54 protein-coding genes, 1 tRNA gene and 1 other RNA gene (1 of these 56 running past the window's edge) are annotated in these 55,613 nt (G+C 71.9%); 10 read left to right on the plus strand and 46 right to left on the minus strand.

Translation table 11 applies throughout. The features are described from left to right. Positions 1-225: 225 nt before the first annotated feature. A complete protein-coding gene (locus tag ACFYTT_RS06220) occupies positions 226-624 on the plus strand; it encodes a carboxypeptidase-like regulatory domain-containing protein (protein WP_387257976.1) in 399 nt (132 codons plus the stop codon). Between the two features lie 33 nt (positions 625-657). On the opposite strand, the gene ACFYTT_RS06225 is transcribed toward ACFYTT_RS06220, so the two are convergent. The 26 genes from ACFYTT_RS06225 to ACFYTT_RS06350 all read right to left on the minus strand — a co-directional run bounded on the left by ACFYTT_RS06225 (position 658) and on the right by ACFYTT_RS06350 (position 25,323). After that, positions 658-2,676, minus strand: a complete 2,019-nt coding sequence (locus tag ACFYTT_RS06225; RefSeq protein WP_387257977.1) for a sigma-70 family RNA polymerase sigma factor — start codon at positions 2,674-2,676, stop codon at positions 658-660. A gap of 152 nt (positions 2,677-2,828) precedes the next feature. Then, positions 2,829-4,001, minus strand: coding sequence for an acyl-CoA dehydrogenase family protein (locus ACFYTT_RS06230; protein ID WP_387257978.1), 1,173 nt, complete (start codon positions 3,999-4,001; stop codon positions 2,829-2,831). 7 nt (positions 4,002-4,008) lie between these two features. Further along, complete coding sequence (locus ACFYTT_RS06235) at positions 4,009-4,788, minus strand: thioesterase family protein (RefSeq protein WP_176092774.1); 780 nt, start codon at positions 4,786-4,788, stop codon at positions 4,009-4,011. A 3-nt stretch (positions 4,789-4,791) separates the two neighbouring features. Beyond that, positions 4,792-5,400 (minus strand): hypothetical protein, encoded by a 609-nt coding sequence (locus ACFYTT_RS06240; RefSeq protein WP_131053033.1) that lies wholly within the window; start codon positions 5,398-5,400, stop codon positions 4,792-4,794. Continuing rightward, positions 5,397-6,257 carry an HpcH/HpaI aldolase/citrate lyase family protein gene (locus tag ACFYTT_RS06245; protein ID WP_387257979.1) on the minus strand — a complete coding sequence of 287 codons (861 nt, stop codon included), beginning with the start codon at positions 6,255-6,257 and terminating at the stop codon, positions 5,397-5,399. The genes ACFYTT_RS06240 and ACFYTT_RS06245 overlap by 4 nt, the downstream gene beginning before the upstream one ends. Next, the gene (locus tag ACFYTT_RS06250) at positions 6,257-7,414 is read right to left on the minus strand and encodes an acyl-CoA dehydrogenase family protein (RefSeq protein WP_131053035.1); all 1,158 of its coding nucleotides are present in this window, start codon (positions 7,412-7,414) and stop codon (positions 6,257-6,259) included. Before ACFYTT_RS06250 ends, ACFYTT_RS06245 begins: the two co-directional genes overlap by 1 nt. Positions 7,415-7,435: 21 nt before the next feature. Beyond that, complete coding sequence (locus tag ACFYTT_RS06255; protein ID WP_176092772.1) at positions 7,436-7,852, minus strand: Zn-ribbon domain-containing OB-fold protein; 417 nt, start codon at positions 7,850-7,852, stop codon at positions 7,436-7,438. After that, positions 7,852-9,009 carry an acetyl-CoA acetyltransferase gene (locus tag ACFYTT_RS06260; RefSeq protein WP_176092771.1) on the minus strand — a complete coding sequence of 386 codons (1,158 nt, stop codon included), beginning with the start codon at positions 9,007-9,009 and terminating at the stop codon, positions 7,852-7,854. The genes ACFYTT_RS06255 and ACFYTT_RS06260 overlap by 1 nt, the downstream gene beginning before the upstream one ends. After that, a complete protein-coding gene (locus tag ACFYTT_RS06265) occupies positions 9,006-9,467 on the minus strand; it encodes a MaoC/PaaZ C-terminal domain-containing protein (protein WP_131053038.1) in 462 nt (153 codons plus the stop codon). The genes ACFYTT_RS06260 and ACFYTT_RS06265 overlap by 4 nt, the downstream gene beginning before the upstream one ends. Then, positions 9,464-9,967: a MaoC family dehydratase N-terminal domain-containing protein gene (locus ACFYTT_RS06270; protein ID WP_131053039.1), complete on the minus strand. Its 504-nt coding sequence runs from the start codon at positions 9,965-9,967 to the stop codon at positions 9,464-9,466. The genes ACFYTT_RS06265 and ACFYTT_RS06270 overlap by 4 nt, the downstream gene beginning before the upstream one ends. Further along, on the minus strand, positions 9,964-11,202 hold the full coding sequence (locus ACFYTT_RS06275) for a RidA family protein (RefSeq protein WP_176092769.1): 1,239 nt from the start codon (positions 11,200-11,202) through the stop codon (positions 9,964-9,966). The genes ACFYTT_RS06270 and ACFYTT_RS06275 overlap by 4 nt, the downstream gene beginning before the upstream one ends. Before the next feature lie 14 nt (positions 11,203-11,216). Next, positions 11,217-12,575 (minus strand): MmgE/PrpD family protein, encoded by a 1,359-nt coding sequence (locus ACFYTT_RS06280; protein ID WP_176092768.1) that lies wholly within the window; start codon positions 12,573-12,575, stop codon positions 11,217-11,219. Continuing rightward, on the minus strand, positions 12,572-13,846 hold the full coding sequence (locus tag ACFYTT_RS06285) for a CaiB/BaiF CoA-transferase family protein (RefSeq protein WP_176092767.1): 1,275 nt from the start codon (positions 13,844-13,846) through the stop codon (positions 12,572-12,574). The genes ACFYTT_RS06280 and ACFYTT_RS06285 overlap by 4 nt, the downstream gene beginning before the upstream one ends. Continuing rightward, positions 13,843-14,883 (minus strand): LLM class flavin-dependent oxidoreductase, encoded by a 1,041-nt coding sequence (locus tag ACFYTT_RS06290; RefSeq protein WP_254876731.1) that lies wholly within the window; start codon positions 14,881-14,883, stop codon positions 13,843-13,845. Before ACFYTT_RS06290 ends, ACFYTT_RS06285 begins: the two co-directional genes overlap by 4 nt. Further along, positions 14,880-15,413 (minus strand): MaoC family dehydratase, encoded by a 534-nt coding sequence (locus tag ACFYTT_RS06295; protein ID WP_131053043.1) that lies wholly within the window; start codon positions 15,411-15,413, stop codon positions 14,880-14,882. The genes ACFYTT_RS06290 and ACFYTT_RS06295 overlap by 4 nt, the downstream gene beginning before the upstream one ends. A gap of 172 nt (positions 15,414-15,585) precedes the next feature. Beyond that, entirely contained in the window at positions 15,586-16,362 is a 777-nt protein-coding gene (locus tag ACFYTT_RS06300; protein WP_176092766.1) for a FadR/GntR family transcriptional regulator, read from the minus strand. A 118-nt stretch (positions 16,363-16,480) separates the two neighbouring features. Continuing rightward, positions 16,481-17,413, minus strand: coding sequence for a TIGR03564 family F420-dependent LLM class oxidoreductase (locus tag ACFYTT_RS06305; RefSeq protein ID WP_131053045.1), 933 nt, complete (start codon positions 17,411-17,413; stop codon positions 16,481-16,483). Further along, complete coding sequence (locus tag ACFYTT_RS06310) at positions 17,413-18,204, minus strand: enoyl-CoA hydratase/isomerase family protein (RefSeq protein ID WP_387257980.1); 792 nt, start codon at positions 18,202-18,204, stop codon at positions 17,413-17,415. The genes ACFYTT_RS06305 and ACFYTT_RS06310 overlap by 1 nt, the downstream gene beginning before the upstream one ends. Next, positions 18,201-18,713, minus strand: a complete 513-nt coding sequence (locus ACFYTT_RS06315) for a MaoC/PaaZ C-terminal domain-containing protein (RefSeq protein WP_357216513.1) — start codon at positions 18,711-18,713, stop codon at positions 18,201-18,203. Before ACFYTT_RS06315 ends, ACFYTT_RS06310 begins: the two co-directional genes overlap by 4 nt. Continuing rightward, positions 18,710-19,534 carry an ABC transporter ATP-binding protein gene (locus ACFYTT_RS06320; protein ID WP_176092763.1) on the minus strand — a complete coding sequence of 275 codons (825 nt, stop codon included), beginning with the start codon at positions 19,532-19,534 and terminating at the stop codon, positions 18,710-18,712. The genes ACFYTT_RS06315 and ACFYTT_RS06320 overlap by 4 nt, the downstream gene beginning before the upstream one ends. Beyond that, positions 19,531-20,391 carry an ABC transporter permease gene (locus tag ACFYTT_RS06325; RefSeq protein ID WP_131053536.1) on the minus strand — a complete coding sequence of 287 codons (861 nt, stop codon included), beginning with the start codon at positions 20,389-20,391 and terminating at the stop codon, positions 19,531-19,533. The genes ACFYTT_RS06320 and ACFYTT_RS06325 overlap by 4 nt, the downstream gene beginning before the upstream one ends. Positions 20,392-20,420: 29 nt before the next feature. Then, the gene (locus ACFYTT_RS06330; protein ID WP_161594969.1) at positions 20,421-21,443 is read right to left on the minus strand and encodes an ABC transporter substrate-binding protein; all 1,023 of its coding nucleotides are present in this window, start codon (positions 21,441-21,443) and stop codon (positions 20,421-20,423) included. Between the two features lie 248 nt (positions 21,444-21,691). Further along, complete coding sequence (locus tag ACFYTT_RS06335) at positions 21,692-23,236, minus strand: class I adenylate-forming enzyme family protein (protein WP_357216521.1); 1,545 nt, start codon at positions 23,234-23,236, stop codon at positions 21,692-21,694. Next, a complete protein-coding gene (locus tag ACFYTT_RS06340) occupies positions 23,233-23,661 on the minus strand; it encodes a MaoC/PaaZ C-terminal domain-containing protein (RefSeq protein WP_176092762.1) in 429 nt (142 codons plus the stop codon). The genes ACFYTT_RS06335 and ACFYTT_RS06340 overlap by 4 nt, the downstream gene beginning before the upstream one ends. Next, complete coding sequence (locus ACFYTT_RS06345) at positions 23,642-24,448, minus strand: enoyl-CoA hydratase/isomerase family protein (protein WP_176092761.1); 807 nt, start codon at positions 24,446-24,448, stop codon at positions 23,642-23,644. The genes ACFYTT_RS06340 and ACFYTT_RS06345 overlap by 20 nt, the downstream gene beginning before the upstream one ends. After that, positions 24,445-25,323, minus strand: a complete 879-nt coding sequence (locus tag ACFYTT_RS06350; protein WP_387257981.1) for a hypothetical protein — start codon at positions 25,321-25,323, stop codon at positions 24,445-24,447. The genes ACFYTT_RS06345 and ACFYTT_RS06350 overlap by 4 nt, the downstream gene beginning before the upstream one ends. Before the next feature lie 266 nt (positions 25,324-25,589). Here ACFYTT_RS06350 and ACFYTT_RS06355 point away from each other — a divergent pair, with 266 nt between their 5' ends. Beyond that, entirely contained in the window at positions 25,590-26,813 is a 1,224-nt protein-coding gene (locus ACFYTT_RS06355) for an MFS transporter (RefSeq protein ID WP_387257982.1), read from the plus strand. A 53-nt stretch (positions 26,814-26,866) separates the two neighbouring features. Here the strand turns inward: ACFYTT_RS06355 and ACFYTT_RS06360 are convergent, their stop codons facing one another. The 3 genes from ACFYTT_RS06360 to ACFYTT_RS06370 form a co-directional block, all read right to left on the minus strand. Next, positions 26,867-28,009, minus strand: coding sequence for a nitronate monooxygenase family protein (locus ACFYTT_RS06360; protein ID WP_201272387.1), 1,143 nt, complete (start codon positions 28,007-28,009; stop codon positions 26,867-26,869). Next, entirely contained in the window at positions 27,979-28,800 is an 822-nt protein-coding gene (locus ACFYTT_RS06365) for an aspartate/glutamate racemase family protein (protein WP_131053530.1), read from the minus strand. Before ACFYTT_RS06365 ends, ACFYTT_RS06360 begins: the two co-directional genes overlap by 31 nt. Positions 28,801-28,951: 151 nt before the next feature. Continuing rightward, positions 28,952-29,530 carry a TetR/AcrR family transcriptional regulator gene (locus ACFYTT_RS06370; protein WP_131053529.1) on the minus strand — a complete coding sequence of 193 codons (579 nt, stop codon included), beginning with the start codon at positions 29,528-29,530 and terminating at the stop codon, positions 28,952-28,954. Between the two features lie 74 nt (positions 29,531-29,604). On the opposite strand from ACFYTT_RS06370, the gene ACFYTT_RS06375 reads away from it, so the two are divergent. After that, positions 29,605-30,012: a VOC family protein gene (locus tag ACFYTT_RS06375; protein WP_131053528.1), complete on the plus strand. Its 408-nt coding sequence runs from the start codon at positions 29,605-29,607 to the stop codon at positions 30,010-30,012. A 148-nt stretch (positions 30,013-30,160) separates the two neighbouring features. On the opposite strand, the gene ACFYTT_RS06380 is transcribed toward ACFYTT_RS06375, so the two are convergent. Together ACFYTT_RS06380 and ACFYTT_RS06385 are read right to left on the minus strand one after the other, a co-directional pair. Continuing rightward, positions 30,161-30,233, minus strand: a tRNA-Ala gene (locus tag ACFYTT_RS06380). 100 nt (positions 30,234-30,333) lie between these two features. Continuing rightward, entirely contained in the window at positions 30,334-30,924 is a 591-nt protein-coding gene (locus ACFYTT_RS06385) for a YqgE/AlgH family protein (RefSeq protein ID WP_131053527.1), read from the minus strand. Between the two features lie 271 nt (positions 30,925-31,195). Between ACFYTT_RS06385 and mdlC the strand changes: the two genes are divergently transcribed. Then, complete coding sequence (gene mdlC, locus ACFYTT_RS06390) at positions 31,196-32,791, plus strand: benzoylformate decarboxylase (protein WP_387257983.1); 1,596 nt, start codon at positions 31,196-31,198, stop codon at positions 32,789-32,791. A gap of 55 nt (positions 32,792-32,846) precedes the next feature. Here mdlC and ACFYTT_RS06395 read toward each other — a convergent pair whose 3' ends face one another. From ACFYTT_RS06395 to pruA, 8 genes are all read right to left on the minus strand, one after another. Further along, the gene (locus ACFYTT_RS06395) at positions 32,847-33,815 is read right to left on the minus strand and encodes a hypothetical protein (RefSeq protein WP_387257984.1); all 969 of its coding nucleotides are present in this window, start codon (positions 33,813-33,815) and stop codon (positions 32,847-32,849) included. Positions 33,816-33,907: 92 nt separating this feature from the next. After that, positions 33,908-34,283: a transfer-messenger RNA gene (gene ssrA / locus ACFYTT_RS06400) on the minus strand. A 107-nt stretch (positions 34,284-34,390) separates the two neighbouring features. Further along, the gene (smpB, locus tag ACFYTT_RS06405; RefSeq protein WP_131054687.1) at positions 34,391-34,870 is read right to left on the minus strand and encodes an SsrA-binding protein SmpB; all 480 of its coding nucleotides are present in this window, start codon (positions 34,868-34,870) and stop codon (positions 34,391-34,393) included. A gap of 133 nt (positions 34,871-35,003) precedes the next feature. Then, positions 35,004-35,879 (minus strand): permease-like cell division protein FtsX, encoded by an 876-nt coding sequence (gene ftsX, locus ACFYTT_RS06410; RefSeq protein ID WP_131054688.1) that lies wholly within the window; start codon positions 35,877-35,879, stop codon positions 35,004-35,006. A 68-nt stretch (positions 35,880-35,947) separates the two neighbouring features. Beyond that, positions 35,948-36,628, minus strand: a complete 681-nt coding sequence (gene ftsE, locus ACFYTT_RS06415; RefSeq protein WP_117229384.1) for a cell division ATP-binding protein FtsE — start codon at positions 36,626-36,628, stop codon at positions 35,948-35,950. 118 nt (positions 36,629-36,746) lie between these two features. Beyond that, entirely contained in the window at positions 36,747-37,868 is a 1,122-nt protein-coding gene (gene prfB, locus ACFYTT_RS06420) for a peptide chain release factor 2 (protein WP_131054689.1), read from the minus strand. Between the two features lie 84 nt (positions 37,869-37,952). After that, complete coding sequence (locus ACFYTT_RS06425) at positions 37,953-38,468, minus strand: PadR family transcriptional regulator (protein ID WP_131054690.1); 516 nt, start codon at positions 38,466-38,468, stop codon at positions 37,953-37,955. 248 nt (positions 38,469-38,716) lie between these two features. Further along, the gene (gene pruA / locus ACFYTT_RS06430) at positions 38,717-40,345 is read right to left on the minus strand and encodes an L-glutamate gamma-semialdehyde dehydrogenase (RefSeq protein ID WP_357216615.1); all 1,629 of its coding nucleotides are present in this window, start codon (positions 40,343-40,345) and stop codon (positions 38,717-38,719) included. A gap of 331 nt (positions 40,346-40,676) precedes the next feature. Here pruA and ACFYTT_RS06435 point away from each other — a divergent pair, with 331 nt between their 5' ends. Continuing rightward, positions 40,677-41,723: a hypothetical protein gene (locus ACFYTT_RS06435; RefSeq protein ID WP_176092736.1), complete on the plus strand. Its 1,047-nt coding sequence runs from the start codon at positions 40,677-40,679 to the stop codon at positions 41,721-41,723. A gap of 1 nt (position 41,724) precedes the next feature. Here ACFYTT_RS06435 and ACFYTT_RS06440 read toward each other — a convergent pair whose 3' ends face one another. Further along, positions 41,725-42,243: a DUF6912 family protein gene (locus tag ACFYTT_RS06440; protein WP_387257985.1), complete on the minus strand. Its 519-nt coding sequence runs from the start codon at positions 42,241-42,243 to the stop codon at positions 41,725-41,727. Between the two features lie 202 nt (positions 42,244-42,445). Between ACFYTT_RS06440 and ACFYTT_RS06445 the strand changes: the two genes are divergently transcribed. Next, complete coding sequence (locus ACFYTT_RS06445) at positions 42,446-42,673, plus strand: helix-turn-helix domain-containing protein (protein ID WP_131057891.1); 228 nt, start codon at positions 42,446-42,448, stop codon at positions 42,671-42,673. Positions 42,674-42,808: 135 nt separating this feature from the next. Continuing rightward, a complete protein-coding gene (locus ACFYTT_RS06450) occupies positions 42,809-43,471 on the plus strand; it encodes an Rv3235 family protein (protein WP_387257986.1) in 663 nt (220 codons plus the stop codon). Positions 43,472-43,606: 135 nt separating this feature from the next. On the opposite strand, the gene secA is transcribed toward ACFYTT_RS06450, so the two are convergent. Next, a complete protein-coding gene (secA, locus tag ACFYTT_RS06455) occupies positions 43,607-46,525 on the minus strand; it encodes a preprotein translocase subunit SecA (RefSeq protein ID WP_131056918.1) in 2,919 nt (972 codons plus the stop codon). A gap of 170 nt (positions 46,526-46,695) precedes the next feature. Here secA and ACFYTT_RS06460 point away from each other — a divergent pair, with 170 nt between their 5' ends. Continuing rightward, positions 46,696-47,844, plus strand: coding sequence for a GNAT family N-acetyltransferase (locus ACFYTT_RS06460; RefSeq protein WP_176092733.1), 1,149 nt, complete (start codon positions 46,696-46,698; stop codon positions 47,842-47,844). Further along, on the plus strand, positions 47,841-48,950 hold the full coding sequence (locus ACFYTT_RS06465; protein ID WP_357216630.1) for a GNAT family N-acetyltransferase: 1,110 nt from the start codon (positions 47,841-47,843) through the stop codon (positions 48,948-48,950). Before ACFYTT_RS06460 ends, ACFYTT_RS06465 begins: the two co-directional genes overlap by 4 nt. A gap of 85 nt (positions 48,951-49,035) precedes the next feature. Here the strand turns inward: ACFYTT_RS06465 and hpf are convergent, their stop codons facing one another. From hpf to mtrA, 5 genes are all read right to left on the minus strand, one after another. Next, positions 49,036-49,665: a ribosome hibernation-promoting factor, HPF/YfiA family gene (hpf, locus tag ACFYTT_RS06470; protein ID WP_131057878.1), complete on the minus strand. Its 630-nt coding sequence runs from the start codon at positions 49,663-49,665 to the stop codon at positions 49,036-49,038. Positions 49,666-49,915: 250 nt separating this feature from the next. Next, a complete protein-coding gene (locus tag ACFYTT_RS06475) occupies positions 49,916-50,614 on the minus strand; it encodes a ComF family protein (RefSeq protein WP_387257987.1) in 699 nt (232 codons plus the stop codon). Between the two features lie 10 nt (positions 50,615-50,624). Next, positions 50,625-52,421, minus strand: coding sequence for an LpqB family beta-propeller domain-containing protein (locus ACFYTT_RS06480; protein WP_387257988.1), 1,797 nt, complete (start codon positions 52,419-52,421; stop codon positions 50,625-50,627). Then, complete coding sequence (mtrB, locus tag ACFYTT_RS06485; RefSeq protein WP_131055352.1) at positions 52,418-54,193, minus strand: MtrAB system histidine kinase MtrB; 1,776 nt, start codon at positions 54,191-54,193, stop codon at positions 52,418-52,420. The genes ACFYTT_RS06480 and mtrB overlap by 4 nt, the downstream gene beginning before the upstream one ends. Positions 54,194-54,205: 12 nt before the next feature. Continuing rightward, positions 54,206-54,895, minus strand: a complete 690-nt coding sequence (gene mtrA / locus ACFYTT_RS06490; protein WP_131055354.1) for an MtrAB system response regulator MtrA — start codon at positions 54,893-54,895, stop codon at positions 54,206-54,208. A gap of 208 nt (positions 54,896-55,103) precedes the next feature. Between mtrA and ACFYTT_RS06495 the strand changes: the two genes are divergently transcribed. Further along, on the plus strand, positions 55,104-55,613 hold the 5' portion of the coding sequence (locus ACFYTT_RS06495; RefSeq protein WP_131055356.1) for a hypothetical protein. The gene runs 336 nt beyond the window's last position; only the first 510 of its 846 coding nucleotides appear in the window; it begins with the start codon at positions 55,104-55,106; its stop codon lies off the right edge, out of view.

Here is a 55,613-nt window from a genome sequence, read left to right on the forward strand (position 1 = left end):
GCCCCGGCCCCCCCCCCCCACCCCACCACCCCCCCGGCCCCCCGCAACCCCGCGCCCCCCCCCCCCCCCCCGCCCCCGGGGCCCCCCCCCCCCCCGCCCGGGGGGGGGGGGGGGGGGCCCCCCCCCCCCCCCCCACGGAACCGCCGGCCACTGCGGCACGTCTCAACAACTGTCCGTCACGAGAAGCGAGGGAGCAGTCATGGGCGAGCGAAGCGGGGTTCCGGCATGACCAGGGGGCGCGTCGGGGCGCTCGCACTGCTGGTGGCCGCGCCGTTGCTGATCGGGGCCGGCCTGCTGGCGTGGCACGGCGACCGGTCGGTTTCGGACGACGGCCCGGCAGCACCTCCACCCCGCAGTGAGACCACCGGCATCGTGACCGGCGCCGCCGCCACCGCCACCGGTGATCCGGTGCAGGGTGCCGCCGTCCTGGTCGAGTCGCTCGACGACCCGGCACCGGCGATCCCCGAGATCGGCGTCCTCACCGGCGACACCGGGCGGTACGAGTGGCGGCTCCCGCCCGGCCGGTACGAGATCGTCGTGGACACCGGCGAGCGGACGAGCGAGCCGCAGACCGCCACCGTCACGGCCGGCGCGGTCACCACACTCGACTTCGTCCTGCGCTGACCGCCCGGTGACACCCGGCTCGGGCCGACCCGGTCAGCGGGCGGCCCGGAAGGCGCGCCCGACCTCGGTGGTCTGGCCGCCGGGACGGAACAGGCCGGTCTGGTCCTTGTCGCTGGCGGGCAGCCCGAACCAGGCGTACCGGTGCAGCCAGGGCAGTCCACGCAACATCCGGGTCGCCTCGGTGAGGAACGCCGCCTGCTGCGCCTGGGTCGGGAAGCGGACCCCGTTCGAGAAGTCGATCAGCGCGAACTCGGTGAGCCAGATCGGCAGCCCGTACCGGTCGTGCACCGCCTGGAGGTAGGAGCGGAGCTGGCCCACCGCGTTGGCGGTACGGAAGTCGCCGCCGTACCAGTGCAGGGCGATGAAGTCGACCCGCAGCCCGCGTTCCTTCACGCCGGCCATGAAACGGTCGAGCCACTCCCCCGGCCGGTCCCCGCCCCAGGCCACCGCCGGGCTACCCAGCGGCAGGCCGGTCGCCTCCAACTGCGGCCACAGGTCCAGCGCCCGCTCCACGCTCATGTTCGCCTGGCCGTTCAGGTCCGGCTCGTTGAACCCGAGCAGGTACTTCCCGTTCTGCCTGGCCTGCCGCAGGTTGGCGGCGGTGACGCTGTCCGCGCCCCAGATCATCGGCACGAACTCGCTGCCGCGCGGGGTGGTGACGCCGGGGTGCGCGACGTTCCAGGTGTAGTACCAACTCGCCCCGGAGTCGGCGAGCGCCCGGTCGACCCCGTCGAAGGTCCAGACGCCGACGCCCTTCTTCGTCGAGGTGGCGGCGGGCGGAGGCGCGGCCGGGCGCGCCGCCGTGGGTGTCGGCCGCGACGACGGGCTCGCCGACGGTGACGTGCCGGCGCCCGGAGTGGTCGGTGTCGCGGAGGGCGTGACCGTCGCATCCGGGGAGGGTGGCGGCGAGGACGCCTCGAACGCCGGTGCCGCCACCGGCGGCGGTGGCGCCGCCGGTGCGGGCGTCGGGCCGGTCCGCTGCGCGACCACGATCGCCCCGACCGCGAGGACCGCCACCGCGACGGCGGCGGCGACCGGCCCGGCGACCTTTGCCGCTCCGGCCGGCAGGAGGCCGGCCAGCCCACGCGGGCGGGCCGCGTGCGCACCCCCGGGCGCACCGCCGTCGGTCTGCACGACGGCGGTGCGCCCGAACGCCTCGACCGTCGGGTCCGAGGTCGGGGCGTGGGGGCTCACCACGCCGGCCCGTGGGGTGACCGACGCGACGTTCGAGGTCAGGGTGGGTGACATCGACAGGTGGGCCAGCGCGTTCTCGGCGGTGCCGGGCGGGACGGGCAGCAGCGGGAGCCCGGCGAGCAGCCGGTCGACCGGGAACAGCTCGCCGCCGGACCCGCCGCACCGGCCGCACTCGCGGACGTGGCGGGCCAGGCGCTTGCGCCACAGCGGGTGGGGCCGGCCGTCCCAGCCCCGGGTCAGCTCCTGCATCCCGGCGCAGTCGGCGGTCCGCAGCGCATGGACCACGCTCCGGGCCACCTCCAACTGCTCCTTCATCCGCTGCACCCGCACCGCCGCGTGGGCGGGTGTGAGGCCGAGGGCGGCGGCCAGCTCGGTGCGGTCCAGGTCGCCGGTCGACTCCAGCCACCAGAGCGCCAGCAACGTCTGGTCGTCGGGATCCAGCCAGCGGGTCGCCTCGGCGACCTCCCGCCGCTGGTCGGTCAGGCCGAGCCGGAGGATCGTCAGGCCGGCGAAGTCCGCCGCCGGATCCGGCACCCCGTACGCGACGTCGAGGTCCGAGGTGTGCTCCTGCGCGGCACGGCGCCGCTGTTCGCGATCACGGACCTGCCGGACCGCGATGGCGATCAGCCACGACCGGTAGGCGGTCGGGTCCCGCAACTCGGTCAGGTACCGCACGACGCGCAGCAGCGTCTCCTGGACCACGTCGTCGACGTCGGCGTGCCCGCGCAACGCCCGGCCGACCACGTTGTAGACCAGCGGCAGGGAGGCCGCGAGCAGGGCGTCGAGCGCCTGTGGTTCACCGGCGCGGGCGGCGATCACCAGACTCGCGTCCGCGCCACCCCGGTCTCCGACCCGCATACCCGCCACTCCTCCACGTGTTCGCACCGCCACCGCACTCCGGGCGGACGGGACATCCGGCCGATGCCTCCCCACAGGAGACGGCAGGCCCGGGACGAGATAACAGTTTCCGCGAACATCGTCGTCGGGGCCATGGCCGGTCCGTCACGGACTCAGATCAGGCGGGCGACCTCGTCGCGCATGACCTCGGTGGCGCCACCGCCGATGGCGAGGAAGCGGGCGTCCCGACTGATCCGTTCCACCGGGCCCTCCCGGACGAACCCGGCCCCGCCGTGGAACTGCACCGCCGCGTAGGCGATCTCGTTGGCCAGCTCCGGCAACTGCGCCTTGAGCAGCGCCGCGAACACCCGGCCGTCGGCGCCCCGGTCGAGCTGCGCGGCGGCGTGGTACAGCAGCGTCTTGCCGGCGGCGAGCCGTCCCACCAGGTCCGCGATCCGGTGCCGGACCGCCTGCTTGTCCCAGAGCACCCCGCCGTACGCGGGCCGGGTACGCGCCCAGCCGACGGTGGCGTCCAGCGCCGCCTCGGCCAGCCCGACCGCCTGCGCCGCCAGGCAGAGCCGCTCGTGGTCGAGGCCGCGCATCAGCAACCCGAACCCCGCACCTTCCGGACCGATTCGGTGCGCCACCGGGATCCGGCAGTCGGTGAGGACGAGTTCCCCGGTGTCGGCGCAGTGCCAGCCGGACTTGTCGAAGGTGCGGCCGTTGGCCAGGCCGGGCGCGCTCCGCTCGACGGCGAACAACGACAGCCCGTGCCGACCCGTGTCGCCGGTGCGGGCCACCACGAAGAAGAGGTCGGCGAGGTTGGCGTTGGTGATGAAGGTCTTGGTGCCGTTCAGGACGTACGCGTCACCGTCACGACGGGCCCGCAGGCCGAGCCGGGTGAGGTCGGAACTCGCCTCGGGTTCGGTCACCGCGAGCGCGGCGACGGTCCGCCCGGCGAGGATCGCCGGCAGCCACCGGTCGACCTGCGCGGCACTGCCGGCCCGGGCCAGGTGCAGCGCGGAGAAGTCGGTGTGGGTGCCGACCGAGCTGGCCACCCCGCCGAAGGTGGAGCGGGCCAGTTCCTCGTGGAACACGACCGCGCCCCGGACGCCCGCCTCGCCGCCGCCGAGGCGGGTCGGGAACGACAGGCCGAGCAGCCCGAGGTCGCCGAGGCGGGTGAACGCGCCCGGTGGTACCCGCCGCTGCCGCTCCCACTCGGGCGCGGCGGGTACCACGTCTCGGGCGACCACCAGCCGGAGCAGGTCGCGCAGGGACCGGTGTTCCTCGGCGAGGAACGTCCGGTCCAGGTCGAGAGCGGCGAGGATGCCGTTGTCACCCGGCATCGACCGCTCACCCGGCCCCGGGTCCGGCGGTGGCGGGCGTACGGGTGTGGTCGTGCCACTGGATCGCCCGGCCCTGGCGCAGTTGCGCGATCGGGTTACCGGCCCGGTCGTGCAGCGTCGACTCGTCGACGCAGAAGTCCTCCGTCGACCAGACCGTCCGGTTGACCACGTGGTGCCAGCCACCCGCGACGTCGCCGACGTCGGGCGCAAAGTGGACGGTGAAGTCCACCGAGGGCACGAAGTGCGGTGGCGGGGCGAGGGTGAACAGGCCGGGCGGCAGCGCGTCGAGAAAGATCGAGGCGACGGCGTGCGGCCCGAGTGCCTCCCCCAGCTCGGCCTCGGGGGCGATCCGTACCCAGGCGGAGGTGCCGTCGGCCAGGCTCGCCGCGCTGCCGGTGCGTACGTCGAGCTGTGCGCTGTAGGCCAGCGGCCGGTGCCGGGGCACGTACGCGGGCAGCGTCTCCGGGTCGCCCCAGGCCGCCGGGTCCTCGCGGCGACGCCAACGGAACCGCTGACCGACCGGCACCAGCGAGGCCATCGCGTGCACCCGCGCCCGGTCCTGCTGGCTGAGCGTGATCCGCAGGCTGGCGGTGGCCCGTCCCCGGTGCAGCGTCTCGGTGGTCACCTGCACCGGCCCGGGGCGTACCCCCGCCACGAAGTGCATGGTCACGGCCTGCGGGGCGAAGCCGTCGACGCTGTCGGCGGCGTCCACGATCCGGCCGAGCACGAACCCGCCGAAGATGCCCTGCATCCCGAGCCATCGTTGGGCGAAGACCGGCGAGCCCATCGGCTACCTCTCCCACCGGACGAAGTCCTGCGGTCCCGGTGCCGCGCCCGTGCCGAGCCGTCGCCAGCCGGACAGGTCGGCGGCCAGCACGTCACCGGTGGCACCGGGCGGCACCGAGGTGCCCCGCCGCCAGCGTCCGCCGGGCAGGTCCGGCAAGGAGGCGTCCGGTCCGAGGTGGACGGTGTCGGCAAGCGGCAGCGCGGGGTCCGGCAGCCGGTCGGCGGGGTGGAACTCCGCCGGACCGCCGAACCAGGCGAGCACGGTGGCACCGCCGGGGGCGCTCATCCTGGTCCGGACCGCGCCGGCCGGAATGAAGGTCAGGTCGCCCCGGCGGTAGGTGGCGTCGCCGAGCAGCAGCTCGCCGTCGAGCACCACGAACTCCTCGTCGACCAGGTATCCGCCGGGCACGTCGCGGGCGAACCCGGCCGGGAAGTGGCCGTGCACCACGAACGCGCCCGACCGGGAGGCGAGTCGGGTGAGGTGGAAGCCGAGGTTCGCGCCGGGCATCGGCACCTCCCGCCACGGATGGTGGGCGGCGGTCAGGTCGACCTGCTCGGGCCGGGGCGCCCGGCCACGACCGACGGCGGCCCCGGCGGGGCCGGTGCCGCTCATTCGACACCCGCCCGGTCGGCCAGGGCCAGCGTGCGGTGGGCCGAGCGCAGCACCGCCGCGTCGACGAGTCGACCCGACTCGTCGAGGACCACTCCGCTGCCGGCGGCGGTGGCCCGGTCGAGCAGGGCGATGACGGCACGGGCCGCCTGCACCTCCGCCACCGTCGGGGTGTGGACCTCGTGCACCACCGGGATCTGGCGGGGGTGGATGCAGGCACGGCCGGCGAAGCCCTGCCGGCGCAGCCGACGCGTCGAGTCGGCCAACGCCACCGGGTCGGCGGTGATCGTGGACACCGGCCCGACCGGCGGATGCAGGCCGGCGGCGGCGCTGGCCACCACCACCTGGCTGCGGATCGGGGCCAGTTCGGCGTCGTCGGCACCGGGAGAGAGGCCGAGTTCGCCCGCGAGGTCGACCTCGCCGATCTGGAGCTGGTAGACCCGCGCCTGCCGGGCCACGGCGGGGACGTCGAGCAGGGCGGCGGCAGTCTCCACCAGCGGCATCAGCAGGGTGTCGTGGTCACCGGCGGCGGCGAGCAGCTCGGCTGCGGCGGCCACGTCGGCCGAGGTGTCCACCTTGGCCAGCACCACTCCGGTCAGGGCCGGCGCTCCGGCGAGTGCCCGCAGGTCCGCCTCGGCGAGGGGACCGGAGTTGACGCGTACCCAGATCGGCAGGTCGGTCGGGCGGCCGGCGAGCCAGGCCGTCACGGCGTCGCGGGCGGCGGCCTTGCCGGCCAGCGGCACCGCGTCCTCCAGGTCGACGATGAGCGCGTCGGCTCCCCGCTCCGGCGCCTTGGCCAGCTTGTCGGCGGCGTTGCCGGGCACGTACAGGTAGGAGCGGGGTGGAGGGGGCACACCCATCAGATCGTCACCTCGCCCCGCACCAGGGCCTTGGCGACGACGGTACGCAGCACGTCGTTGGTGCCCTCGCCGATGCTCATCAGGATCGCGTCCCGATAGAGCCGCTCGACCTCGAACTCGGTGGAGTAGCCGTACCCGCCGTGGATCTTCATCGCCTCGATCGCGGCCTCCAGGGCCACCTCCGAGCAGAAGATCTTCGCCATGCCGGTCTGCGCGTCGGCGCGTCCCCGGCGGACCGCATCGGCCGACCAGTACGCCATCAGCCGGGCTGCCTGGACCTGGGTGGCGATGGTGGCGAGCTGGAGCTGGACGGCCTGGAAGTCGGCGATGTGCCTACCGAACGCCTTGCGCTGGCCGGCGTAGCCGAGCGCCTCCTCGTGGGCGCGCTGGGCGATGCCGACCGACCGGGCGGCGATGTTGACCCGGCCCCACTCCAGGGCGGAGAGCGCCTGCTTGAGTCCGGTGCCCTCGACTCCGCCGAGCAGCCGGTCGGCGGGCACCCGTACGTCGTCGAGCAGCACCTCGCAGGACTCGGTGCCCTTGTAGCCGAGCTTCGGGATGTCCCGGGTGACGGTGAAGCCGGGCAGGTCGGCGTCGACCAGGAGGACGCTCATGCCCCGGTGCGCCGGCACGGCCGTCGGATCGGTCTTCACCAGCACCGGCAGCGGGTCGGCGTACCGGGCGTTGGTGATCCACATCTTGGTGCCGTTGACCACGTAGTGGTCGCCGTCGCGGCGGGCGGTGGTGCGGATGCCCTGGAGGTCGGTGCCGGCGTCCGGCTCGGTCAGCCCGATGCCGGTGCGGCGCTCACCGGTCGCCAACCCCGGCAGGTACGTCTGCTTCTGCTCCTCGGTGCCGTGCATGGCGATCATGCGGCAGGCCAGCGAGTGGCTGCCGAGGATGCCGGCCACACCCATCCAGCCGCGCGAGATCTCCTCGAAGACCAGGGCGAACGACACCGGGTCGAGATCGAGGCCGCCGTACGACTCGGGGACGGTGATGCCGAACAGCCCCATGTCAGCCATTCCCCGCACGATCTCCGTCGGGTAGCGGCCGGTCTGTTCCCACTCCCGCGCCACCGGGATGATCTCCCGGTTCACGAAGGAACGCAGCAACTGCTGGAACTCGCGTTGCTCCTCGGTGAGGGTGAAGTCCATCGGTGCCTCCTGGGGGTGACGTCAGCGGGGTGCGCGGCGGAAGATCGGCAGGGCGCGGCCGTCGGGCAGGTCGACCCAGTCGACCCGGACCCGGTCGCCGATCCGCCAGCCGTCGAGGTCGTCCGGGCCGTCGGCGACGAGCCGGGTGAGCAGCAGCGGGCCCTCGGCGAGCCGGACCCGGGCGACGGTGTACGGCGCGGCCAGGTCCCGCCGGGGCGGACGGTGCACATGCGTGTACGTGTCGACCTGCCCGTCGCCGCCGGTCTCGGTGAAGCCCAGACCGGTGGTCGCCCCGCAGCGGGTGCAGACCGCGCGGGGCGGAAGCTGGCGGTGCCCGCAGCCGGTGCATTCCTGCACCACCAGACGATGCTCGCGGGTCGCCTGCCACCAGCCCTCGGTGAGGTCGTCGGCGGGCGGCACCTCGGGTGGCGGGTTCATCAGCGCACCCCCAGCACGACGGTGGCGTGGGTGGACAGGATCGCGCCGGTGCCGTGCGCGACCGCGATCCGGGCGTCCGGCACCTGCCGGGCACCGGCCTCACCGCGCAACTGGCGTACCGCCTCCACCAGCAGCAGCACCCCGAACTGGCCCGGGTGGCAGTAGGACAGGCCGCCGCCGGAGGTGTCCAGCGGCAGGGCACCGCCCGGCCGGATCCGGCCGTCGGCGATGAAGTCGAGCACTTCGCCCTCACCGCAGAAGCCGAGCGCCTCCACGCTCAGCGCGGCGGTGATCGTGAACGAGTCGTACACCTGCACCACGTCCACGTCGGCCGGGGTGATCCCGGCGCGCGCGTACGCCTCGGCGGCGGCCTGCCGGGCCCCGGTGTCGAGGATGTCGTCGGCGCCGGTCATCGAGGCGGTGGTGGAGCGTTCCCCGTAGCCGAGCACCGCGACCGGGGTCTGCCGCAGGTCGCGGGCCCGCTCGGCACTGGTCAGCACGATCGCACCGCCGCCGTCGGTGACGAGGCAGCAGTCCGCGACGGTCAACGGGGTGGAGACCATCGGCGCGGCGCGGACCTCGTCGACGGTCAGCGGGGGCGCGTCGTGGCGGTACGCGGCCGGGTTGAGCCGGGCCCACTCGCGCGCCGCGACGGCGATCTCGGCGAGCTGCTCCGGGGTGCCGCCGTACCGGTGCAGGTACGCCTGCGCCGCCATCGCGTAGTACGAGATCGGGTAGAGCGGCGCGTACGGTGTCTCGAACTGCGCCTCCGGGGTGTGCTGCTCGACCACCCCGGCGAGGCTGCGGGAACGCGCGGACCGCTGGTTGGACGCGAAGCTGACCACCACGACGTCGGCCTGACCGGCGCCGATCGCCTGCACCGCGCGGGCGACCATCATCTCCGCGGCACTGCCGCCGACGAAGCTGGCGTCGACCCAGCGGGGACGTACTCCGAGATGTTCGGCCAGCGAGGTGGTGGAGAAGCGGGAGATGCCGGTGGTGGCGAGCCCGTCGATGTCCGCGAGCGCCAGTCCGGCGTCGGCGAGGGCCCGGGTGATCGCCTGCGTCTGCAACGTCAGCGTGCTGGCGGTGGTGACGCCGAGGTCGGACTCGGCGACGCCGACGACGGCCACCGACGCACGGTCGCGCCCGGTCACGTCGTCCCCTCCGGCACGGGTACGGCAGCCGACGCGCCCGGCCCGTCGGCGGTGCCGAGCAGCACGGTCGCCCGGGCCGGCCGGGCCGCCGGACGCTCGGGGCCGTAGTCGCTGGCGAGGATGGTGGCGGCCAGCTCGACCTCGATCCGGTCGTCGGCGACTCCGACCACGGTACCGGTGCACCGCACCGTCTCCCCGGCGAACATCAGGTTGCGGAAGGTGAAGGAGAGCTGCTGCACGAAGCATGCCGGGCCGAAGGTGTCCTGGATCAGCTCCACGAAGAGGGCGCCGAAGACCTGCCCGTCGACCACCGGGCCGGGCACCCGGGCGGCGGCCACGAACTCCGGGTCGTAGTGCAGGCGGTACCAGTCCCAGGTGGCACCGGCGTAGGCCACCATGTCGACCAGGTCGATGGTGCGGCGCAGTTCCGGCAGGGTGTCGCCGACCCGGGGGCTCATCCGGCCTCACCGTCCAACGCGACCAGGATGATCGTCTCCTCGTTGACGGCGAGCAGGTCGCCGTCCTGGTTGGTGTAGGTGGCCCGGGAGCCGACGATCAACATGTCCTTGCCGTCGCGGGTGCGCTTCTCGGTCAGGTCGTGGATCTCCCACGTCGCGGTGATCACGTCGGACGGCCGGACCCTCCGGTGGAAGGTGTACGCGTTGCCGCCGCGAACCTGCCGGGTGCCCGGCACGTTCAGGTGCCAGGAGTGCCCGGCGTAGCCGTCCCGGTCCATCGGCAGACCGGTGTACTGCCCGGTCTCGCAGATCAGCGTCGGCGGCGCGGTCACCCCGGGCAGCCCCTGCGCGCGGGCGTACGCGCCGTCCCGGTAGATCGGGTTGTCGTCGCCGATCGCCTGGGCGAAGTAGCGGCAGGCGGCGGCACCGAGGGCTTCCGGCGCGGTGTACACCCGGCGGCTGCCCAGCAGCGCCCGCACCTCGTCGGTCAGCAGGCTCATCGGCTCCCCCCGGCGTTCTCGGCAGGCTCGGTGGGCTCGGGGTAGACGGCGGTCGGGAAGACCTCCAGCAGGAACTCCGGGCGCAGCAGCGCGGCGCAGACCGCCCCGGTCGACGCCGGCCAGGGCGGGCCGAGCAGCCGCTCGCGTACCCCGGCCACGGCCCGGTAGTCGCCGATCGCCGACGCCACGCAGTACTCGGTGGTCTCCACCAGGTCCTGCGGGCCCAGCCCGGCGTGCTCCAGCAGGTGCCGGATCGCGCCGTAGGTCACCTCGGCCTGCGCGCCGATGTCGTCGGGGTGCAACGCCTGCTGGGTCTGCATGTCCAGGGCGGCGAACCCGGACATGTACAACGTCCGGCCGGCGCGTACCCCGGGCGCGTAGGTCAGCGAGTCGTAGCGCGACCAGCCCGGGTTGACCAGTTCGAGTGGGTGCCGCGAGGCGGTGACGTCGATGGCCACCAGCACGTCGGGGTGGTGCAGCCGACTCATCAGGATGCCGCCGGCCCCCGGATAGACACCGGCGCCGCCGAGGCGTTCGCGGCGGACCCGGTGGGTCTTGCGGTACACGTCACGGGTCGCCGGAGTGGAGTAGTCGTAGGTGGTGACGGCGGCGTCCAGGGAGAGCCCGACGGCGGTCAGCAGGTCCTGTGCCCGGTCCAGGCAGTACGCGTACTGGCTGACGAAGTCGCCGGGGTGGACCACCTCACCGGAGGCGTCCAGCGGCAGCATGGTCGGCAGGTAGACCGCGCCGTCGTGGCCGTCGCGCACCGGCGAGGGCACCCAGGTCCCGGCGGCGCGGGGTTCGCTGGCCGCGAGCGTCTGCCCGCCACCGGCCACCGCGTGCAGCTCCACCTCGATCAGCGCGGCCCGGCGTACCAACCGCTCCACCACCACGGTGCGGACCACCGGCTGGTGGTCGCCGAAGACCTCGGCGCGGACGGCCGCCGCGACGGCGTACTCGTCGAGGCCGGCGACGGTGATGTTCTCGGTGACGCGGGTGACGTCGGCCGGACCGTGCCCGGCGGCCTCCAGGATGGCCAGCACCTTCCGGTACGCGGTGCGGGCCTGACTGGCCATGTCACCGCCGACCGTCATCCGCCCCAACGCGGGGTCGAGCGCGGCGGCGGTGTGGCCTGAGGTCCAGGCCGCGTCACCGTCGGCCAGGCCGAGGCAGAAGGTGAACCCGTCGTACGGGAACCAGGGGAAGTGGGCGGGGCGGATCGCGGACAGCGGCACGTGGGTCTCCCGGGTCAGTCACCGGCGGCGGCCAGAGCCGCCACGATCGGGTCGAGGCTGTCGAGGTCGTCGAGGCGGCGCATCAGGTCGACGACGGGCGTACCGACGTCACCGGCGTTGCCGAGGAACTTGGCGGTCAACTCGTCGTCGCCGAGTGGGGCGTCCGGCCCACCGCCGCTGCGGGGCACCGTGCCGCGTACGGTCGTGCCGTCGGCGAGGGTGAGCACGACGGCGCCGGGGGCGTCGGCGGCGTGCCCACCGGTGTCGACGATCCGCCAGCGCACCCGGTCGGCGAGGGCCGCCACGTCGGCGCGGGCGATCGAGTCGGGTCGGTAGCTGGCGGTCGTCAGGTCACCGTCCAGCAGCGTCGCGGCGACACTCCACGGCAGCGAGAACTTCGCCGCGTACGGGGTGGCCGGTCGGGCCAGGTCCCGGCCGGGTCCGCAGACGGTGGGTGCCGAGTCGGGATGCACGTCGACATCGACGCGGGTGACGGCGGCCGGGTCGGCGGGGAATCCGGGTTGCCGACGGGCGTCCCGGGCGGCGTCGATCGCGGCGTGGGAGAGCTGGCAGGCCGGATAGGGCTTGATGCCGATCCGGGTGGTCTCCCAGCGGGTGCCGAGCCTGTCCACGATCGACGCGGGTTCCACCGGACCGGCGGCCAGGGCGTCGAAGACGCCGTGCGGGCCGTCGAGGACGTTCGCCGGCCCGGAGGCACCGGCGGCGGCGAGCCGGGCGGCGAGCACCCCGGCGTGTGAGGCGAAGCCGGGGTGCAGTTGCTTGGTCGACGCACCGGTGTGCAGGAAGGCGAGCAGGCCACCGGCCTGGCTGCCGGCGATGCCGAGGGCGTCGGTGGCCCGGGCCGCATCGAGACCTAGCAGCCGCGCGGTGACCAGCGCGGACGAGAAGACCCCGGCGACCATTGTGGCGTGCAGGCCACGGGAGTGGAAGCCGTGCGGGGCGGCGGCGGCCACCCGGCACACCGTCTCGTAGCCGACCACGGCGGCGGTGAGCACCTGCCGACCGGTGGCGCCCACCTGCTCGCCGACGGCGAACGCGGCGGGCAGCACCACGGCGGTGGCGTGCACCAGACCGGCGGCGTGCGTGTCGTCGAAGTCCAACGCGTGCACCAGGGCACCGCTGGCCAGCGCGGCGGCCGGGGCACCGATCCGGGCACGGCCGCCGAGCGGCGTGGCCTCCGCCGGGCCGCCGAGGTCACGGGCGACCACCAGCACCGGATCGACCACGCCCGCGCGCCGCCCGGCCAGTGCGGTGCCCAGGCCGTCGAGCAGGTGTCGCCGCGCGGCGTGCCGCACCGGCTCCGGCAGCTCGACGGTGCCGGTCGCCCACTCGGCCAGGTCGGACGCGATCATCGGCTGGCCGCCTCCGTGCCGGGATCGGCGGTACGCGGCGGCGGGCCGTCGCTGGTCGCGCCACCGTCGCCGTCCGGTCCGAACGCGCCCGCCTCGGCGAGGACGGCAACCGCCTGCGGGTCGAGGCCGAGCAGCTCACCGGTGACGGTGGCGAAGTCCTCATTGCGCAGCGGAGCCCGCCGGTACGCGGGCGGCTCGTCGCCGACCCGGACGGGGCTGGCGAGCTGCTGCACGGTGCCGAAGCGGGGATGGTCGGTGGTGACGATCAGGTCGCGGGCCGCGGTGTGCTCCTCGGTCAGCGCGGCGCCCACGTCGTTGATCGGGCCGCACGGGATCGCGGCGGCGTACAGCTCGGGCAGCCACTCGTCGACGGTCCGTTGCCGGAAGATGTCCGCCAGCGCGGCGAGCAACTCCTCGCGGTTCTCCCGCCGGGCACCGAAGTTCGCGTACGGCGACCCGTCTTCGGCCCACTCCGGGTGGCCGACGAGCGTGGCCAGCCGGGCCCAGAACTTCTCCTTGGCGCAGCCGACCACCATCCAGCCGTCCTTGGCCTCGAAGACCTGGAAGGGCACCAGGGACGGGTGGGCCGAGTGATGGGTGCGCACCGGCGCGAACCCGGCGTTGAGGTGCCAGGTGGCCGGGTAGGTGAGCAGCGAGATCGCGGTGTCGTAGAGGCTGACGTCGCAGTCCATGCCGACGCCGTCGCGGCGTGCGGCGTGCACCCCGGCAAGCAGCGAGATCGCCGCGACGAACCCGCCGGAGAAGTCGACCAGCGACAGCCCGGACTTGGTCGGCGGGCCGTCGGGCTCGCCGGTCAGCTCCATCCAGCCGGCCAGTCCCTGGAGGATGTAGTCGTAGCCGGGCTCGGCGTGGCGGGGCCCGGTCATCCCGAAGCCGGTCAGCGAGACACAGACGATCCGGGGGTTGAGGTGCTTGAGGTCGTCGTAGCGGATGCGCATCTTCGCCGGTACGTCGCCACGCAGGTTGGAGTAGACCACGTCGGAGACGGCGACCAGTTTCTCGAACACCTCCCGGCCGGCGTCGGTGCTCAGGTCCAACGAGAGACTGCGCTTGTTGCGGTTGAACGTCTCGAAGAAGAGCGAGTCCTCGTCCTGCGCGTACGGCGGGACGTACCGGCCCACGTCGCCACCGGCGCGCGGGTCCTCGATCTTGATGACCTCGGCACCGAGGTCGGCAAGGTGCACGGTGCCGAACGGTCCGGCGCCGTACTGCTCGATCGCGATGATGCGGATGTCGGCCAGGGGTCTCATGTGGCGGCTCCGGTCATCTCGGCGATCAGGGCGATGATCTCGTCCTGGGCGGCTCGGGTGTCGGCGGCCGGCAGCCCGTGGGTGGGCGGGCTCAGCTTGACCGAGTCGGCGATCCCGTCGTACGCGGTGATCCGGTCGGCGACGTCGGCGCGGGTCCCGGTCAGGGTGAGCGCGTCGACCATCCGGTCACTGACGGCGTCGGCGAGGTAGTCGGCACCGGCTCCGGCCCGGAACGCGTCGACGACCTGCTGCTGGTCGTCGGCGAGGTCGTGGAAGGCGAAGAAGTCGGCGTAGGTGCGGACGGTGGCGTAGAAGCCGACCAGGCCGGCGGCGCGGCGACGGGCCACCTGGCGGTCGTCGGCGATCGAGCAGCACGCCGAGACGACGACGTCGAGGTCAGCGCGGGTCCGGCTGTCGGCGCGGTCGATGCCGACCGTCAGGTCGGGCAGGATCTGCTCGGCGAGGTAGCGGGGCGAGCAGAGTTCGTGGCTGATCCACCCGTCACCGATCTCACCGGCCAGGCGGGTCATCAGCGGCCCCATCGCGGCCAGGTAGACCGGGATCGCCTCGGCCGGCACCGCGAAGGGGCGCTCGTAGCCCCGGATCCGCATCGGCTCGTACTCGCCGTCGAGCAGCATCGGCTCGCCACTGGTGCAGTGCCGCCAGAAGTGCCGGATGTTGCGGACGCTCTCCCGCATGTGCGGCACGGGCTTGCCGAACACCACGTTGTGCCAGTCCTCGTTGAGACGCTTGACGCCCGAGCCGAGGCCCAGCACGAACCGTCCACCGGAGAGTTCGTCCAGGTCGAGCGCCTCCAGAGCGGTGATCATCGGGCTGCGGGTGAAGGCGAGCGCGATGCACGTGCCGATCCGGGCGGTCTCGGTGGCGACGGCCAGCGCCGCGGCCGTGCCGGTGGCACTACGGTGCAGCTCGGAGACCCAGAGCACCTCGGCGCCGGCCCGCTCGGCCCGCCGGCCGGCGTCGGCCACCTCGGCGAGCGTCTCGCCCCACGGCTGGTACGTCAGACGCAGTGTCATGCGCCCGCCCCGTCCGGAAGGGACAGTGGCGTGGCGGCGACCGGGAAGATCCCCTCGACCTGTTCGGCGCCTCGCTTGTAGACGTAGAAGGTGCGTTTGAAGGCGCACACCTGCTTGCCGTCCTGGTTGAGCGTGCGGGTGCGGACGGTGACGATGCCGGCGTGCGGCCGGGAGCCCGACTCGCGCTTCTCCAGCACCAGGGACTCGCTGTAGAGCGTGTCTCCGGCGAACACCGGGTGCGGCAGGCTGATGTCGTCCCAGCCCAGGTTGGCGAAGGCGTTCTGGGTGAGGTCGGTGACGCTCTGCCCGACCGCGATGGCCAGCGTCAGGGTCGAGACGACGAGCGGTCTGCCGAACTCGGACCGGGCGGCGTACTCGGCGTTGAAGTGCATCTGACTGGTGTTCATCGTCAGCAGGGTGAACCAGGTGTTGTCGGTCTCGGTGACGGTGCGCCCGAGCGGGTGCTGGTAGACGTCACCGACCTGGAAGTCCTCGAAGAAACGTCCGGTCCATCCTTGGCGCACCGTCATCGGTCGATCCTTTCGACAGCCCTGAACTGCCGCTAGTTTATTTGTCTGACTTTTTACGTGTCAAGGCTCCGTAAGCGATCTGGACTGCAAATACAGGCACACGAAAAGGCGTCCTGTCGCCGTTCGACAGGACGCCTTGATGAAACCTCAGAACTTTAGGGTGACTTTCCTTTCACCGCTGCTCGTACGCCCGCCGCACCGTGCCGAGATGGGCCCGCATCGCCTCGCGCGCACCGGCCTCGTCCCGGGCCTGCACGTACCCGCAGATCTCGGTGTGCTCGGCGTCGATCTGGCCCCAGTACTCCGCCGGCATGTCCCGATCCGCCGTCCGCGCCTGCAACACCCGGAACACCGGCTCGACCATCACCCCGAGCAGTTGGTTGCCGGTCGCCTCGACCAGCACCCCGTGGAACGTCACGTGCTCCCGGAACTTGCGGCCCCGGGCGCGGGTCAGCTTCTCCCGCTCCACCGCCTGGCGCATCAACGTCAGGTGCTCGTCGGCGTGGCGCAGCGCGGCCAGCCCCGCAGCCGGCACCTCCAGGCTCTCCCGCGCCTCCAGCAGATTGTCCAGCGTGATGTCGCGCGCCCCGGACATCAGCCCGAGACTCATCTCCAGATACTCGCTGACCTGGTCGAACTGGACCCGCGCCACGAACGTCCCGCCGGTGGTGCCCCGGGTGGTCCGGATCAGGTCCTTGGAGGCCAGCACCCGCAGCGCCTCCCGGATCGTGCTCCGGCTGACCCCGAAGATCTCGGACAGCTCGATCTCGGTGGGCAGCCGGTCACCCGCCGTCAACGAACCGTCCAGGATCCGCTCCCGGAGCTGGTCGGCCACCTGCTGGTAGGCCGGGCGCACCCGGGTGACCCCGAGCACCTCGGGACCCTTGCGGCCACCCGGGATCACCTGCTCCGGCCGGGCAGTCTGGGCCCCCGTCACGTCCTTGGCCATGGTCACTCCGGCTCCGCATCCCCTCGGCCCCGCACTCTGAGGGGCGGCTTCGTCGCGAACAACCACGGTAGGGCATCCGATGCTCGGCGCAGCGTCACCCATGGCCGACTCCGGTACCTCAAAAGTCCGCGCCCGTGGCGCCCGCCGACGCCGACGCCGTGGCCAGCTCGCCGACCAGGGCACGAGTCGCCGCCCGCTCCTGCGGCGTGCCGTAGAGCTGTGCCGCGAACGTCGTCGCCCCGGCCGCCTCGTACCGGCCGATCTCCGCCCGCACCTCGGCGGCGTCGCCGACGATCGCCATCTGGTTGGCCCGCGCGAAACCCTCCCGGTCGAGCATCGCACGGTACGACGGCTTGTCGTCGTACCAGCCGAGCACCGGGTCGATGGCGGCACGGGCGCGACCGGGATCGTCGGTCACGCAGACCGCCGCGGTCACCACCACCTCGGGCGTCGGTCGACCCGCCCCGTCCGCCGCCGCGGTGATCGTCGGCACGGTCAGCTCCGCGAGCGTACGCGGACCGACCATCCAGGTCACCGTGCCGGAAGCCAGTTCGCCGGTGAGTTCCAGCATCTTCGGACCGAGCGCGGAGACCATCACCGTCGGCACCGGCGGGTCCCCGGCGATGGTCAGGTCACCCCGGGCCGTGACCACCTCGCCGGAGAACCGGACCCGCTGCGTCAACGCCCCGTTGAGCGCCGTCAGGTACTCGCGCATGTACCGGGCCGGGCGGGCGTACGACATGCCCCAGCAGGGCTCTACCACCTGCGGATGCGACGGGCCGACGCCGAGCACCAGCCGCCCGCCGATCAGCATGTTGGTGGTGAGCGCCTGCTGGGCCAGCGCCATCGGGTGGCGCGGGTACACCGGCACCACGGCGGTCCCGATCCGCAGCCGCGACAGACCGCGCCCGACCGCCCCGATGACGGTCAACGCGTCGTGCCCGAACCCCTGGGTCAGCCAGACACTGGCGATCCCGTCGGCCTCCGCACCGTGCAGCAGCTCCTCGATCTCGTCGATCTCCTCGATGTGGCTGAAGATCCCGTACTCCATCAACGGCCTCCCCCGTCACCGTGCCGGAACTCCCGCATCGTCGCTCCCCGGTGCTGCGCCGAGGCGTCCGACCGGGCCAGCATCGCCAGCCCGAACGCCTCGGCGGCGCCCCGCTGCGCCTGCACCGCCGTCCAGACCGTCTCCACGGTGGTGGTCAACACGTCGAGCGGGTGCCGGGCGATGTCCGCGGCGATCGCCAGCGCCCGCCCGGTCAGCTCCTCCGCCGAGGTCACCTCGGTGACCAGACCGAGTTCGTGCGCCCGGCGGGCGTCGATCCGGTAGCTGCGCCCGGTGAGCACCATGCGCATCACCTCGCCGAGCGGCAACCGACTCAACGCGCCCACCGCCTCGACCGGGTTCGCCAGACCGACGTCGTGGTGGGTGTCGAAGAACGTGGCGTGCGCGGCGCAGAGCACCACGTCCGCGTCGTTGACGAAGTGCCAGCCGCCGGCACAGCAGTGCCCGTTCACCGCGGCCACCACCGGCTTGAACACCCCCATGTCGCGGGCGGTCAACGCGACCCGCCCGGCGTGGTCCAGCGACGGGCTGGTGACCCCGGCGTCGAGGGTGTCGTCGACGTCGAAGCCGGTGCAGAAGCCGCGCTCGCCGGCACCGGTGACCACGGCCGCGTGCAGCCCGTCGTCGGCCCCGAACGCCTGCCAGGTCCGACGCAGCTCGTCGACCATCGTCCGGTCGTACGCGTTGAGCCGGTGCGGCCGGTCCAGGGTGACCAGCAGCACCCGGTCGTGGCGGGCCAGACCGAGCGTGGTGGTCCGGGGCAGTCCGCTCATGCCGGTCCGCCCGCGTCGGCCGCCGGCAACGGGCTCAGCAGGTACGACCGGGTCATCCGCAGCACCGTCTCGTCGCGCTGGTTGCGGACGTCGTCGTGGACCGCGCCGACGTACATCCGGCCGCCCCGGGTCGGTTCGAAGCGGGACACCTCGATCCGTACCCGCAGCGTGTCCCCGACGTACACCGGAGCCAGGTAGCGGATCTCGTCGATGCCGAGCGCGGCGTGACAGTCCACCCCGGCGGCGTTCCAGGCGGCGTACATCGTGGTGGAGGTGAGCCCGGCGGCGATCGCGATCAGGCACGGACCGCCGAGGATCGGGCGACCGAAGCCGGTCCGGCGCATGTACTCGACATCGGTGTGCAGCGGCCCGTTCTCCCACGAGACATTGACGATCGCGGCGAAGTCGCCGTCGGTCAGGGTCCGGGCCGGGGTCAGCAGTACCGCGCCGGCCGCGAACGCGGTCGGCAGCCGGGGGGTCAGCGGCGGACCGGCCACGGGCGCGCTCATCGCGCCGCCTGCGGGCCGGCCAGCCGCGTGTGCTCCTCGCCGACCACCAGACCACCGTCGTCGGTGCTGACCATCGAGGAGATGATCTCGTGGGTCAGCTCACGGCTGACGTCGAAGAGGCGGGGGTCGTCGTAGCTGCGCGGCAGCGGCACCTCCACCTTGACCACCCGGCGGATCGTCGACGGTCGGTTGGACATCAGCACCACCCGGTCGGAGAGCACGGCGGCCTCGAACACGTTGTGCGTGACGAAGACGAACGCCTTGCTCTCCTCCTGGCTCCGCAGCTCCAGCAGGAGCTGGCGCAGACTACGGGCGGTGAACTCGTCCAACCCGCTGAACGGCTCGTCCATCAGCATCACCGGCGCGTCCAGCACGAACGCGCGGGCCAGTGCGGTGCGCTGCTGCATGCCGCCGGAGATCTGGTGCGGGTAGTGGTTCTCGAACCCGGCCAACCCCACCCGGCGCAGCACCGGCAGCACCCGGTCGGCCCACTGGGACCGGTCCACCCCGGTGGCCTTGAGGGCGAACTCGACGTTCTGCCGCACCGTCTTCCAGGGCAGCAGCCTCGGCTCCTGGAACACGTAGCTGAAGTGCACCCCGGGCGCCCGACTACGGATCTCGGCGGTGCCGGTGAAGTCCGTGTCCAGCCCACTGAGCATGTTCAGCACCGTGGACTTGCCGCACCCGGAGGGACCGACCAGTGCGACGAACTCCCCGTCGGCGATGGTGAGGTCCATCCCGTCGATGACCGTGGTGAAGCCGTGCCGGGTGTGGAAGCCCTTCACCAGGTCCTTGATGACGATCCGGTCGTCGGTGCTCATCGGGCTCCCTCCGGACGCCAGCGGAACAGCTTCGCCTCGATCGGCTTGAACACGGCCAGTTCGAGCACCACCATCAGGATCGAGAAGAACAGCGTGAGCGCGAAGACCTGCTCCATCCGGAACAGCTGGAACCAGTAGTTCAACCGGTAGCCGATGCCGTCGGTACGCCCGAGCAACTCGGCGATCACCACGACCTTCCAGACGATGCCGAACCCGAAGCGGGCCGACGCCATCACCGCCGGCAGCACCTGCGGCAGGGTCACCTCCCGGGTCCGCAGGCCGCGCGAGGCCTTGAGGGTCCGGGCCATCTGACCGAGCCGGGGATCGATCGCCTTCACCCCGGTCCACATGTTGATCGCGATGATCGGGAACGAGGTCAGCGTGATCGCCACGACGGTGGCGGTGTCGTTGAGCCCGAACATGATGAACGCGACGATCACCCAACAGAGGCTCGGGATGGTCTGGCCGACGGCGATCCAGATGTCCAGGAGGCCCTCGGCGATCCGGGACAGACCCATCACCAGACCGACGAGCACACCGAGCACCATCGACGCGGCGAACCCGATGAGGATCCGGACCATGGTGACCTGGAGGTCGGTCCAGAAGGTCTGCTCCTGCATGCTGTCGGCCAGCGCGGAGGCGGTCGTGCCCGGGGTGGGCAGGATGCGCTCACCGACGACGAGTGAGCCCAGCCACCAGATGACGAGCAGGATGAACACGGAGGCCACCCGCAGCACGATGCCGTTGCGGAGGAAACGGCGGGGGCCGCCGGGCCCACCGCCGTGTCCCGGCGGCGCGCCACGGTCGGCCGTACCGGCCGTCACGGCCGCCGGCTGGGTGGTTTCGGACAGGGTCATCGGTGCCTCTCCTCATGCCGGGCTGGTGGTCAGGCGAAGAGCCCGTCGGGCACCTTGGGCAGGAACTCGGGCTCGCCGTTCTCGCTGAGGAAGGTGAGCAACTGCGCCGCCTGCTGCTTCTCGGCGTCACCCCACTGCTCCACCAACCGGCCGCGCTGGCTGTTCCAGATCACGTCCAGCACCGCCTGGTCGTCGATGTTGTAGAGCTCGCGCAGCGCGGCGTCCCACAACGACTGGTCGTTGTTGAACCTGGTCTGGTACCGCAGGTTGACGTCGACGAACGCCTGCACCGCCTCCCGGTTCTTCTCGATGAACTCGCTGGCGAAGTCCCAGCCGGCGGTGAACGCCTTGAGCCCGGTGGCCTCCTCCAGCAGAACGCCGAGGTCGCCGAGGGAGCGGTACTTCCCGCTGGCCAGTTCGGGTGCGCCGGCCGGGTCGATCACCAGGGCCATGTCCACGTCGCCCTGCCCGAGCAGTTCGGCCATCAGGTTCGGCGCGCCGTACTGCACCTGACAGTCGGTGGTCGGGTTGAACCCGTGCTTCTCGCGGCAGAGCGCGAAGAACTGGTTCGTCGACGAGCCGATCGCACTGCCGAAGAGGCCGAGCTTGCGGCCCTTGAGATCGGCGATGGACTGGATGCCGCTGTCCGCGCGGACCAGGATCCCGTTGGTGGTGCGCTGAAGGGCGAAGACCACCTTGCGGTCCACCCCGGTGGCGACCAGGTTGGCGGTGGAGGGGATGCCACCCAGGCCGCCGTCGACCTGACCGGCCCGGTAGGCGGTGTAGACGGCCGCCGACTCCGCGTACTCCTCGTACCTGATGTCGAGGCCGGCCTCCTCGAACGCACCCTCCTTGAGGGCGAGCTTGAAGGCCGCGAGAGCGGAGGCGGGGATGCCGGCGAGCCGGATGGTGGTCCGTCCGTCGTTCGAGCTGGAATCGGCGTCGTCGCTGCCGCAGGCGGTCAGCAGGGCGCTGCCGACGAGGGCACCCCCGAGACCGGTGAGCAGACGACGGCGGGAGAGGGCGGCACCGGGGCTATTGAGGTGGGACACGATGGCCTCCTGATGGCGAAGTCCGCACGGCCCGACGTGAAAGCCCGGGGGCCGCATCTACACCTGATTACGGCGACCATAACGGTCCCCAAGCAGGCAGTCTATAAAAAGTCAGAGTTTTACAGTACTGACATCTTCATCGATCATTTCGACGCTTCTGGACAGCACTTGTCGACCCAGCGAGCCATCTGGGCAGGAGACGCGCGCCGGATTTCGTGGACCGGTACGCGGAACGTCAGACTTTTGGCCTAACGGGTCTGGCTCTGCTCCGGCGGACCGGCGTACTCGTCCCGGATGGTGCGCTTGAGGATCTTGCCGCTCGGATTACGCGGCAACCGGTCCACCAGATGCCACTCCCGGGGGACCTTGTACCGGGCGACGTGCTCCCGCACGTACCCGTCCAGGGCGGTCACGTCCACCTGCCGGCCCGGCCGGCTGACCACGAAGGCGGCGACGCGCTCGCCGTACACCTCGTCCGGCACCCCGACCACCGCGACGTCGTCGACCGGTTCGTGCCGGGCGATGACCTCTTCGATCTCCCGCGGGAAGATGTTCACGCCACCCGCGATGATCATGTCCTTCTTCCGGTCCACGATGGAGATGAAGCCCTCCTCGTCGCGGACCGCCACGTCGCCCACCGAGAAGAACCCGTCGGCGTCGAACCCGGCCCGGGTGGCCTCCTCGTCGTCGAGGTACCCGGTGAGCAGCAACGGCGAGCGGGCGTACAGCTCACCGGGCTCGCCCGGCCCCACCTCGGCGCCGTCCTCGCCGACCAGGCGCACCTCGTTCCAGAACCACGGGTGGCCGACGCTGCCGGCACGGGCCAGGGCGAACTCCGGCCGCAGGTTGGTCACGATGGAGCACTCGGTCGACCCGTACAACTCGTGCACGGCGACCCCCGGGAACGCCGCGATCACCCACTCCTTGAGCGCCACCGGCAACGCGGCGGCGTTGAAGTAGAGGGTCTTGAGCGCCGACAGGTCGTAGCGGGCCGCCGGGTCCTCGCAGAACCGGCGGATGTGCTGGGCGTGCGTGGGCACCAGAAAGACCGTCTCCGCACGGCTGCTCACCATCAGGTCGAGCAGTCGCTCCGGGTCCCAGGTCGGCAGCACGGTGCAGGAGCCACCGAGCATCGGCGCCGCGTACGCGAACTCGAAGCCGGCGCCGTGGTACATCGGTGCCACCGCGATCGTGCTCTTGTTGGGGCCCAGGCCGTAGTCGAGCCCGACCCCGAAGGCGGTCAGCACCCGCCCCCGGTGGGTCAGCAGCACGCCCTTGGGCCGCCCGGTGGTCCCCGAGGTGTAGGTGATGCAGAACGGGTCCATCTCGTCCACCGGCACCGCCGGGTCCACCGCGCGACCGGCGGCGACGAAGGAGTCGTAGTGCTCACCCACCGTGCCGCCGAAACTGAGCACCAGGTGCAGGTCGTCGACGAGCCCGTCGACCCGGTCGGCCAGCTCGTCCGCCACGATGATCCCCCGGACCGACGCGTGGTCCAGGACGTACGCGTTGTCGCCGACGTTGTTCCGGGGGTTCAGCGGCACCGTCGGAATGCCGGCCTTGGCCATCGCCGCCGAGATCTCGAAGTACTCGAAGCGGTTGTTCGCCAGGACCGCGATCCGCTCACCGGGGCGCAGCCCACGGTCCAGAGTGGCCGAGGCGAGGCGGTTGGACCGCTCGTCCAGCGTGCCGAAGGAGATCTGGCGGTCGCCGTCGACCACCGCCACCCGGTGCGGCGTGGCCCGGCCGAACTCCCGGATACCGGCCGCCATGTTGAGCTGCACACCCCTCACCTGGTGTCCTCCCTTCCTGTCCCGTTCATCAGCATCACGGCCTCGACCTCGGCGACCGGCTCGTCGTCCGCGTCGATCCCGGTCCAGCGGAAGTCCACGACCTGCGTGCCACGGGAGGTGACCCGGCTTGCGACGCGTTCGATCCGCACCCGTAGCGTCGCGCCGGCCTTCACCATCCGGTGGAATCGCACCCGACGCAGTTCCAGCAGTGCGATCGCGTCGTCGAGCAGGCCGGACTGTTCGACCAGGCCACCGAGGAGCAACACGACCGCCTGACCCGGCAGCGGCGGACCGTCGGCGTCACCGCCGGGCACCCGCTGGAACAGCGGGTGGGTGTACCCGCCCCGGCCGATCAGCGTGTCGACCAGGTCCGCGTCGACGACCACCTGCGGGGTCGCGGTCGACTCAGGCGAGGGTGCGGACATCGACGTCCCCCCAGACCGGTGGGCGCTTCTCCACGAACGCGCGATAGCCCTCGGCCACCTCGTCGACCTCCTCGTGCAGCCGGGAGAACATCTCGCGCTCGTAGCGCAGGCCCTCCTCCAGGGTCATCGTGTGCACCGAGTTGAGCAGCCGCTTGGTGATCGCCAGCCCGGGTCGGGACCGGCCGCGCAGCATCGCCAGCAGCTTGCCCACCTCGTCGTCCAGCTCGGTCAGGGGCGCGCTGGCCAGCGCGACCCCCCACTGCACCAGCTCGGGGCCGCGCAGCCAGGTCGGGGTGAGCATCAGCGCCTTGGCCCGCTGGTCGCCGAGCTTGCGCGGGGCCCGCTGGCTCGACCCGGCACCCGGCGGCATCCCGAACTCCAGGTGGATGTCGCCGACCCGGGCCTCGTCGGCGGCGATCACGAAGTCGCAGGCGAGGATCAGTTCGAACCCACCGGCTCGCGCCAGCCCGTTGACCCGCGCGATCACCGGTACGCCGAGATGCTCGATCCGGCGCAGCACCGCGTGGTACGACCGCAGGAAGGGCAGGAACGTCCGCTGTGGATCGGCGAAGCACGACTCCAGGAAGTCGATGTCCATCCCGACGCTGAAGGCCCGCTCCCCGGCACCGGTGACCACGACCGCCCGCAGAGCGTGGTCCTGCTCGGCCTCGTCGAGCGCGGCGTCCAGCCCGGCGATCACCGCTGGGGTGAGGCTGTTCATCGAGTCCGGACCGTCCAGCACGATCGTCATGACCTGGTCGTCGGTGGTGTGCCGTACCCGCGTCATGTCCGCTCCCCCACCTTGACGAACAGTTCGACGTCGGTCGCCGCGGTCAGCGCCGGCCCCCGCGCGCCGGCGGGTATGTGCAGCAGCGAGCAGGGGGTGAGCGTCACGCCGTCCACCACGAGGTCGCCCCGGGTGGTGACCAGGAAGCGGTCCCGGGGCACCGGGGTGGGCGCCCCGGTGTAGCCGGCCGGCAGGCGGACCAGGGCGCTACAGGCACCGGTGTCGACGTTCTGGCTCAGCGCCTTGGCGAGCGGCACCGCGTCGTCGGCGGTGGGCACCCCGTCGGACATGGCCGGCAGGCCGAGCACGATGGCGTCCACCCCGGACCACGGTGCGTCCAGCGGTGTCCAGGGCACGAACCGTGACTCGACCCGGCGCTGGTAGCCCCGGGGTCCGATCCCACCGTCAGCGTCGTCGCGCGCCTGTGCGCCGGCCCGGTCGTCCGGGCAGACCACCCGGGAGACCCGACCACTGTGTTCGCTGGCGACCTCCCCCTCCATGCAGAGGATGTTCTCGAAGCCCTCGTCGCTCCACGCCTTGTGCACCCAGCCGGGCGGACGCCAGAAGTAGTCGCCCTCGACCAGCCGCCCCTCGGCGCTCAGCTCGGCGACCCCGGCCAGGAAGTACGACTCCTCGACGCTGTCGTGGTATGCCTCGCTGAGGTCGCGGTAGCCAGGCGTGGCCCGTACGTGGTCGATGCGTCGGGTGCTCTCACGGTCCCGCCACAGCGACCGCATCCAGTACCGGGACAGCAGGTCACGCACCTGCTCCGGATCGCCTCCGAAGTTGTCCCGGAAGGCCGGTTCCATCGAGTCGTACACGTCCTGGCCGTTGACCCACGGCAGCGTCGTGGAGTCGACGATCGTCACTGTCACCTGCGTTCCTCCACCTCTCGCCGGTGTGGGGTGTTCTCCAGGTTCCGGAAGGCATATGTCAGGTGTTAACCGAGAAGATGACGATGGCGCGTCGCGAAGTGCCCCGTCGTTTCCGTCTTGCAACGTCCACCTGAGCAGCTCAGGTGCACACTGTGCAGGCCGAGGACCGGGTCTGGCAAGACCTTGACACTGCTGCTGTTCATTCCTCAGACTTTTGACGGAAGGTGGTGTCCTAGTGTCTACCTCTCTGCCCCGGAGCCCCTGAGGTGCGCGACGGCACCACCACCGGCCCGCCCGACGCACCGGCGTACCGACCCTCGGTGGTGATGGCTGCCGCCTCCGGCGCGCTGGTCCTGGTGGCGGTGCTCGGCAGCTTCGCCGCGTCCCCGCTGTTCGCGGTCTACGCACAGCGGTGGGACCTCGATCCCGCGCAGGTGAGCCTGGCGTTCGCCGGATACCCGGTCGGCGTGATCGTGGTGGTCACGCTGCTCGGCGGACTCTCCGACCTGATCGGCCGACGCGTCACGATGCTGCTCGGCGTCGCACTGGTGCTGCTCGCCTGCCTGGTGACCGCCGCCGCCACCACGCTGCCGGTGCTGGTCGCCGGACGATTCGTGCAGGGCATGGCGACCGGCATGGTCAGCGCCACCACCGCTGCCGCGCTGCTGGACTTCCACCCCCGGGGCACCCGGGCCGGCAGCCTGACGCACGCGGTCTGCACCACCCTCGGCATGGGCTTCGGGCCGCTGATCGCCGGACTCCTCGCCGACCACACCGCGTACCCGCTGGTGCTGCCGTACGTCGTGATCGGCGCGGTCGCGCTGGTGCCGGTGGTGCTGCTGCTCCGGGCACCGGCCGACCGCCGGACGGCGGGCCGGGTCCGGCTGGTCCGTACGGTCCGCGTCCCCCGGGCGATCCTGCTGCCGTTCAGCATCGCGACCTGCTCGCTGATGACGCTCAACAGCTGCATGGCCCTGTTCGGCACGTTCGGCGCGCGCATCCTCACCGAGGGGGCCGGCATCAGCACCGCAGGCGGAACCGGCGGGCTGCTCACCCTGCTGGTCACCATGACCCTGCTCGCCCAGCTCGCGGCGAACCGGGTGCCGGCGGCCCGCTCGGTCGGCCTCGGCGTCCTGGTCATCGCCGCCGGTGCCGGCACCACCACCACCGCCCTGCACCTGGCCAGCGGCGCGGTGACGATCGCCGGCACGGTGCTGGTCGGCACCGGCGGCGGTCTGGTGCTGCTCGGCGCGACCCGGCTGATCGGCTACTGGGCGCCGACGCACCGCCGCGCCGAGGTCTTCGCCGCCTGGATGGTCGCCGCGTTCGCCACCCTGGGCGGCACCTCGCTGCTCGGTGGGCTCGCGCTGGGCGGTGTCGCGCTGACCACGGTGATGGCGGTGGCCACCGGCGGCATCACGACACTGGCGGCGTACACCCTGGTCGCGGTGGCCGTGCAGGCGCGCCGCGACCGACGGTCGGCACGGTGACCACGGCGTTCCCGACCGGGCCGCCCGACCTGCCGACCGGACGGCCTCGTCGGTCAGCCCGCGTCGTCGGCCAGCCTCGTCACCGCCTCGACCGCGTCGGCCATCTGCATCCGCAGGTCGTCCAGGACGGCGGCGACCGAGCGGGTCCCGGTCACCAGACCGACGGCCTGCCCGGCCGCCGAACCCATCACCGGGGTCACCTGGTGCTCGAACGCGCTGACCACGGTGTCCCGCGCCAACACCTGCTGTACCGGCGACGGCAAGGACGGCGGTGCCTCCGGCGTCCGCCACGCCCGGGTCCAGGCGGTGGTGAGTTGCCGGGTCGGCTTGCCGGTGTACGAGGTGGTCTTCTCGGTGTCGGTCGCCGCTGCGGCGACGATCTTCTCCTTGACCACCGGGTCGAGGTCGCTCTCGGCGGTGGCCAGCCAGACCGATCCGGTCCAGACCGCCTGCGCGCCCAACGCGAGGGCCGCGACCACCTGCCGGCCGGTGGCGATCCCACCGGCGGCGACCACCGGTACGTCACCGGCGGCGGCCACCACCTGCGGCACCAGCACCATCGTGGTGATGTCGCCGGTGTGCCCGGCCGCCTCGTAGCCCTGCGCCACCAGCACGTCCACCCCGGCGGCCAGTTGGTGGCGCACGTGCCGCGGATCGCCGACCAGACCGGCGAGGAGCATGCCGCGTCGGGTCGTCTCGGCACGCACCTCGGCCGGCGGCGGGCCGAGAGCGCTGGCCACCAGGCGGATCGGATGCGCCCGGGCGACCTCCCACAGGGCATGGGCGTTGGCGTGGGTCATCAGGTGGTCGATCTCGGTCGGCATGCCGCCGAGCCGGTTGTGGCCGGGCTCGCTGCGGCGCACCGGCACACCCCACCGGGTCCGCAGCGCGTCCACGAACGCCCGGTGGTCGGCCGGGATCCGACCGGCCAGCTCCGCCGGGTCGTCCCCGGCCGACTTCGCCGGAAAGAGCAGATCCACGCCGTACGGCCGCCCGGCGCACTCCCGGTCCAGCCAGGTGAGGTCCCGGTCGAGGTCGTCCGGGGTCATCGAGGCGGCCCCGAGTACGCCGAGCCCGCCCGCCCGGCTGACCGCCGCGACCACGTCGCGGCAGTGGCTGAACGCCAGCACCGGCAGGTCGACCCCGAGCCGGCGGCACAGCGGGGTCACGACGACGGCCCGGCGGTCACCGCGCACACCTCACAGCCGTCGGCGTCGACGCCGCAGCTCGCCCCGGCGGCGACGCCGAGGTAGGCGTCGACCAGTTCCGTCACCGCCCCGAGTCGCTGCGCGGCGACCGGCGGCTCCGGACGTGGGCCGAGTGCCGCCGCGTGACCCGCGCGCAACCCGATCACCGACGGGTCGACGATCTCGATGCCGGCACGCCGGGCCACCTCGGCCGACACCGGTGTCATACAGGTGCAGCCGAACAGGATCAGGTCGGTCCCGTCGCGCTGTGCGGCGTCCAGACAGGCCCGGGTGATGGCGGAGACGACGTCGTCCTCGCCCCGGCCCATCCGCGCCTTGACCCCGGCGTCGGTGCCGACCCGGTCCAGCTCCGACTCGTCGGAGAGGTAGTGCACCCCGACGGCGAGTTCCCCGCCCGGGCAGGCGGCGAGCCGATCGGCATAGATGTAGTCCATGGACGTCGGCCAGACGGTGACGATGCTGAACCGGCGACCGGACTCGGCCGCCCAGGCCAGTACGGCCTCACCGGCCCCGACGACCGGTACGGGTGCGGCGGCGCGCAGTTGCGCCATCCCGTAGTCGGCGAAGGTGTCGATGTAGACCGCGTCGCATCCGGCGGCGATGGCCGCCTCGGCGGCGTCCACTGTGCCCAGTTCGGTGAGCAGATGATCGTATTTGGTGCGGGCGAACCGGCGCAGTCGCGGGTCCACCAGGTCGGTGACGAGACCGGGTGGATCGGGCAGCACCGGGGCTCGTTTCGCGTCGGAGTTGATGACCGCCAGCCGTCGAGGCTCACTCATGTCGACCTCCCGCGAAAAGTCTGACTTATATATCGCGAGAGTGTCAACGATGCAGATGGACCATCAACCCAAGAGCTGAGAGATCTATCTGTCCACACTTCCGAAAGGTCTGCTTCTCGACCCACCTGGCGACTCGGACTGTCGTGCACCCTCAGGTGAGCGCGGCGGCCAGGAGCCGGTCGAGGGCCGAGTGCGCCTGTTCGCGCGCGGCCGAGGCGTCGTCGTGTCGCGCGACCCAGAGCGCGGCCTCGTTCATCGCCCCGGACAACTGCGCCGCCAACGCGTCGAGGAGGCCGTCCGGCACACCCACCGCACCGAGAGCCTCACTGAGGTGAGCGGCGGAGTGCTCCGCGTCGAGCAGGCGCCAGCGCTCCCACCCCAGCACGGCCGGACCGTCGACGAGCAGGATGCGGACGACGGACGGGGCGGTGATCGCGTCGAGGAACGCATGCGAACCCGCCCGCAGCTGCTCACCGGGATCGTCACCGGCCCGACCGGCCGCCTCCACCACGCTCGCGGCCACACGCGCCTGGAGCTGCGCCACGGCGGCACGGAACAGACCTGGCTTGTTCCGGTAGTGGTGATAGACCGCGCCCCGCGTCACTCCTGCGGATCGCGCCACGTCGTCGAGCGAGACGTCGGCGAATCCCCTGGCGGCGAAGAGGTCGATCGCCGAATCGAGGACCTGCTGGGCGGTCCGGGCGGCGGCAGCCGCAGTGGCGCGAGGCATGGAGCTTCCTTTACGTACGCAGTGTATGTATCGTGTGCAGCGATACATGCACAGTGTACGTAAAGGAGCATTCGATGACCGTCACCAGTTTCTACCCGGTCCTGACGTCCCAGGACGTGGCCGCCGCAGCCGGCTTCTATCGGCGCGTGCTCGGCTTCGAGCCGACCTACGAGTCCGACTGGTACGTCAGCCTGCGCCTGGGCACCTTCGAGCTGGCGATCCTCGCCCACGACCACACCACCATCCCCGACGGATACCGGAAGCTGCCGCGCGGAGTGATCGTCAACCTCGAGGTCGACGACGTCGACGCGGTCCATGCCCGGTTGACCGACGAGGCCGGATTGACGCCGGTGCTGGCACTCCGCGACGAGGACTTCGGGCAGCGGCACTTCATCGTCGCCGCACCCGACGGGGTGCTGCTGGACGTCATCCAACCGATCCCGCCCCAGGGCGGATACCAGGACGCCTACCGCCAGGCGTGACCCGGCCGGCTCGAATCCCCGCAGCCCGGTGGCGGCGTGCTCCCGTACCGGGGCGCGTATGCCACCGGTGACACAGTGATGCCCCCGTCCCACCCGGGCGGGGGCATCTACGAGGAACAAACCACCGGTTCGCACATGGTGCGTTCGGTGGAGCCGAGGGGACTCGAACCCCTGACCCCCACACTGCCAGTGTGGTGCGCTACCAGCTGCGCCACGGCCCCTTGCTGTCGCGCCCGGTCGCCCGGGCACTGGGAGAACTATACACACGGTCGGCGGCATGGTCATCTCGCGGGGGTCCCCCGCGAGACGGCGTCGGAGCCCTCAGTTCAGTGCCACGTCCGGGGGGAAGTGCGCCACCGCGGCCATCATGCCGCCCTGCCTGCGCAGCACCATCGGCCACAGGTCGTCCGGACGGTCGACGAACGCGTCACCGGGCAGCGCGTCCAGCACGAACCAGGAGCCGTCCTCGATCTCCTGCTCCAACTGTCCCGCGCCCCAGCCCGCGTACCCGGCGAAGACCCGGATGCTCTCCACGCTCTCCCGCAGCCGCTGCGGGTCGACCGAGAGGTCGAGCGTGCCGACCGCTCCGGAGACCTGGTGGAAGCCCTTGAGTCGACGGACCGGCTGCCGCATCCGGGCCAGACAGATCGCCGAGTCGGGCTGCACCGGGCCGCCCTCGAACAACACGGCCGGATGGCGGGCCAGATCGCCCCAGTCGCGCAGCACGTCGGCCACTGCCACCTCGGTCGCCCGGTTGAGCACCACGCCGAGCGCGCCGCCGGGTTCGTGCGCGACCAGCAACACGACTGTGCGGTCGAAGTTCGGGTCCTTCAGCGCTGGCGTCGCCACCATCAGCTTGCCCGCCATCGACTCCGTCGCCCGTCCGCCGATCGCCTGCCCCTCTCCCTGCATCACCGCACCCGTCAACCGTGTACCGGGCAGCGGAAGCGACCACACATCGGGACGGCGGACCCGATCGGCACCATCCACGCTGTCTTTGCCATGCCTGGCACCATAGCCTGCGTCCACGGCGGTCGCGAAGGTCTGATCGTCGGGTGATCGACACCGGTGTCGGCGGGGGGCGGCGAAACCGGGCCGACAACCGGGCCAGCGGGCCCTACCGGCCGCCGAACAGAGGCGAAAACCCCTGGTGGACCGAGCCGCCCGGATAGATTCGAAGACGATGACAACGGTCCGGGACACCACCTACGAGCTGCTCCGCGCCCTCGGCATGACCACCGTCTTCGGCAACCCCGGTTCCACCGAGGAGCCCTTCCTCCAGGACTTCCCCGACGACTTCCACTACGTGCTGGCCCTCCAGGAGGCGTCGGCGGTGGGCATGGCCGACGGGTACGCCCAGGCCACCGGCGGGCCCGCCCACGTCAACCTGCACACCGCGCCGGGCACCGGCAACGCCATGGGCAACATCGTCACCGCCTGGCACAACCGGACCCCGCTGATCGTCACCGCCGGCCAGCAGACCCGGGAGATGCTGCTGCTCGAACCCCGACTCACCGCCCGGCACCCCACCGAGCTGCCGCAGCCGTACGTCAAGTGGGCCCACGAACCGGTCCGCGCGCAGGACATACCGGCGGCGCTGATGCGGGCGTACGCCACCGCCGTCCAGCCGCCGACCGGGCCGGTCTTCCTCTCCCTGCCGCTGGACGACTGGGCCCAGCCCGCCGACCCGCCACCCCAGGCTCGCACGGTGGCCACCCGGTTCGCTCCCGACCCGTACCGGCTCGCCGAGTTCGCCACGGTGTTGGCGGACAGCCGGTCACCGGCGATCGTGCTCGGTGCCGCCGTGGACCGCGCCGGAGCATGGGAGCACGCGGTCGCGCTGGCCGAGCGGCTGGCCGCCCCGGTCTGGACGGCGCCCGCACCCGAGCGGACCGCCTTCCCCGAGGACCACCCGCACTTCCAGGGCGTCCTGCCCTTCGCGATCGCCCCGCTGGCCGAGAGCCTCCGCGGACACGACACGGTGCTGGTGGTCGGCGCCCCGGTGTTCCGCTACTACCCGCACGTACCGGGCGAGACGCTGCCCGACGGCGTACGCCTGCTGCACGTCACCGACGACCCGGAGGAGGCGGCCCGGGCACCGGTCGGCGACAGCCTGCTCGGCGACGCCGGGCTCGCCCTCGCCGCGCTGGCCGACCGGGTGCCACCCGCTGACCGGCCCCCACCGCCGGTCCGCGCCGAGCCCTCGGCGGTGGCGGACACCGTCCCGCTCAGCGCCGACGCCCTCTTCGCCGCGCTGGCCGCGCACTGGCCCGAGGACGGGGTGCTGGTGCAGGAGTCGCCGTCGAACCTCTCCGCCCTGCGGCGGCGGCTGCGGTTCACCCGGCCCGGTTCGTACTTCACCATGGCCAGCGGCGGGCTCGGCTACGGGCTGCCCGCGGCGGTCGGCATCGCGCTGGCGCAACGCGACACCGGCCGCCACCGACCGGTGGTCGCGGTGATCGGCGACGGCTCGTTCCACTACTCCGTGCAGGCGCTGTGGACCGCCGCCCAGTTGCGGCTGCCGCTGGCCGTGGTGGTGCCGGTGAACCAGCAGTACGCCATCCTCAAGGCGTTCGCCGACCTCAAGCAGACGCCCGGCGTACCCGGGCTGGACCTGCCCGGATTGGACATCGCGGCGATCGCGCGGGGCTACGGCTGTGTTGCCACCGTGGTCGACACTCCGGACGGGCTCGGCGAGGCGCTCGGCACCGCGCTGCGCGCCGACGGTCCGACCGTGCTGCCCGTCCCCATCCGCACCGACATCCCCCCGATCTTGTGAAAGGAGGGGTCCCCTACTAACGCCTCGTGCATTGCAGGGGTCCCCTCCTTACATCTCAGCCGGCGACCACGCGGAGCGGGGAACCGCTGAGCACGTCCAGGACGGGGCGCGTACCCACCGGGGCTTTCAGCGTCACCTCGGCCGGGTGCAGGTTGAGCATCTCGTCGCAGCCGCCGGTCGGCGGCACGACCGTGCCGCCGACCACGATCACGTGGTCCTGTTCCCAGACCAACGGGGTGATCTCGGTGTCGCAGCTGCCCACCCCGAGCCGGTACCTCAGCGTCGTCCCCTCGACCGCCTCGATGTCCTGCGCGCCCACCAGGCCCGGTTCGGGCGTCTCGGACGGCGGCACCGGCGCGGGCGGGGTGGCGACCGCCTCGGGCGCGACCGCGACCCGGGCCACCACCGCGCCGATCTCCCGCACGGTGAACAGCCATGCCGGCACCTGCGCCGCCCCCCGGGCGGTGTGTACCGGCGCGGTACCCAGTTCGACCTTGGTGACGGTGAGCGCGACGCAGTCACCCTGCGGCCGGCTGCCGACCGCGCTGTCCGGTCCACCGCCCGGCGCGGGTGCCGGCGGGATGGCGGGGTCCGTCGGCCCCGGGCAGGCGCCGGGGTCGCCCTGGCGCAGTTCGCGGTACGCCTGCGCCGCGCTGACCAGCGGCACCCGTGCCGAACCGTCCGGGAAGCGTACGGTGCCGTCGGCCGGCTTCCGGTCGGGCAGGTCCACGGTGGCGCGGTACCACCCGGCCTGGAAGGCGGTCTTGGTCTGTGGGGTGAAGTCGGGGTCGCCGACGAGCACGGTGGGTTCCTGCAACGGTACGAATCCCGTGGTCCACGCGTCGTCGGGCTGCCATGCCTGCGCCACCGCCGCCGCCCGCCGGGTGAACGCCCCCTGCCGGTCCTCCGGGCCACCCGACTGGCCGGACGCGGCTCCGGACTCGTCCGGCTCGGTTCCCACCGGAGCGCATCCGGCCACGATCATCATCAGGGGCAGGCCCAACAGGGCGACTGATCGGCGCATACCGGTTCGACGGGTGAACGCCCGACGGGGTTCCGCAGCCGGGCGGGAACGACTGCGCGCCCCGGTCGTGACGACCGGGGCGCGCAGTACGGGGGTGGAGGTGCCGGGAATCGAACCCGGGTCCTTCGCTGCCTTGTCAGGGCTTCTCCGAGCGCAGCTCGCTGTGCCTCTACTCGGCCCCTCCGATCACGCGAGCGAGTCGGTGTGACGGGCCCAGTCGCTGATTAATCTCGCCGCACGGACCCCGCGACCGGGTCCGGTTGGCCAGCCTTCTAGCTGATGCCGGCTATCTGGGTCGAAGGCGCTCCCAGGCCGACAGACTCACTACTCGCCTCAGGCGGCGAGAGCGAAGTCAGCGCGATTGTTCTTGGCGCTTATTGGTTTCCGACGAACGATTCTCGAGACGACGTCGGCTTCCTCGGCTCGCTTCCCCTGCCGCAACACACGAAGTCGAAACCAGTCACCCCCTCGACGTGCCGCCGGACTCCGGCGACTCCGACAAGCCTAACGCCTGCCGCAACCGGATTCATCCCGAGCCCGGGTCGACCGACCAGGAAAAGGATTATCCGGACAAATCAACTATCCATCCCCTTGCCGCGCCGACCGACGGCCCGCGCGATCTCCCGGTCCGCGTCCCGCTTGGCGAGGTCCTGGCGCTTGTCGTACGCCTTCTTGCCCTTGGCGAGGCCGATCTCCACCTTGGCCCAGCCGTCCTGGAAGTAGACCTGCAACGGCACCAGCGTCAGACCGCTCTCCCGGATCTTGCCGATCAGCCGGTCGATCTCCAGCCGCTTGAGCAGCAACTTCCGGGTCCGCCGGGGCTCGTGGTTGGTCCAGGTGCCCTGGGTGTACTCGGGGATGTGCATCCCGTGCAGGAACATCTCGCCGTCACGTTCCTGGGCGAACGCGTCGACGAGCGACGCCCGCCCGGCCCGCAGCGACTTCACCTCGGTGCCGGTCAACGCCATGCCCGCCTCGTACGTGTCGAGGATGGCGAAGTCGTGCCGGGCCTTCTTGTTGGAGGCGACGACCTTGCGTCCCTTTTCCCGTGGCATCGCCGGCCCCCTCTCTCGTGAACGCTCCCGGCCGGCGACGCGGCCCGCCGCAGAGCGGAGATCATGCTACCCGAACGACAAGGGCCCGCCCGCGCCGTTTATTCCGACGCCGGCGGGCCCTGCCGAGGCTGCCTTAGACCCGCAGGTAGAAGCGGAGGGTGACCCAGGCGGTGACCGCGCTGATCAAACCACCGACACCGGCCATGATCGGGAAGGTCAGCAGGATCTCGCCCCAGCTCACCGGCGCGAAGAGCCCCTGGAGAGCGCTGAGCGCGCCGTCGAAGAGGAACACCTTCAAGGCGACCAGCGCTCCGAGGCCGAGGACCGAGCCGATCAGACCGGCGACCACCGCCTCCAGCACGAACGGTGCCTGGATGAACCAGTTGGAGGCACCGACCAGTTTCATGACCGCGACCTCACGCCGCTTGCTGTACGCCGCCACCTGGATCGTGTTGGCCACCAGCAGCAGCGCCGCGACAGCCATCGCGACGGCCGCGACGAGTGCGATGTTCTGCCCGGCGGTGAAGAGGTTGAAGATCTTGTCGAGCACCTGACTCTGGTCGACGACCTGGTCGACGCCGGCCGTCCCGGTGTACTGGTCGGCGATGGTCCGGTACTGCTCCGGGTCCACCAGCCTGAGCCGGTACGACTCCGGCAGCTGGTCGGCCTTGACCGCGCTCAGCAGGTCCGGCGAGTCGCGGAACATCTCCTGGAAGCGCTGGAACGCCTCGTCCTTGTTGACATAGGTGACCTGCGAGATCAGCGGGTCGGCCTCCAGTTGGCCGGCGATCGCGGTCCGCTGCTCCTCGGAGACATCGGCCTCAAGGAAGATCGAGACCTCGATGTTCTCGAAGTAGAGCTGCTTCATGTCGGCGACCTTGGTGTAGATCAGGCCGCTGGCGCCGAGCATGGTCAGCGAGACCCCCATCGTGATGATCATCGCGATGGTCATGGTCACGTTGCGCCACAGTCCGACCAGTACCTCGGACAGGACGTATTTCATCCGCATCGGGATTTCCTCCGGCTCTCCGGCGTGAGGTGTTCGTCGTCAGATCGGGGTGCGGTGGGTTGCGCTCGTCACCCGTAGACGCCGCGGGCCTGGTCGCGAACGATGCGCCCACTCTCGATCTCGATGACGCGGCGCCGCATCTGGTTCACGATGTTGGAGTCGTGCGTGACCATCACGACGGTCGTGCCGGTGCGGTTGATCCGGTCCAGCAGGCGCATGATCTCGATGGAGGTGTCCGGGTCCAGGTTTCCGGTCGGCTCGTCCGCCAGCAGGATCAGCGGGCGGTTCACGAACGCCCGGGCCACCGCCACACGCTGCTGCTCACCACCGGAGAGCTCGTGCGGGTAACGGTGCTCCTTGCCGCCGAGACCGACCAGCTCCAGGACCTCCGGCACGACCCGGCGGGCCACCGCCTTGGTCTTGCCGATCACCTCGAGCGCGAAGGCCACGTTCTCGTACGCCGTGCGGTTCGGCAGCAGCCGGAAGTCCTGGAAGACGCAGCCGATCGAGCGACGGAAGTGCGGGCGCTTCCAGGAGCGCATCGACGTCACGTCCTTGCCGTTCACCACGACGCGACCCTTGTTGGGGGCCACCTCGTGGAGCAGCATCTTGATGATCGTGGACTTGCCGGAGCCGGATGGGCCGATGAAGAAGACGAACTCGCCCTTGTCGATCGACACGGACACGTTGTCGAGCGAAGGCCGCGACGCCTTCGGGTACGTCTTCGTCACTTGCTCAAGCTGAATCACGGGTGGTGAGTCTACGCGGTGTAACTGTCGTGCCAAGTCCCACGCCCCGCCGTTGCGGGCCATGTCATCTAATCAGCACGTCAGGTGGAGATCGATGCTGCAATCCGCCCACGATCGATCACGCACTGTCGCCGGCCAGTTGCTGCTGCTTGCGCCAGCGGATGCCCGCCTCGATGAAGGAGTCCAGCTCACCGTCGAAGACGGAACTCGGGTTGCCGGTCTCCTGCTCGGTCCGCAGATCCTTCACCATCTGATAAGGGTGCAGAACGTACGACCGCATCTGGTCGCCCCAGGAGCCCGCCGCGTCGGTCTTCAGGCCCTGGAGCTTGGCCTGCTCCTCCTGGCGCTTGCGCTCCAACAGCCGGGCCTGGAGCACCCGCAACGCCGACGCCTTGTTCTGGAGCTGCGACTTCTCGTTCTGGCAGGTCACCACGATGCCGGTCGGAATGTGCGTGATCCGCACGGCGGAGTCGGTGGTGTTGACGCTCTGTCCACCCGGACCGGACGACCGGTAGACGTCGATCCGCATCTCGTTCTCGGGGATGTCGATGTGGTCGGTCTGCTCCACCACCGGCAGCACCTCGACCCCGGCGAAGCTGGTCTGCCGCCGGCCCTGGTTGTCGAACGGACTGATCCGCACCAGCCGGTGGGTGCCCGACTCCACGCTGAGCGTGCCGTACGCGTACGGCACCTTCACCGTGAAGGTGGCCGACTTCAGGCCCGCCTCCTCGGCGTAGGAGGTCTCGTAGACCTCCGTCGGGTAGCCGTGCCGTTCCGCCCAGCGCAGGTACATCCGCAGCAGCATCTCGGCGAAGTCCGCCGCGTCCACGCCACCGGCGCCGGCCCGGATGGCCACCAGCGCCTCCCGGGAGTCGTACTCGCCGGAGAGCAGGGTGCGGACCTCCATCTCCTGGACGGCCTTGCCCAGTCCGGCGATCTCCGTCTCGACTTCGGTGAGCACACCGGAGTCGGCCTCGGCTTCGGCGAGCTCCAACAGCACGTTCGCGTCGTCGATCCGCGCGCGCAGGCTGCCGAGCTTGTCGATCTCCCCGTTGACGTAGGAGAGCTGGGAGGTCACCTGCTGCGCCCGGGCCTGGTCGTCCCACAGGTCCGGGGCGGACGCCTCCTGCTCCAGGCGGGCCTTGTCCGCGCGCAGGCGATCGAGGTCGAGCACCGCCTCGATGTTGCGCAGGGTGGCGTCGAGGTCCTTGAGCTGTTCGGCGTAGTCGGCAGCGGTCACGACAGACAAGACTACTGCTCGGGCGAGGAGTGAGCTTGCGAGCCCCGCAGTCCCGGGCCAAATACCCCCTGCCCGGGCGGGTCGTCAGCCGACGGGGGCGCTCTTGAGCCAGGTCAGGGCGGCCTTGTGGTAGGCCACGGCGAACTCCAACGCGCTGGCGTCGAAGTTGTCGCCTTCCTTCTTGGCGCTCTTGACCTGCTCACGGACCCGGGCCAGGGCCTCGGTGTGGTACTCGTTGGCCGCCACCTGGAGGTTCTTGAGCTGGCTCGACGAGTGCAACTGCCCGAAGGCGATACGCAGGGCGATCGGGTTGCGGATGGTGTCCCGCCCGGGGTCCTCCGCGAGCCAGCGGGAGAATGTCCGCTTGCCGGCGGCCGTGATCGCGTACGGTTGACTCATCCGCGGCCCGGGTTTGCCCAGCCGGACGAAGCCCCGCTCGGCCAGCACCGGCAACTCCCGGTAGACCTGGCTGCGGGTCATCGACCAGTACGGCGCCAGTCGGCGCTCGGCGGCGGCCATCAACTGGCCACCTGTCATGGGTCCCTCGTGGAGCAGCCCGAGTAGGGCCGCCGCCGTGGGGTTGACTCCGGATTCCGCCATGCCGCTTACGCTGCCACTTTGCTGAGCCGGCGTCCAGGATTTCACCGTTTCGCCACCCATTGGGGTTTCCTATGTGCACTGTCGGCGCACGACGGTGCCCCGCAGCCGCCCCACCTGCACCGTTCCGGCCACCCACACCCCCGGCACCCACCCCGACGCCGAGGCCCGGATGTAAGGAGGGGTCCCCTGCTATACACGAGGCGTTAGCAGGGGACCCCTCCTTACATCCGGTTACGTCGCGCTACCTCTCAGCCCATGTGGGGGTAGGTGTGGTCGGTGGGCGGCACGAAGGTCTCCTTGATCGTCCGGGGCGACGTCCAGCGGACCAGGTTGTGCCAGGAGCCGGCCTTGTCGTTGGTGCCGCTGGCCCGGGCGCCGCCGAAGGGCTGCTGCCCGACCACCGCGCCGGTCGGCTTGTCGTTGACATAGAAGTTGCCGGCCGCGTACCGCATCCGCTCGGCCACCGCCTCGACCACCCGGCGGTCGGTGGCGAAGATCGACCCGGTCAGGGCGTACGGGGCGATCGACTCGGCCTGGGTGACCACGTCGTCGAAGCGGGTGTCGTCGAAGACGTGCACGCCGAGGATCGGGCCGAAGTACTCGGTGGTGAAGGTCTCGTGGGCGGGATCGCCGCACTCGAAGATCGTCGGACGGACGAACCAGCCGACCGAGTCGTCGGCGGTGCCGCCCGCGATGACCCGACAACTGTCGTCGCCGGAGATCAGGTCCAGCGCGGCGGTGTGCCGGGCGAACGCCTTGTCGTCGATGACCGCGCCGCCGAAGTTGCGGAAGTCGGTGACGTCGCCGTAGGCGAGCCCGTCCGCGGTGGCGGCCAGCCGGTCGCGCAGGCCGCCGTCCCAGACCGACCGCGGCACGTACGCGCGGGAGGCGGCCGAGCACTTCTGGCCCTGGTACTCGAAGGCGCCCCGGATCAGCGCGGTGTGCAGGGCGTCGACGTCGGCGCTGGGGTGCGCCACGACGAAGTCCTTGCCGCCGGTCTCGCCGACCAGCCTCGGGTAGCCACGGTAGCCGGCGATGTTCTCCCCGACCGTGCGCCACAGGTGCTGGAACACCTTCGTGGAGCCGGTGAAGTGGATGCCGGCCAGGTCGGGGTCGGCCAGCACCACGTCGGAGACCTCCTCGCCCCGACCGGTGACCATGTTGATCACGCCGGGCGGTAGCCCGGCCGCCTCGAACAGCCGCATGGTGAAGTGCGCCGCGAACTGCTGCGTCGGGCCTGGCTTCCAGACCACGGTGTTGCCGAGCAGGGCCGGTGCCGAGGGCAGGTTGCCGGCGATCGCGGTGAAGTTAAACGGGGTGACCGCGTAGACGAAGCCCTCCAGCGGCCGGTGGTCGAACCGGTTCCACACCCCGGGCGAGGACATCGGCTGCTCGGCGAGGAGCTTGCGGGCGAAGTGCACGTTGAACCGCAGGAAGTCGATGAACTCGCAGGCGGCGTCGATCTCGGCCTGCACGGCGGTCTTCGACTGGCCGAGCATGGTGGCCGCGTTGAGGGTGTCGCGCCACGGACCGGCGAGCAGTTCGGCGGCGCGCAGGAAGATCGCCGCGCGCTCCTCGAAGGGCAGGGCCCGCCAGCCGGGGGCGGCCTCCTTGGCCGCCGCGACGGCGGCCCGCGCGTCGTCCCGGGTGGCGTGCCCGGTCACCCCGAGCACGTGCGCGTGCCGGTGCGGCTGGACCACGTCGATCGGGTCGCCGCCGGCCATCCGCTGGGTGCCGGCGATGGTCATCGGCAGGTCGATACGCTCGGCGGCGAGTTCGGTCAGCCGCCGTTGGAGCCGTTCCCGGTCGGTGCTGCCCGGCTCGTAGGCGCGTACCGGCTCGTTGTGTGGCTCGGGTACGGAGAACACGGCGTCCATCAGGGCTCCTGGCGATCTCGACGGCGATGGCGAACCCGTCCCGCGATGGCGGGACGCGGTGACGAAACCGTCCCACGGTGGCGGGACATGGGCCAATACTCCCACGTCCAGCCTCTGTCGATCACACCCCGACCGCCCGACGACCGTCGATCAGGAGGCACTTCTCCTTCTCCGGCGTGGATTCGTGCCCCAATGGGGCGTACGGCCGAAGAAAGACAGGCGGCGTGGGCGGCGCTCGGGCTTCGGGCCGGTCATCGGGCGGGACGCGTACGCTGGGTTGCCGGTGACGTACCCGGGCCAGGTCGTCGGGCCCGGCGGTGAAGGGAAGACGATGAGCGACCAGCCCGGCGGTTCGACCGCTGCGCAGCCCGATCGGGCCGAGACCGGCGACCCGGCGGCCACCGGCACTCCCGCCGGACGGCCGCTGCGCGCGCCGGGTGCCCCGGTGCTGGCGCTGCTGGCGATGGGCTGGCTGGCCGCGATGCTCTGGTCCACCCGGGAGGCGATCAGTTCGGCCACCGCCGGGGTCACCGCGGTCAGCCTGTCGGCGTTCGCGCTGCCCGGGGTGATCTCGGCCGCCCTGGTCGCCGGTGCCGCGGTCGGGCTGGCGGCCGGCGAGCCGGTGACCCGCCACCGGGACCGGGCGACCCTGCGGTTCGCGGTGGCGGTCGGCGCCGGCCTGCTGGTTGGGCTCGCCGCCGCTCTCGTGATCGACCTGACCTACGTCGGCAACAGCACCACCCGCACGATCGCGAGCACCACGGCCGCCGCAGCGGTCATCGGCGGCGCGCTGGCGGGTGCGCGCAACGGTGCCGTCGTCGGCGCGGTGGCCTCCGCCACGCTGGGCACGCTGCTGTTCGTGGTGGCCTTCAGCCCGGCCCGGGACCCGCTGTTCAACCTCTTCGGCGCGGGCGACAGCCAGCAGTCGCTGATCGACGCCGCCGCCTGGGTGTCCCGTACGGAATCGCTGCTCGCCGGGCTGATCGCCGGCGCCCTGGCCTTCGGCTATCTCGCCTGGGCCCGGCGGCGGGCCACTCGGCTCGACCGGGCGGTCACCGGGCCGCGCTGGCCGGCGTACCTCGTCGCCGGGGCCGGTCCGGGGCTTCTGCTACTGCTCGCCGAGGTGATCATCCGCATCGGCGGCCGCTCGCTGATCGACCTGGCCGCCGCGCTCAGCGAGGCGGACGCGGTGGCGCAGACCTCGCTGGGCACCTCCCGGGTGGACAACGGCATCTGGGTGCTGTTCGTCGGCGCGCTGACCGCGCTGGTCGCGTTCGGCCGCACGCTCGGCCCGGCCCCCGACGACGAGCCGGAGAGCGGCACCGAGGCCACCGCCGCCGATGGTGCGAGCACCGCCGGTCGCCGAGATCCCCGCTGACTCAGCTCTTCTCGGAGGCCGCGCGCAAGAGCACTTCCAACTCGCTCGGGTCGTACCACTCAAGTTCGTGGTCCTCGGCGCTGTCGACGGTGAACTGCGCGTCCGGGTCGCCGGCCAACGCCTCCGCCACCACCTGCGCGGCGGCGGCCACGTCCGTGGCGGCGTCCGCGCCGTCCACGTGGATGGCCGCCACCGCGGCGGCCGGCACCGCGCCACCCAGCTCGACCACGCTCGACCCGAGCTCGCCGTCGCCCCGCCCGACCGCCCGCGCGGGCAGATCCACCGAGACCACGACCCGGCGACGCGGGGCGGCGGGGTCGTGCCGGATCAGTTGCAGGGCGTCCTGGGCGGCCCGGGTGAAGGCGACGTACTCCAACTCCTCCTCGTCGCCCTCGGCGTACCACTCGCGCAACATCGGCGTCACCGCATGCGCCTGCGCCACCCCGAGGCCGTCCTCGGAGAGCCTGGCCAGCATCGGTACGGTCGCCGGCACGTAGACCCGCACTAGCTCGTCGGTCACCGGTGGTCTCCCCGCTCTCGTGAACCGGCCTCCGCCGGTCTCGCCGTACGCCCAGACCGTCATACACCCGTACCCGCTCCGGTGGAAGTTCCGCGCCGGTCGGGCGTGTCCGGGTCGTCGGCCGACGCGCGGCGCAGTGGCTGGGCTGGACCAGGTAGACAATGGCAAACTGAGGCAAACGACGCCAACCCGGGGAGTCTCCGTGGAGCCGAGGTTCCTGCTCCTGTCCGACGTGGCCACCGAGCTGAACGTGTCGGACTCGCAGGTCTACCACATGGTACGCAGCGGCGAGCTACCCGCGATCAAGATCGGCGGTCGGGGCCAGTGGCGGGTGGAGCGTGCCCGGCTGGAGGAGTACATCCAGCACAAGTACGCGGAGACCGCCGAGTGGGTCCGGGGCAATCCGCTCGCCGATCGCGACCCGGAGTAGCCACCCGATCCCGCCGCGCCATTGACCGACCCTGATCCATGGCCGAAGATGGAAGCTGTCGAAGGCAAACGAAGGCAAACGCAACCAAAGACCGCTGACATCCACCGCTGACATCCCGAGGCGAGGCGCAGTGCGATGACCGACCTCCGGCGACCCGGGCCGCCCCGCCCTCCCGTGCGGCTGCGACCCGCCCCCGCGTTCGACCCGCCGTTCCTGGACGAGGACGCCACCGGCTGGCCCGTCCCGGTGCACGGCCAGCTCGCCCTCGACCTCTTCGCCGGGGCCGGGCCGTGGCCCGTCCGGCGTGAGCCCGACCGGCCGCCCACCCGACGTCCGGTCCTCGGCGCGATTCCCCTGGTCGACGAGGCCGGGCCGCACACCCGCCCGGCACCGTCCGGGCCGGGGGCTGACCGGTCCCGACGACTGCCGCCCGACGCCCTGGTCACGGCCACTCCGGCGGCCACCCGGGTGGCGCACCGTTTCGTGGCGACCTGCCTGGAGGTGTTCAACGGCTTCCGGCCGCCGGTGCAGTTGCGGCGCCACCTCGACCCGGCCCGCACCGCCCACCTGCTGCCCGAGTTGGCCAGGGCCGCCGCCCGAGGCGCCCCGGCCACGGCCCGCCGCCGGTCCACCCGCCCCGGTCTCCGGCTGCGTCGACTGCGTGTCTGCGAGCCGCGTCCGGCCGCCATCGAGGTCGCCGTGGTGCTCACCGGGGCCGCCGGCCGCACCTGGGCGATGGCGCTCCGCCTGGAACACCGACGCGGCACCTGGCTCTGCACCGACCTCCGCGTCCTCTGAGCGCCCCCGGGGCCGCCCGAGGCCGTCCCCGGCGCGCAGGGTCCCCGGCGCGGACGCGACGGAGCCGTGGTCACCAGGACCACGGCTCCGTCGAGAACCGTCGCGGCGGGGCCGATAGGCCCGCCGGGTGCGGCGTCAGTCCGCCGAGCCGCCACCGGGGGCGCCGTGGCAGCGCTTGTACTTGCGACCCGAGCCGCAGGGGCACGGCGCGTTACGGGACGGCCCGTTGCTGGCACTCACCTGCCCGGTGGGCGCCGACTGGCGGGCCGTGCTGCCGGCCACGCCCGCGCCGCGACCGGTGGACACGCGCTGTGGTGCCGAGGGAGCCGTCCGACCCGGTGCCGCCGGTTCCGAGCCACCGATGCCGAGGGCGGGGGCACGCTGGTCGTCGCGTTGCACGGCGACCGCACCGGACCCGGCTTCCCCGTCGATGGTCGGCGCGGAATACTGCAGGCCCTGCTGCTGCGGTGCCCGACCCAGGCCCTTGGCCCGCACCTCCACCGGCTTGTCCAGCAGCTGGACCTCCTCGGCCTCCGGCTCCGGCTCGTTGACCTGGACGTCCAGGTTGTAGAGGAAGCCGACCGTCTCCTCCTTGATGCCTTCCATCATGGTGGTGAACATCGCGAAGCCCTCGCGCTGGTACTCCACCACCGGGTCGCGCTGGGCGTAGGCGCGCAGCGAGATGCCCTCCTGGAGGTAGTCCATCTCGTAGAGGTGCTCACGCCACTTGCGGTCGATGACCTGGAGCAGCACCATCCGTTCGAGCTGCCGGGTGCCCTCGGCGCCGAGCTGCTCCTCACGCCGGTCGTAGGCGGCGTTCGCGTCGTCCTTGAACTGCGCGACCAGGAAGTCGGCGTCGATGCTGGCGCGCGAGCCGCCGGCCTCCTCCTCGACGTCCTCGATGGTGATGCCGACCGGGTAGAGCTGCTTGAGGTTGGTCCAGAGCTGCTCCAGGTCCCAGTCCTCGGCGTACCCGTCGGAGGTGGCCCCCCGCACGTACTCCTCGACCACGTTGTTGATCATGTTGCGGACCTGGTCGGAGAGGTCCTCACCGTTGAGCACGCGCAGCCGCTCGGCGTAGATCACCTGGCGCTGCTTGTTCATGACCTCGTCGTACTTGAGGACGTTCTTACGGATCTCGGCGTTCTGGCCCTCGATCTGCGCCTGCGCGCCCTTGATCTGGCGGGTGACCATCTTCGACTCGATGGGCACGTCCTCCGGGATGTTGAAGCGCTCCATCACCGCCTCGACCGCACCGGAGCGGAACCGCTTCATCAGGTCGTCCTGGAGGGACAGGTAGAACCGCGACTCACCCGGGTCGCCCTGCCGGCCGGAGCGACCACGCAACTGGTTGTCGATCCGCCGGGACTCGTGTCGCTCGGTGCCGAGCACGTAGAGCCCGCCGGCCGTGGCGACCTCCTCGGCCTCGGCGTCACAGGCCTGCTTCCACTTCGGCATGACCTCTTCGAGCGCCTTGTCGTACTCCTCGGCGTTCTCCTGCGGGTCGAGGCCGCGCTGACGCAGCTCGCTCGCGGCGAGGAACTCGGGGTTGCCGCCGAGCAGGATGTCGGTGCCTCGACCGGCCATGTTGGTGGCGACCGTGACCGCGCCCTTGCGACCGGCCTGGGCGACGATCTCCGCCTCGCGGGCGTGGAACTTCGCGTTCAGCACCGAGTGCGGGATGCCCCGGCGGCGCAGCAGCTGGGACAGGATCTCGGAGTTCTCCACCGAGACGGTGCCGACCAGCACCGGCTGACCGGCCTGGTGCCGCTCGGCGATGTCCTCGATGACCGCGTTGAACTTGGCCTGCTCGGTCTTGTAGATGACGTCCGCGCGGTCGTCCCGGACCATCGGCCGGTGCGTCGGGATGGTCACCACGCCGACCTTGTAGACCTTGTTGAACTCGCCCGCCTCGGTCTGGGCCGTACCGGTCATGCCGGAGAGCTTGTCGTAGAGGCGGAAGTAGTTCTGGAGGGTGATGGTGGCCAGGGTCTGGTTCTCCTGCTTGATCTCCACCCCCTCCTTGGCCTCGATCGCCTGGTGCATGCCCTCGTTGTAACGACGACCGTGCAGGATGCGGCCGGTGAACTCGTCGACGATCAGGACCTCGCCGTCGCTGACGATGTAGTCCTTGTCGCGCTTGTAGAGCTCCTTGGCCTTGATGGCGTTGTTCAGGTAGCCGACCAGCGGGGTGTTCACCGACTCGTAGAGGTTGTCGATGCCGAGCCGGTCTTCGACCTTGGCCACACCGCGCTCGGTGACCGCGATGGTGCGCTTGGAGAAGTCGACCTCGTAGTCGCCCTCGCCGTCCTTGCCGGCCTGCAGGCGGGCCACCACGGCGGCGAACTCGCCGTACCAGCGGGCGGAGTGCTCGGCCGGGCCGGAGATGATCAGCGGGGTCCGGGCCTCGTCGATGAGGATCGAGTCGACCTCGTCGACCACGGCGAAGTTGTGGCCGCGCTGGACCAGCTCGTCCCTCGACCACGCCATGTTGTCGCGCAGGTAGTCGAAGCCGAACTCGTTGTTCGTGCCGTAGGTGATGTCGCACTCGTAGGCCGCACGGTGCTCGGCGGCCGGACGGTTCGGCAGCACCACGCCGACGCTGAGGCCGAGGAACTCGTGCACCCGGCCCATCCAGGCGGCGTCACGCTGGGCCAGGTAGTCGTTCACCGTGACCACGTGCACGCCCTCGCCGGACAGCGCGTTGAGATAGACCGGCATCACCGAGGTCAGGGTCTTGCCCTCACCGGTCTTCATCTCGGCGATGTTGCCGAAGTGCAGCGCGGCACCACCCATCACCTGCACGTCGTACGGCCGCTGGCCGAGCACGCGCGCCGCCGCCTCCCGGCAGACCGCGAAGGCCTCGGGCAGCAGGTCGTCCAGGGTCTGCCCCTCCGCGAGGCGCTCCCTGAACTGCTCGGTCATGCCGCTCAGCTCTTCGTCGGTGAGGTTGACGTAGTCGTCCTCGATCGAGTTGACGGCGGCGGCGATCGCCTTGAGGCGACGCACCATGCGCCCCTCGCCCGCGCGGAGGACCTTTTCCAGAATCGACACGGATCAACGCTCCCCTAGACAGTCTCGAACCATCGTAGGCGTTCCCACGGGCCGATGGTCACTGGTGGCGGTGGTCGGCCGCCGTGAAACCGACATAACGCACCGACGGACCGCCCGACCCTCGGTCATCCGGTTACGCCGTGGGCGAACGATCCGGCACGATGTCTCGGATGGAGCCCGTGGAGATCGCCGAGGACGGAGTACTGCTGCGCCCGTGGCAACCCGAGGACGCCGCCGACGTCCACCGCGCCTGCCAGGATCCGGACATTCAGCGCTGGACCACCGTACCCCGCCCGTACCGACCGGTGGACGCCCAGCGGTTCGTCGCCGAGATCGCCCCGGCGGCCTGGACGGCCGGCACCGGAGCACCCTTCGCGGTCTGCGACGCCATCACCGGCACACTGCTCGGCTCCTGCGGTCTCGTCTCGATCGACCGTGGTACGGGCGAGGTCGGCTACTGGACCGCCCCCTGGGCCCGCCGACGCGGCGTGGCGGTACGCGCCACCCGGGCGGTGGCCCGCTGGGCCTTCGACGCGGTGCCCCTGCGCCGCCTGATCTGGCAGGCGGAACTGGGCAACCACGCCTCCCGGTTGGTCGCGCTACGGGCCGGTTTCCGCATCGACGGTCGGCTGCGGCTGGCCGATCCGGCACCCGGGGGCCGACCGGAGGGCTGGATCGGCTCGCTCTCGCCCGACGAGATCCCGGCGCCGGGTGAGGTGGGTCCGGCCGGGCCGGGCACCCTGCCGGCCCGACGGGCGGCGGTCTTCGGCCGGCCACCGCCCGTCCTCTTCGCCACCAGCGGCGACCACGAGCTGCGGCTGCGGGCCATGGAGGAGGACGACCTCGACGCGATCGAGGCCACCTGCCGCGATCCGGAGACCCGGCGCTGGACCAGTCTCCCGACGGACTACCGGCGGCGGGACGCCGAGTCGTTCCTGGAGTACTGCCGTCAGGCGTGGGCCGGGGGCACCGCCGCCGGCTACGCGATCGCCGACCGGCAGGACCGCTACGTCGGCACGATCGACCTGCGGCTCTCCCCCACCGATCCGCTGCTGGCCGACGTCGGCTTCATGACCGCGCCGCACGCCCGTGGCCGGGGTCACCAGACCGCGGCGCTGGCCGCGCTCTGCGCCTGGGGCTTCGCCGTGCTCGGCCTGGCCCGCGTGGAGTGGCGGGCCACCGTCGGCAACGTCGCCTCGCGACGGGTCGCCGAGAAGGTCGGTTTCGCCGTCGAGGGCACCGCCCGACGGGCCCTCGCCCATCGCGGCACCCGGGTCGACGCCTGGGTCGGCGGCCTGATCGCGGAGGACCTGGCATGACGCCGGCAAGCATCGAGACGGCGGACGTCCGGCTGCGCCCGTTCCGACCGGACGACGTCCCCGACATCGTCGCGGGGTGCGCCGACCCGCTGGTCCAGCGCTACCTCGACGGGCTGCCCCGTCCGTACACCGAGGCCGACGGCCGCTGGTGGGTGGCCGAGGGCGCCCCGGCCGCCTTCGCCGCCGGAGGCGCCGCGTACGCCGTCGCGGACCCCGGCGACGACCGGCTGCTCGGCACGGTCGGGCTGAGTCATGCGGTGCCGCAGCGCGCCCAGGCCGAGATCGGCTACTGGGTGGCGCCGTGGGCGCGCGGCCGGGGTGTCGCCACCGCCGCCACCCGGGCCCTGGCGCAGCGGGCCTTCGCCACCGGAACCGCCCGGCTGGAGCTGGTCACCCACGTCGAGAACACGGCCAGCCAGCGGGTCGCGCTGGCCGCCGGCTTCCAACCCGAGGGGGTACGCCGCAGCGGCGGTCCGGTGCGCGGCGGTGGCCGCCGGGACCTGACCGTCTGGGTACGCCTCGCCGACGACCCGCCCGGACCGTCCCCGCGTCCGCTGCCGGACCTGCCCGACGGCCGGCTCACCGACGGGGTGGTCGTGCTGCGCCCGCTCGGTCCCGACGACGCGGACGACATGTACCGACTGCACTCCGCGCCGGAGGTGGTGGCCAGCATGGTGCCGCCCGAGCGGCCCACGCGGGACGACGTCGACCGCCGGTGCGCCGGGGCACAGAGTCAGTGGCTGGTCGGCCGGTCCGCCGCCGTGGTCCTGCGGGACGCCGCCAGCGACGCGTTCGTCGGCGGCTGCTCGCTGATCCACGAGGCACCCGCGAGCCAGGCCATGATCGGTTACAGCCTGCTGCCGGAGTGGTACGGGCGCGGGTACGCCACCCGGGCCGTCCGGCTGCTCACCCGGTGGGGGTTCGACCGCGTCGGGCTGGCCCGGCTCTGGGCGGGCACGCTTCCGGAGAACCTCGCCTCACAGCGGGTCCTGCAGAAGGCCGGCTTCCGGCGCGAGGGTCTGCTGCGCGGGCGGCTGCCCGCCTCGGAGGGCACCCGGGCCGACTCCACGGTGTACGGGCTGCTCCGCACCGACCCGGCGGACTGACCGCTCGGGAGGGCCGGTCGCGCCGCCCCCGGACCTGCGCGCCGCCCCCGGATCGGGCGCTCCCGATCCGGGGGCGGCGGGCCGCTCAGATGTCCAGCGAGATGATGCCGTAGTCGTAGGCGTGCCGTCGGTAGACCACACTCGGCCGGCCGGACTCCTTGTCCTGGAACAGGTAGAAGTCGTGGCCGACCAGTTCCATCTGGAAGAGGGCGTCGTCGACGGTCATCGGCTCGGCGGGGTGGACCTTCTCCCGGGCGATGTGCCAGGGCTGTTCCGCCTCGTGTTCCTCCTCCGGCCGCTCGGCCACGGCGGTGGCGGTGCCGGACTCCGCAGGCGCGGCGAGCGCGGGCAGGTCGGTCACCGGCAGGCCGGCGGTGGCGGCGGCGACCGAGATCGGTGTGTGCCGCCCACGGTGTACGCGACGCCGGTCGGCCGCACGACGCAGCCGGGCGTCGAGCTTGGCGATGGCCGCGTCGAGCGCACTGTAGAAGTCGTCGGTGCAGGCCTCCGCCCGGATTACCGGGCCCCGGGAGTAGCAGGTGATCTCCACCCGCTGGCAGTGATCGGCCTGGCGCGGATTGCGCTCGTGGAACAGCTCCACATCGACACGAATAAGTTTGTGGTCGTAGCGTTCGATCTTCGCGAGTTTGTCTGCGACATGTACCCGGTAGTGATCCGGCACTTCGACGTTACGGCCCTTGACCACGATGTCCACGTGACCTCCCTCGATCGGATGGTCTTCGATCCGAGAAACCCGGTCGCGCGTGGCGGGGACGACCCCAGTCGGCGTCGACCGGTCAATACGGCTACGCCTCCTCTCACCGCCGGGGGTGGGTGGAATCGCCTTCCTACCCCCGACAGGCAAACGCTAACTCCTGTTCGCCCGGCCGTCACCCCCCGTCGCCAAGACCACCGGGTGATTTCCACAGCTCATACACGAAGGGGTGAAACGGAAACACAATCGGTTACGGTTGGCGCCTTCGCGCGGTCGCCGCGAGCACTGTCGCCACCGAGGGCGACCATCCGTGCGCGGTCAGCACCCGGCTGATCGCCGCCAGGGTGGCCCCGGTGGTGACGATGTCGTCGAGCAGCACCACCCGCGTCCCGTCCGGCACCGCCCCGAGGCCGGGGCGCATCCGGAACGCCGCCGCCGCGGCCTCGGCCCGACCGGCGCTGTCCAGCGTGACCGAGTCCGGACGCGGCATGGCGCGCAGCGCCCGACCGACCCGCACCGGCCAGCCCGCCGCGCGGAGCCGGTGGGCACAGTGGCGGGTCAACCGGCCGAGGTGGTCGCCGTACCGGGCCCGGGCCGCCGCCGGGGTGTCCGGCACCGGCACCAGCAGCACCGGGCAGACCGGGCCGACCGCCGCGGCCACGACCTCGGCGAGCAGGGCGCCGAGTGGGCGGGCCAGGCCGTGGCGGCCGTGGTCCTTGTACGCCAGCAGGATCTCCCGCAGCGGCCCGCCGTACGGGCCCAGGGCGTGACAGGGCGGCAGCCCGGGTGGGGCGGGGACCGGCCGCACCGGCCCGGGACGCAGCGCGCCGAGCGTGGCGACGCAGTCGGGACACACGCCGTGCCGCAGTCCCGACCGGCGTTCCCGACATCCGGCGCAGTCGGCGGGCAGCACCAGATCGGTCAGGTCCGCCCAGAGCCCGGCCAGCACGGGTGAGACCCTAGTAGAGGAAGAAGGGCGCGGTGGGGTTGCCCGGGCGCACCCCGGCGGGCGGCGGGGTGACGTCCTGGACCTGGTCCCGCACGATCCGCTCGAACGGGTTGCTGCGGTACGCGACGCCGTTGGCCTCGTACATGAACGAGCCCGCGTACGGGGAGAGCGGCATCGTCGGATACGCGGCCACGTGACTCACCTCGGCTCCGGCGTCCTCCCGCAGCGGGGTCTCCAGGGCGCCGTCCACGCTGACCTCGTAGATCGCCGGTCGCCCCGCCGAACCGGCCACCAGCAGCCGGTTCTCCGCGCCCCAGTCGACCGCCGTCGGCCGGGTCAACGAGGTGACCAGACGCCGCGTCGGGCCGACCGTGGGCACGCCGCCCTCCCAGCTGATCGCCGCCACGTGCAGCGCACCGTCGACGATCAGGGCGACCCGGTGCCCGTCCAGCGCCGCCGCGACCCCGCCGACCTGACCCGGCAGGCCCAGTTGCACCGGCCGCAGCGCCGCCTGGTCGTCGAAGCGGTACAGCCGGTTGTCGGCGACCACCAGCCCGTACGGGCGGCCGTGGTCGCTGCGGAGCCACACCGGACGGCTGATCGCGGCGTGGCCACGGGCCGGTTCGGTCACGAAGTTCTCCACCACGTCCCGGCCCCGCCCGACGCTGAGTCGCTGTCGGCCGTCCGCGCCGGTCACCACCAGGGCGGCCAGCACGTCGGGGCCGGCCCGCCGCAGCCCGGCGGAGACGATGTCGCGGTTCGACTCGGCGGCCACCGGGACCGGCCGGTTCGCCTCGCTGGTGACGGCCAGCCCGTGGATCGCTCCGTCGTAGACGCAGTACCGGGCGGTGCCGTCGAGCGTGTAGAGCGGGTTCGACGACCGCTGTCCACCCAGGTCGACGACCTTGCGGGACTGGTTCAGGATCTTGATCTCGACGGTGCCGTCCAGCTCCGGCAGGGACCAGGCCAGTTGGGTGGCGAGCTGCTCCAGACGCCCCTCGTCGGCACCGGGCATGTCCAGGTTGACCTCCCACCGGCCGTCCGCGCCGGTGGCATTGTTGATCATCTCGGTGCGGTCGGGCAGGCCGGAGGCGCCGGCCCGCAGCCACTCCGAAGGCCCTGCGGTCAACCAGCGGACCACCTCGCTGACCCGGCGTTCGGCGGGCACCACCGAGGAGAGGTACCGCTGGTCGGGCACGAGCCGGGTGCGGTCGGAGTTCCAGAAGTAGATGGACTGGGCCTGGTAGTAGCGGCGCAGGGCCTCGTCGCTGAGCAGCAGCACGTTGGGCGGGTCGCTGACATAGAAGCCGGCGTCGTCCTGGCCTGCCGGACCGGCGCTGATCAGCCGGAACTCGTAGGTCGACTCGGTGGCCAACGGCGGCACCAGCATGCCGTTGGCCCGCAGCAGGCCGACCTGCTGCACGGTGATGGTGACCTTCATGCTGTCGACGTCCGGCTCGATCACCGGATCGTCGGTCAGGCGGACCACCGACAGGGCCACCTCGCTGCCCTGCCGCTCCTGCAGGCTGGGCTTGTCGGCCGCCGCGATGAACTGCTTGACCCGCTCGTACGCCCGGTCCGGCTCGCCCGCGGCGGCGGCCAGGAAGTTGCGGACGAACGCCTCGGCGTCGCTCCCGCTGGCCGTCCGGGTCGGCGGCTCGCTGCCCCGTCCCAACGACCAGCTCGCCTCGGCCGCCGGCCCACGCTGCTCGACCTGCACCTCGGAGTGATCCGGGATGCCGCAACCCGCGGTGAGGGCCAGCGCCAGGACGACGCCGAACACGGCACCGCTGACCCGACGCCTCACGACCCCACCTCCGCGCGCTGCTCGGGCACGGTCGGGGTGGCGCCGCCACCGGCCGCCGGTGTGACGGTGAGCCCACCGGCCGGCCCCGGGCCGATGGCCAGCAGGCTTCCGGCGGGGGCACCGCCGAACGGCAGCGTCGCGTCGGCCGGCACCAGGCGCAGCGGCGAGGTGGTCAACCGGTCACCGGCCCGCGCCGGCAGGGTGAGCCGGAACTGGGCACCCTGCCCGGGTGCGCCCCACGCCTCCAGCCAGCCGCCGTGCAGCCGGGCGTCCTCCAGGCTGATCGACAGCCCCAGCCCGGTGCCACCGGTCTGCCGGGCCCGCGACGGGTCGGCCCGCCAGAACCGGTTGAACACCAGCTTCTCCTCGCCGGGCTTGAGCCCGACGCCGTGGTCCCGGACGGTGAGCGCCACGGCGGTCTCGTCCATCCCCAGCGTGATCCGCACCGGCCGGCCCTCACCGTGCTCCACGGCGTTGCCGACCAGGTTGCGCAGCACCCGCTCGACCCGGCGCGGGTCGATCTCGGCGATCACCGGGGCGGACGGCACGTCCAACTCGATCGTCACCCCGACCCGCTCGGCCAGCCCGGAGAGCCGGTCCACCACCCGGTGCACCACCGGCACCAGGTCGGTCGGCTCGGAGTCGAGCACCGCGAAACCGGCGTCGAACCGGCTGATCTCCAGCAGGTCGGTCAGCAGCTCCTCGAACCGGTCCAGCTCGGCCTGGAGCAGCTCGGCGCTGCGGGCCACCGCCGGATCGAACTCGTCGCGCTCGGCGAAGATCAGGTCGGCGGCCATCCGGACCGTGGTCAGCGGCGTCCGCAGCTCGTGCGAGACGTCCGAGGTGAACCGGCGTTGCAGCCGGGACATCTCCTCCAGCCGCAGGATCTGTCGTTGCAGGTTGGTGGCCATCTGGTTGAACGAGGCGGCGAGCAGGGCCAGGTCGTCCTCGCCGTTGACCGCCATCCGCTGGTCGAGCAGGCCGGCGGAGAGCCGCTGGGCGGTCCGGGCGGCGACCCGCACCGGCAGCACCACGAGCCGGGTCACCAGCGCGGCGAGCACGCCGAGCAGCAGCACCAGGGCGACCCCGGTGGCGACCACGGTGGCCCGGGCCTGACCGGACGTCACGTCCTGCACCGTCAGCGGCACGAAGTAGTAGAGCTCCACCTGGCCGAACTGGGTCGGCACCGGCGTGCCGTAGACCAGGTACTTCGTGTTGTCGTCGCTGGTGAGCCGCCCGGTGACGATCTGGTTGGCCACGTTGCCATCGGTGACCGCGGCCCGCAGCTCGGGGCTGATCAGCGGCCGGACGTTCACCGACGGCGACGTGCGGGGCTCGATCACCCCGGGGTAGCTGTCCGCGGTGAGGGCCACCACGACGCCGCTGTTCTGCTGGGGGTCACCGCCGGCCAGGTAGTTGACCGTGCCGTCGATGGTCTCCTGGAGCTGGGCCTCCTGCGGCTGACCGTAGAGACTGAACTGCTTGGCCGCGTACTCGGCGCCGTTCGTCAGCCGGAGCTGGACGTCGGTCTTGGCGTTGTCCAGCAGGATGTTGGTGATCTTGTCGGCGATGAGGAACGCGAACCCGCCCACCAGCAGGCTGGAGACCACCAGGGTGATGGTCACCACCCGGACCTGCAACGAGCGCCGCCAGGTCTGGTGCAGCCCGGCGACGAGCCGGGCCGCCCGGCCGCTGAGCCCACGCCACAACTCCCACGCGGCACCTCGCCGGTGGGACGTCGTGTCAAGATCCGGTAGCGGGGAGTTGGTCACAGTGCGACCAGGCTATCCGGTACCCGCCTTGTAACCCACGCCGCGCACGGTGAGGATGATTTCCGGGCGCTCCGGATCCGGTTCGATCTTGGCACGCAGCCGCTGCACGTGCACGTTCACCAACCTGGTGTCCGCCGCGTGCCGGTATCCCCACACCTGCTCCAGCAGCACCTCGCGGGTGAAGACCTGGCGCGGCTTGCGGGCGAGCGCGACCAGCAGGTCGAACTCCAGCGGCGTCAGCTTCACCTCCTCGTCGTTGCGGCTGACGGTGTGCGCCGGCACGTCGATGGAGATCTGGTTACCGGGCGGACCGATGGTGAGCATCTCCGGCGCCGCGTCCTCGCCCCGCCGCAGCCGCGCCCGCATCCGGGCGACCAGCTCCTTGGGCTTGAACGGCTTCACCACGTAGTCGTCCGCCCCGGACTCCAGGCCGAGCACGACGTCGACCGTGTCGCTCTTGGCGGTGAGCATGACGATCGGTACGCCGGATTCGGCCCGGATGGCCCGCGCCACGTCGATTCCGCTCATTCCGGGCAACATGAGGTCGAGCAGGACGATATCGGGCCGGTTGTCGCGGAACGCGGCCAATGCCCGTTCCCCGTCCGCCACGAAGGACGGCATGAAGCCTTCACTTCGCAGCACGATGCCGAGCATCTCGGCGAGCGCAGGATCGTCGTCGACCACCAGTACCCGGGCTCTCATGGGGTTAATGTTTCCATCCCGTCAGTTCGGTGGACTCGGCGTCACCCGGCACGCTACTGCCGGAGTACACGCAGTGCCCAGCACCGGCCGGTTGCACCGCTCGCGCGAGCCACCCCGGGCCGGGCCTGCACCCGGGCGGACCGCGCGTGTCAACATGATCCCCGGGTGCGCCGCCGCGCGCCACCATCCACGCCTCCCAGGAGTACGCGTGCCCGAAGCAGGCCCCATCGCCGTGCTCCCCGGCCGCCCGCTCACCGTCGGTGAACTCCTCGACTCCGCCGTGCTCCTGCTACGCCACCACGCCCCGACGCTGCTCCCCCTCGCCGCCGTACTCGCCGTCGGCGAGCAGTTCCTCCTGCTGCCCCTGCGTACCGCCCTCGGTGTCGGCCCACCACTGTGGTGGCTGCCGAACCTCAACAATCTCGGCGGGTTCTGGCTGCTGCTCGCGCTCGGCGCGGCGACCGAGGCGATGATCGTCGTGCTGCTCGGCAACCCGGCCGCCCGGGCCGCCGGCGGCGCGCTGCTCGGTCACCGCCGCACCGCCCGGCACCTGGTACGCCCGACCGGTGGCCGGTGGGGCGCGACCCTGCTGCTCGCCCTGCTGGTGGGCGCCGCGATGCTGTTCCTGGCCCTGCTCGGCCCGGCGTGGTTCGTCGGATGGGCCCTGCTCGGCGCGGTGGCCCCCGCCCTCGTGCTCGACCGGGTCACGCCACCGCGT

The organism is Micromonospora sp. NPDC003816 (genome assembly GCF_042874705.1).
Lineage (GTDB): Bacteria > Actinomycetota > Actinomycetes > Mycobacteriales > Micromonosporaceae > Micromonospora.

Excerpts from the sequence above, each read along its gene's own strand:
- ACFYTT_RS06220 (WP_387257976.1), top strand. The coding sequence starts at position 226 with ATGACCAGGGGGCGCGTCGGGGCGCTCGCACTGCTGGTGGCCGCGCCG.
- ACFYTT_RS06225 (WP_387257977.1), bottom strand. The coding sequence starts at position 2,676 with ATGCGGGTCGGAGACCGGGGTGGCGCGGACGCGAGTCTGGTGATCGCC.
- ACFYTT_RS06230 (WP_387257978.1), bottom strand. The coding sequence starts at position 4,001 with ATGCCGGGTGACAACGGCATCCTCGCCGCTCTCGACCTGGACCGGACG.
- ACFYTT_RS06235 (WP_176092774.1), bottom strand. The coding sequence starts at position 4,788 with ATGGGCTCGCCGGTCTTCGCCCAACGATGGCTCGGGATGCAGGGCATC.
- ACFYTT_RS06240 (WP_131053033.1), bottom strand. The coding sequence starts at position 5,400 with ATGAGCGGCACCGGCCCCGCCGGGGCCGCCGTCGGTCGTGGCCGGGCG.
- ACFYTT_RS06245 (WP_387257979.1), bottom strand. The coding sequence starts at position 6,257 with ATGGGTGTGCCCCCTCCACCCCGCTCCTACCTGTACGTGCCCGGCAAC.
- ACFYTT_RS06250 (WP_131053035.1), bottom strand. The coding sequence starts at position 7,414 with ATGGACTTCACCCTCACCGAGGAGCAACGCGAGTTCCAGCAGTTGCTG.
- ACFYTT_RS06255 (WP_176092772.1), bottom strand. The coding sequence starts at position 7,852 with ATGAACCCGCCACCCGAGGTGCCGCCCGCCGACGACCTCACCGAGGGC.
- ACFYTT_RS06265 (WP_131053038.1), bottom strand. The coding sequence starts at position 9,467 with ATGAGCCCCCGGGTCGGCGACACCCTGCCGGAACTGCGCCGCACCATC.
- ACFYTT_RS06270 (WP_131053039.1), bottom strand. The coding sequence starts at position 9,967 with ATGAGCCTGCTGACCGACGAGGTGCGGGCGCTGCTGGGCAGCCGCCGG.
- ACFYTT_RS06280 (WP_176092768.1), bottom strand. The coding sequence starts at position 12,575 with ATGATCGCGTCCGACCTGGCCGAGTGGGCGACCGGCACCGTCGAGCTG.
- ACFYTT_RS06285 (WP_176092767.1), bottom strand. The coding sequence starts at position 13,846 with ATGAGACCCCTGGCCGACATCCGCATCATCGCGATCGAGCAGTACGGC.
- ACFYTT_RS06290 (WP_254876731.1), bottom strand. The coding sequence starts at position 14,883 with ATGACACTGCGTCTGACGTACCAGCCGTGGGGCGAGACGCTCGCCGAG.
- ACFYTT_RS06295 (WP_131053043.1), bottom strand. The coding sequence starts at position 15,413 with ATGACGGTGCGCCAAGGATGGACCGGACGTTTCTTCGAGGACTTCCAG.
- ACFYTT_RS06300 (WP_176092766.1), bottom strand. The coding sequence starts at position 16,362 with ATGGCCAAGGACGTGACGGGGGCCCAGACTGCCCGGCCGGAGCAGGTG.
- ACFYTT_RS06305 (WP_131053045.1), bottom strand. The coding sequence starts at position 17,413 with ATGGAGTACGGGATCTTCAGCCACATCGAGGAGATCGACGAGATCGAG.
- ACFYTT_RS06310 (WP_387257980.1), bottom strand. The coding sequence starts at position 18,204 with ATGAGCGGACTGCCCCGGACCACCACGCTCGGTCTGGCCCGCCACGAC.
- ACFYTT_RS06315 (WP_357216513.1), bottom strand. The coding sequence starts at position 18,713 with ATGAGCGCGCCCGTGGCCGGTCCGCCGCTGACCCCCCGGCTGCCGACC.
- ACFYTT_RS06320 (WP_176092763.1), bottom strand. The coding sequence starts at position 19,534 with ATGAGCACCGACGACCGGATCGTCATCAAGGACCTGGTGAAGGGCTTC.
- ACFYTT_RS06325 (WP_131053536.1), bottom strand. The coding sequence starts at position 20,391 with ATGACCCTGTCCGAAACCACCCAGCCGGCGGCCGTGACGGCCGGTACG.
- ACFYTT_RS06340 (WP_176092762.1), bottom strand. The coding sequence starts at position 23,661 with ATGTCCGCACCCTCGCCTGAGTCGACCGCGACCCCGCAGGTGGTCGTC.
- ACFYTT_RS06345 (WP_176092761.1), bottom strand. The coding sequence starts at position 24,448 with ATGACGCGGGTACGGCACACCACCGACGACCAGGTCATGACGATCGTG.
- ACFYTT_RS06365 (WP_131053530.1), bottom strand. The coding sequence starts at position 28,800 with ATGAGTGAGCCTCGACGGCTGGCGGTCATCAACTCCGACGCGAAACGA.
- ACFYTT_RS06370 (WP_131053529.1), bottom strand. The coding sequence starts at position 29,530 with ATGCCTCGCGCCACTGCGGCTGCCGCCGCCCGGACCGCCCAGCAGGTC.
- ACFYTT_RS06375 (WP_131053528.1), top strand. The coding sequence starts at position 29,605 with ATGACCGTCACCAGTTTCTACCCGGTCCTGACGTCCCAGGACGTGGCC.
- ACFYTT_RS06385 (WP_131053527.1), bottom strand. The coding sequence starts at position 30,924 with ATGCAGGGAGAGGGGCAGGCGATCGGCGGACGGGCGACGGAGTCGATG.
- mdlC (WP_387257983.1), top strand. The coding sequence starts at position 31,196 with ATGACAACGGTCCGGGACACCACCTACGAGCTGCTCCGCGCCCTCGGC.
- ACFYTT_RS06395 (WP_387257984.1), bottom strand. The coding sequence starts at position 33,815 with ATGCGCCGATCAGTCGCCCTGTTGGGCCTGCCCCTGATGATGATCGTG.
- smpB (WP_131054687.1), bottom strand. The coding sequence starts at position 34,870 with ATGCCACGGGAAAAGGGACGCAAGGTCGTCGCCTCCAACAAGAAGGCC.
- ftsX (WP_131054688.1), bottom strand. The coding sequence starts at position 35,879 with ATGCGGATGAAATACGTCCTGTCCGAGGTACTGGTCGGACTGTGGCGC.
- ACFYTT_RS06425 (WP_131054690.1), bottom strand. The coding sequence starts at position 38,468 with ATGGCGGAATCCGGAGTCAACCCCACGGCGGCGGCCCTACTCGGGCTG.
- pruA (WP_357216615.1), bottom strand. The coding sequence starts at position 40,345 with ATGGACGCCGTGTTCTCCGTACCCGAGCCACACAACGAGCCGGTACGC.
- ACFYTT_RS06435 (WP_176092736.1), top strand. The coding sequence starts at position 40,677 with ATGAGCGACCAGCCCGGCGGTTCGACCGCTGCGCAGCCCGATCGGGCC.
- ACFYTT_RS06450 (WP_387257986.1), top strand. The coding sequence starts at position 42,809 with ATGACCGACCTCCGGCGACCCGGGCCGCCCCGCCCTCCCGTGCGGCTG.
- ACFYTT_RS06460 (WP_176092733.1), top strand. The coding sequence starts at position 46,696 with ATGGAGCCCGTGGAGATCGCCGAGGACGGAGTACTGCTGCGCCCGTGG.
- ACFYTT_RS06465 (WP_357216630.1), top strand. The coding sequence starts at position 47,841 with ATGACGCCGGCAAGCATCGAGACGGCGGACGTCCGGCTGCGCCCGTTC.
- mtrA (WP_131055354.1), bottom strand. The coding sequence starts at position 54,895 with ATGAGAGCCCGGGTACTGGTGGTCGACGACGATCCTGCGCTCGCCGAG.